General features: G+C 71.3%; 54 protein-coding genes and 1 pseudogene (2 of these 55 running past the window's edge). 34 read left to right on the top strand and 21 right to left on the bottom strand.

Features of this window, described 5'->3' with window-relative positions; all coding sequences use genetic code 11:
• Together ASG83_RS04470 and ASG83_RS04465 are read left to right on the top strand one after the other, a co-directional pair.
• Positions 1-89 carry the 3' portion of a DUF3618 domain-containing protein gene (locus tag ASG83_RS04470; protein WP_156376708.1) on the top strand. 229 nt of this gene lie to the left of the window's left edge, so 89 of the gene's 318 nt are visible here — the last part of the coding sequence; its start codon lies off the left edge, out of view; its stop codon occupies positions 87-89.
• A gap of 53 nt (positions 90-142) precedes the next feature.
• Positions 143-979 carry a uroporphyrinogen-III synthase gene (locus ASG83_RS04465; protein WP_082514813.1) on the top strand — a complete coding sequence of 279 codons (837 nt, stop codon included), beginning with the start codon at positions 143-145 and terminating at the stop codon, positions 977-979.
• Between the two features lie 21 nt (positions 980-1,000).
• Here the strand turns inward: ASG83_RS04465 and ASG83_RS04460 are convergent, their stop codons facing one another.
• The 3 genes from ASG83_RS04460 to ASG83_RS04450 form a co-directional block, all read right to left on the bottom strand.
• Positions 1,001-1,399: a DUF1304 domain-containing protein gene (locus ASG83_RS04460; protein WP_055857591.1), complete on the bottom strand. Its 399-nt coding sequence runs from the start codon at positions 1,397-1,399 to the stop codon at positions 1,001-1,003.
• A 105-nt stretch (positions 1,400-1,504) separates the two neighbouring features.
• A complete protein-coding gene (gene putP / locus ASG83_RS04455; protein ID WP_055857589.1) occupies positions 1,505-3,013 on the bottom strand; it encodes a sodium/proline symporter PutP in 1,509 nt (502 codons plus the stop codon).
• A 117-nt stretch (positions 3,014-3,130) separates the two neighbouring features.
• The gene (locus ASG83_RS04450; protein ID WP_055857587.1) at positions 3,131-4,156 is read right to left on the bottom strand and encodes a 6-phosphofructokinase; all 1,026 of its coding nucleotides are present in this window, start codon (positions 4,154-4,156) and stop codon (positions 3,131-3,133) included.
• A 148-nt stretch (positions 4,157-4,304) separates the two neighbouring features.
• Here ASG83_RS04450 and ASG83_RS04445 point away from each other — a divergent pair, with 148 nt between their 5' ends.
• The 6 genes from ASG83_RS04445 to ASG83_RS04420 all read left to right on the top strand — a co-directional run bounded on the left by ASG83_RS04445 (position 4,305) and on the right by ASG83_RS04420 (position 7,730).
• Positions 4,305-4,727, top strand: coding sequence for a DUF4190 domain-containing protein (locus ASG83_RS04445; protein ID WP_055857585.1), 423 nt, complete (start codon positions 4,305-4,307; stop codon positions 4,725-4,727).
• Between the two features lie 68 nt (positions 4,728-4,795).
• Positions 4,796-5,194, top strand: coding sequence for a PPOX class F420-dependent oxidoreductase (locus tag ASG83_RS04440; protein WP_055857583.1), 399 nt, complete (start codon positions 4,796-4,798; stop codon positions 5,192-5,194).
• Positions 5,191-6,246, top strand: a complete 1,056-nt coding sequence (locus tag ASG83_RS04435) for a DNA-3-methyladenine glycosylase (protein WP_055857581.1) — start codon at positions 5,191-5,193, stop codon at positions 6,244-6,246. The genes ASG83_RS04440 and ASG83_RS04435 overlap by 4 nt, the downstream gene beginning before the upstream one ends.
• Positions 6,247-6,323: 77 nt before the next feature.
• On the top strand, positions 6,324-6,866 hold the full coding sequence (locus ASG83_RS04430) for a thioesterase family protein (RefSeq protein WP_055859272.1): 543 nt from the start codon (positions 6,324-6,326) through the stop codon (positions 6,864-6,866).
• 55 nt (positions 6,867-6,921) lie between these two features.
• Entirely contained in the window at positions 6,922-7,338 is a 417-nt protein-coding gene (locus tag ASG83_RS04425; RefSeq protein ID WP_055857579.1) for a YidH family protein, read from the top strand.
• Positions 7,338-7,730, top strand: coding sequence for a hypothetical protein (locus ASG83_RS04420; protein WP_055857576.1), 393 nt, complete (start codon positions 7,338-7,340; stop codon positions 7,728-7,730). Before ASG83_RS04425 ends, ASG83_RS04420 begins: the two co-directional genes overlap by 1 nt.
• 48 nt (positions 7,731-7,778) lie before the next feature.
• Here ASG83_RS04420 and ASG83_RS04415 read toward each other — a convergent pair whose 3' ends face one another.
• Together ASG83_RS04415 and ASG83_RS04410 are read right to left on the bottom strand one after the other, a co-directional pair.
• On the bottom strand, positions 7,779-9,401 hold the full coding sequence (locus ASG83_RS04415) for an NAD(P)/FAD-dependent oxidoreductase (protein WP_055857574.1): 1,623 nt from the start codon (positions 9,399-9,401) through the stop codon (positions 7,779-7,781).
• Between the two features lie 84 nt (positions 9,402-9,485).
• Positions 9,486-10,382 (bottom strand): LysR family transcriptional regulator, encoded by an 897-nt coding sequence (locus tag ASG83_RS04410; RefSeq protein WP_055857572.1) that lies wholly within the window; start codon positions 10,380-10,382, stop codon positions 9,486-9,488.
• A 165-nt stretch (positions 10,383-10,547) separates the two neighbouring features.
• On the opposite strand from ASG83_RS04410, the gene ASG83_RS04405 reads away from it, so the two are divergent.
• On the top strand, positions 10,548-14,087 hold the full coding sequence (locus ASG83_RS04405; RefSeq protein ID WP_055859270.1) for a bifunctional proline dehydrogenase/L-glutamate gamma-semialdehyde dehydrogenase: 3,540 nt from the start codon (positions 10,548-10,550) through the stop codon (positions 14,085-14,087).
• Between the two features lie 326 nt (positions 14,088-14,413).
• Here the strand turns inward: ASG83_RS04405 and ASG83_RS04400 are convergent, their stop codons facing one another.
• On the bottom strand, positions 14,414-14,770 hold the full coding sequence (locus ASG83_RS04400; protein WP_055857570.1) for a GntR family transcriptional regulator: 357 nt from the start codon (positions 14,768-14,770) through the stop codon (positions 14,414-14,416).
• Positions 14,771-14,887: 117 nt separating this feature from the next.
• On the bottom strand, positions 14,888-16,304 hold a 1,417-nt coding region (locus ASG83_RS04395; protein WP_156711018.1), incomplete at its 3' end, for a helix-turn-helix domain-containing protein.
• A 171-nt stretch (positions 16,305-16,475) separates the two neighbouring features.
• On the opposite strand from ASG83_RS04395, the gene aceA reads away from it, so the two are divergent.
• Together aceA and aceB are read left to right on the top strand one after the other, a co-directional pair.
• Entirely contained in the window at positions 16,476-17,786 is a 1,311-nt protein-coding gene (gene aceA, locus ASG83_RS04390; RefSeq protein WP_055857568.1) for an isocitrate lyase, read from the top strand.
• A 57-nt stretch (positions 17,787-17,843) separates the two neighbouring features.
• Positions 17,844-19,529, top strand: coding sequence for a malate synthase A (aceB, locus tag ASG83_RS04385; protein WP_055857566.1), 1,686 nt, complete (start codon positions 17,844-17,846; stop codon positions 19,527-19,529).
• A 23-nt stretch (positions 19,530-19,552) separates the two neighbouring features.
• On the opposite strand, the gene ASG83_RS04380 is transcribed toward aceB, so the two are convergent.
• Positions 19,553-19,990, bottom strand: coding sequence for an Lrp/AsnC family transcriptional regulator (locus ASG83_RS04380; RefSeq protein WP_055857564.1), 438 nt, complete (start codon positions 19,988-19,990; stop codon positions 19,553-19,555).
• A 173-nt stretch (positions 19,991-20,163) separates the two neighbouring features.
• Between ASG83_RS04380 and ASG83_RS04375 the strand changes: the two genes are divergently transcribed.
• The 4 genes from ASG83_RS04375 to ASG83_RS04360 all read left to right on the top strand — a co-directional run bounded on the left by ASG83_RS04375 (position 20,164) and on the right by ASG83_RS04360 (position 25,196).
• Positions 20,164-21,183, top strand: coding sequence for an iron ABC transporter substrate-binding protein (locus ASG83_RS04375; RefSeq protein WP_055857562.1), 1,020 nt, complete (start codon positions 20,164-20,166; stop codon positions 21,181-21,183).
• A 70-nt stretch (positions 21,184-21,253) separates the two neighbouring features.
• The gene (locus ASG83_RS04370; protein ID WP_200959260.1) at positions 21,254-22,861 is read left to right on the top strand and encodes an iron ABC transporter permease; all 1,608 of its coding nucleotides are present in this window, start codon (positions 21,254-21,256) and stop codon (positions 22,859-22,861) included.
• Positions 22,858-23,937 (top strand): ABC transporter ATP-binding protein, encoded by a 1,080-nt coding sequence (locus ASG83_RS04365; protein ID WP_055857560.1) that lies wholly within the window; start codon positions 22,858-22,860, stop codon positions 23,935-23,937. Before ASG83_RS04370 ends, ASG83_RS04365 begins: the two co-directional genes overlap by 4 nt.
• A 23-nt stretch (positions 23,938-23,960) precedes the next feature.
• A complete protein-coding gene (locus tag ASG83_RS04360; protein ID WP_055857557.1) occupies positions 23,961-25,196 on the top strand; it encodes a kynureninase in 1,236 nt (411 codons plus the stop codon).
• 33 nt (positions 25,197-25,229) lie between these two features.
• Here ASG83_RS04360 and ASG83_RS04355 read toward each other — a convergent pair whose 3' ends face one another.
• Both ASG83_RS04355 and ASG83_RS04350 read right to left on the bottom strand, forming a co-directional pair.
• Complete coding sequence (locus tag ASG83_RS04355) at positions 25,230-26,117, bottom strand: ABC transporter permease (RefSeq protein ID WP_082599079.1); 888 nt, start codon at positions 26,115-26,117, stop codon at positions 25,230-25,232.
• Complete coding sequence (locus tag ASG83_RS04350; protein ID WP_055857555.1) at positions 26,114-27,097, bottom strand: ATP-binding cassette domain-containing protein; 984 nt, start codon at positions 27,095-27,097, stop codon at positions 26,114-26,116. The genes ASG83_RS04355 and ASG83_RS04350 overlap by 4 nt, the downstream gene beginning before the upstream one ends.
• A 96-nt stretch (positions 27,098-27,193) precedes the next feature.
• Here ASG83_RS04350 and ASG83_RS04345 point away from each other — a divergent pair, with 96 nt between their 5' ends.
• From ASG83_RS04345 to ASG83_RS04325, 5 genes are all read left to right on the top strand, one after another.
• A complete protein-coding gene (locus ASG83_RS04345) occupies positions 27,194-28,375 on the top strand; it encodes an acyl-CoA dehydrogenase family protein (protein ID WP_055857553.1) in 1,182 nt (393 codons plus the stop codon).
• Positions 28,372-28,905: an NUDIX domain-containing protein gene (locus tag ASG83_RS04340; protein WP_156376709.1), complete on the top strand. Its 534-nt coding sequence runs from the start codon at positions 28,372-28,374 to the stop codon at positions 28,903-28,905. The genes ASG83_RS04345 and ASG83_RS04340 overlap by 4 nt, the downstream gene beginning before the upstream one ends.
• 14 nt (positions 28,906-28,919) lie before the next feature.
• Entirely contained in the window at positions 28,920-29,804 is an 885-nt protein-coding gene (locus ASG83_RS04335; protein ID WP_055857551.1) for an alpha/beta fold hydrolase, read from the top strand.
• 15 nt (positions 29,805-29,819) lie between these two features.
• On the top strand, positions 29,820-30,146 hold the full coding sequence (locus tag ASG83_RS04330) for a DUF2703 domain-containing protein (protein WP_235451371.1): 327 nt from the start codon (positions 29,820-29,822) through the stop codon (positions 30,144-30,146).
• A gap of 157 nt (positions 30,147-30,303) precedes the next feature.
• The gene (locus tag ASG83_RS04325; protein ID WP_055857548.1) at positions 30,304-31,176 is read left to right on the top strand and encodes a hypothetical protein; all 873 of its coding nucleotides are present in this window, start codon (positions 30,304-30,306) and stop codon (positions 31,174-31,176) included.
• On the opposite strand, the gene ASG83_RS04320 is transcribed toward ASG83_RS04325, so the two are convergent.
• From ASG83_RS04320 to ASG83_RS04305, 5 genes are all read right to left on the bottom strand, one after another.
• Positions 31,173-31,838, bottom strand: a complete 666-nt coding sequence (locus ASG83_RS04320; RefSeq protein ID WP_055857546.1) for an alpha/beta hydrolase — start codon at positions 31,836-31,838, stop codon at positions 31,173-31,175. The two genes, ASG83_RS04325 and ASG83_RS04320, sit on opposite strands and share 4 nt — an antisense overlap.
• Positions 31,835-32,824 (bottom strand): serine hydrolase, encoded by a 990-nt coding sequence (locus tag ASG83_RS04315; RefSeq protein WP_055857543.1) that lies wholly within the window; start codon positions 32,822-32,824, stop codon positions 31,835-31,837. Before ASG83_RS04315 ends, ASG83_RS04320 begins: the two co-directional genes overlap by 4 nt.
• Before the next feature lie 27 nt (positions 32,825-32,851).
• On the bottom strand, positions 32,852-33,775 hold the full coding sequence (locus ASG83_RS04310; RefSeq protein WP_055857541.1) for an LLM class F420-dependent oxidoreductase: 924 nt from the start codon (positions 33,773-33,775) through the stop codon (positions 32,852-32,854).
• 35 nt (positions 33,776-33,810) lie between these two features.
• On the bottom strand, positions 33,811-34,083 hold the full coding sequence (locus ASG83_RS13390; protein WP_369813385.1) for a hypothetical protein: 273 nt from the start codon (positions 34,081-34,083) through the stop codon (positions 33,811-33,813).
• Between the two features lie 26 nt (positions 34,084-34,109).
• On the bottom strand, positions 34,110-34,863 hold a 754-nt coding region (locus tag ASG83_RS04305), incomplete at its 3' end, for a Fic family protein (RefSeq protein ID WP_235460023.1).
• A 148-nt stretch (positions 34,864-35,011) separates the two neighbouring features.
• On the opposite strand from ASG83_RS04305, the gene ASG83_RS04300 reads away from it, so the two are divergent.
• The 5 genes from ASG83_RS04300 to ASG83_RS04280 all read left to right on the top strand — a co-directional run bounded on the left by ASG83_RS04300 (position 35,012) and on the right by ASG83_RS04280 (position 39,962).
• Positions 35,012-35,704, top strand: coding sequence for an aspartate/glutamate racemase family protein (locus tag ASG83_RS04300; RefSeq protein ID WP_055857538.1), 693 nt, complete (start codon positions 35,012-35,014; stop codon positions 35,702-35,704).
• 132 nt (positions 35,705-35,836) lie between these two features.
• Positions 35,837-36,907: a hypothetical protein gene (locus tag ASG83_RS04295; protein WP_055857536.1), complete on the top strand. Its 1,071-nt coding sequence runs from the start codon at positions 35,837-35,839 to the stop codon at positions 36,905-36,907.
• Positions 36,904-38,298, top strand: coding sequence for a bifunctional PIG-L family deacetylase/class I SAM-dependent methyltransferase (locus tag ASG83_RS04290; RefSeq protein ID WP_055857535.1), 1,395 nt, complete (start codon positions 36,904-36,906; stop codon positions 38,296-38,298). Before ASG83_RS04295 ends, ASG83_RS04290 begins: the two co-directional genes overlap by 4 nt.
• Positions 38,295-38,960 (top strand): glycosyltransferase family 2 protein, encoded by a 666-nt coding sequence (locus tag ASG83_RS04285; RefSeq protein WP_055857532.1) that lies wholly within the window; start codon positions 38,295-38,297, stop codon positions 38,958-38,960. Before ASG83_RS04290 ends, ASG83_RS04285 begins: the two co-directional genes overlap by 4 nt.
• 156 nt (positions 38,961-39,116) lie before the next feature.
• Positions 39,117-39,962, top strand: a complete 846-nt coding sequence (locus ASG83_RS04280) for an aldo/keto reductase (protein WP_055896674.1) — start codon at positions 39,117-39,119, stop codon at positions 39,960-39,962.
• Here the strand turns inward: ASG83_RS04280 and ASG83_RS04275 are convergent.
• From ASG83_RS04275 to ASG83_RS13385, 3 genes are all read right to left on the bottom strand, one after another.
• On the bottom strand, positions 39,959-41,191 hold the full coding sequence (locus tag ASG83_RS04275; RefSeq protein WP_055857528.1) for an alpha-hydroxy acid oxidase: 1,233 nt from the start codon (positions 41,189-41,191) through the stop codon (positions 39,959-39,961). The two genes, ASG83_RS04280 and ASG83_RS04275, sit on opposite strands and share 4 nt — an antisense overlap.
• A gap of 2 nt (positions 41,192-41,193) precedes the next feature.
• Complete coding sequence (locus ASG83_RS04270) at positions 41,194-41,922, bottom strand: GntR family transcriptional regulator (RefSeq protein ID WP_055857527.1); 729 nt, start codon at positions 41,920-41,922, stop codon at positions 41,194-41,196.
• A 90-nt stretch (positions 41,923-42,012) separates the two neighbouring features.
• Positions 42,013-43,023 carry a LacI family DNA-binding transcriptional regulator gene (locus tag ASG83_RS13385; RefSeq protein WP_369813384.1) on the bottom strand — a complete coding sequence of 337 codons (1,011 nt, stop codon included), beginning with the start codon at positions 43,021-43,023 and terminating at the stop codon, positions 42,013-42,015.
• Between the two features lie 374 nt (positions 43,024-43,397).
• Here ASG83_RS13385 and ASG83_RS04260 point away from each other — a divergent pair, with 374 nt between their 5' ends.
• The 6 genes from ASG83_RS04260 to ASG83_RS04235 all read left to right on the top strand — a co-directional run bounded on the left by ASG83_RS04260 (position 43,398) and on the right by ASG83_RS04235 (position 51,581).
• A complete protein-coding gene (locus tag ASG83_RS04260; protein WP_055857523.1) occupies positions 43,398-44,807 on the top strand; it encodes an ABC transporter substrate-binding protein in 1,410 nt (469 codons plus the stop codon).
• Between the two features lie 71 nt (positions 44,808-44,878).
• Positions 44,879-45,829, top strand: coding sequence for an ABC transporter permease (locus ASG83_RS04255; RefSeq protein ID WP_055857521.1), 951 nt, complete (start codon positions 44,879-44,881; stop codon positions 45,827-45,829).
• Complete coding sequence (locus ASG83_RS04250) at positions 45,826-46,683, top strand: ABC transporter permease (protein ID WP_055857518.1); 858 nt, start codon at positions 45,826-45,828, stop codon at positions 46,681-46,683. The genes ASG83_RS04255 and ASG83_RS04250 overlap by 4 nt, the downstream gene beginning before the upstream one ends.
• 25 nt (positions 46,684-46,708) lie before the next feature.
• Positions 46,709-48,826: an ABC transporter ATP-binding protein gene (locus ASG83_RS04245; RefSeq protein WP_082599074.1), complete on the top strand. Its 2,118-nt coding sequence runs from the start codon at positions 46,709-46,711 to the stop codon at positions 48,824-48,826.
• Entirely contained in the window at positions 48,823-50,274 is a 1,452-nt protein-coding gene (locus tag ASG83_RS04240; RefSeq protein WP_055857516.1) for a sulfatase, read from the top strand. Before ASG83_RS04245 ends, ASG83_RS04240 begins: the two co-directional genes overlap by 4 nt.
• Positions 50,274-51,581, top strand: coding sequence for a family 43 glycosylhydrolase (locus tag ASG83_RS04235; protein WP_055857513.1), 1,308 nt, complete (start codon positions 50,274-50,276; stop codon positions 51,579-51,581). Before ASG83_RS04240 ends, ASG83_RS04235 begins: the two co-directional genes overlap by 1 nt.
• Here the strand turns inward: ASG83_RS04235 and ASG83_RS04230 are convergent.
• The 3 genes and pseudogenes from ASG83_RS04230 to ASG83_RS13115 form a co-directional block, all read right to left on the bottom strand.
• On the bottom strand, positions 51,549-52,562 hold the full coding sequence (locus ASG83_RS04230) for a formylglycine-generating enzyme family protein (RefSeq protein WP_082514944.1): 1,014 nt from the start codon (positions 52,560-52,562) through the stop codon (positions 51,549-51,551). The two genes, ASG83_RS04235 and ASG83_RS04230, sit on opposite strands and share 33 nt — an antisense overlap.
• Positions 52,563-52,612: 50 nt before the next feature.
• A pseudogene (locus tag ASG83_RS04225) lies at positions 52,613-53,343 on the bottom strand (substrate-binding domain-containing protein); the annotation flags it as partial.
• Between the two features lies 1 nt (position 53,344).
• The coding region (locus ASG83_RS13115; RefSeq protein ID WP_235460017.1) for a LacI family DNA-binding transcriptional regulator at positions 53,345-53,602 on the bottom strand (258 nt) is incomplete at its 3' end.
• A gap of 102 nt (positions 53,603-53,704) precedes the next feature.
• Between ASG83_RS13115 and rhaI the strand changes: the two genes are divergently transcribed.
• The 3 genes in view from rhaI to ASG83_RS04210 are tightly spaced (each overlapping or abutting the next) and all read left to right on the top strand, a layout consistent with a single transcriptional unit that may run on beyond the window.
• Entirely contained in the window at positions 53,705-54,871 is a 1,167-nt protein-coding gene (gene rhaI / locus ASG83_RS04220) for an L-rhamnose isomerase (RefSeq protein WP_055857510.1), read from the top strand.
• Positions 54,868-55,209: an L-rhamnose mutarotase gene (locus ASG83_RS04215; protein WP_055859249.1), complete on the top strand. Its 342-nt coding sequence runs from the start codon at positions 54,868-54,870 to the stop codon at positions 55,207-55,209. Before rhaI ends, ASG83_RS04215 begins: the two co-directional genes overlap by 4 nt.
• Positions 55,206-55,484, top strand: the 5' portion of a protein-coding gene (locus tag ASG83_RS04210) for a bifunctional rhamnulose-1-phosphate aldolase/short-chain dehydrogenase (RefSeq protein ID WP_055857508.1). It continues 1,755 nt past the right edge of the window; 279 of the gene's 2,034 nt are visible here — the first part of the coding sequence; its start codon is at positions 55,206-55,208; its stop codon lies beyond the right edge, outside the window. The genes ASG83_RS04215 and ASG83_RS04210 overlap by 4 nt, the downstream gene beginning before the upstream one ends.

The following is a 55,484-nucleotide window of genomic DNA, read 5'->3' as shown; positions in this document are numbered from 1 at the left end:
AGAACCCCGTGCCGTGGATCATCGGCGCGACCGCGGTCGCCGTCGGCGTCATCGGCCTCGTCGCGTGGGCGATCTTCTCGGACGACTGAGCGTCGCGATGGTCGATTAGGTCGCATCGCGGGTTGGGGTGACAATGAAAGAGATGTCCTCCTCAGCCCGAGATGCGACCATCATCGACCGCACCCCCACCGGTGCGCTGCCGGTGATCAAACCCCTGCTCGGTTGGCGCGTGCTCGTGCCCCGCGGGGGCAAATGGGGCGACGGCATCTCCGCCGGGCTTCGCGCCCTCGGTGCCGCGCCGGTCATCGCGCCGCTCATCAACTTCGCCGGCACCGAGGACCCCGACGAGCTGGCCGCCGAGCTGGACCGCCTCCGCGAGGGCGGCTACGCGTGGCTCGTCGTGACGAGCGCCACGACGGTCGACGTGCTCATGAGCCAGGGAGTCCGTCTGCCCGAGACCACGCGCGTCGCCGCGGTCGGGGAGACGACGGCCAACGCGCTGCAGCTCGCCGGGTACCCCGTGCACTTCGTGCCGAGCGACCACTCGGCGCGCGGTCTCGTCAAGGAGTGGCCGGGCGAGGCGACCGACGGCGAGGTGCTTGTGCCGCAGTCCGAGATCGCCGAGCCGACTCTCGTCAGCGGACTGCGCGAGCGCGGGGTCGTGGCGCGGTTCGTGAGCGCGTACCGCACCGTCGGGGTCTCGGCCCCGGCATCCGTCGTGGAGGACGTCGCCGAGGGGCGCATCCGCGCGCTCCTCGTGAGCTCGGGCAGCGTCGCGCGTCAGATCGCCGACCAGTTCGCCCCGCTGCCGGAGTCGACGGTCGTCGTCTGCATCGGGCCGCGCACCGCGTTCGATGCGCGCGCGGCGGGCCTGCGCGTCGACCGCATCGCCGAGGAGCGCTCCGCGCAGGCGCTCATCCGGGCGCTCGCCGAGTTCGCGATGGACCCGGACGACCGCCGACCGCCCGTCATCCCGTAGCGTCCGCGACGCGGAGCCCGCTCAGGCAGGCAGCAGCGTGAGGATGCCCGCGAGACCCACCGCGGCGGGCGCGCCCTGGATGACGGCCCCGGCCCACAATCGCGGCGCCGAGATCGCGAGCGCGAGAGCCGCGACGACCATGACGGCGAGCGCGCTCGCCGCGATGCCGACGCCGAGCGCGAGGTCGCCGTTCCAGGCGGTGCCGACGCCGACGACCGCCGCCGCCGCGAGCGCGAGGTTGTAGACGCCCTGATTCGCGGCGAAGAGCCGCAACGGGCGGGAGTCGTCCTCGACCCGCACGCCGAACATCCGCCGGACCCTCGGGCGAGAGAACGCGAGCGACTCGAGCACGAAGAATCCGATGTGCAGGGCGGCGGCGAGCACGGCCGCGATGAGGCCGATGGCGCTGAACGGGGTCATGCCCGCGAGGCTAGCCGACGAGGCGCTCGGCCCCTCGTCGCGCGAGACCTCGCGACGAGGGGCCGAGCGCGCGGCGCGCGCCCGGCCCCCGACGCTCGATGCGGCCTACCGCTGGCCGGCCCTGACGGTCGGCACCGACGCGGTCATCGCGACCGCGTCGTCGAACTCCTCGATGACTTCCGCGTTCGAGCGGAAGGTGGCGAGGCTGACGGCGACGGTGACCACGAGGCTCGCGATGAAGCCCGGGATGATCTCGTAGAGCTCGAAGCCCAGGGCGTCCCAGATGAACACCGTGGCGGCGCCGACGATCATGCCGCTCAGCGCACCCCAGTTGGTGAGCTTGCGCCAGAAGAGCGAGAGCAGCACGAGCGGGCCGAACGCGGCGCCGAAGCCGGCCCACGCGAAGCCGACCAGCTCGAGAATCGTCCCCTCCGGGTCGAGCGCGATCACGAGTCCGATGGCCGCGACGAGGAGCACGCACACGCGGCCCATCATGACCAGGAACCGAGACGAGGGCTCGGTCTTCGCGACGACCTTGTAGAGGTCTTCGACGAGCACCGACGAGCACACGATGAGCTGGCTCGACACCGTGCTCATGATCGCGGCGAGCACGGCGGCGAGCACGAGGCCCGCGACGAGGGGGTGCAGCAGGGTCTGGGCCAGGATCAGCACCACCGTCTCGGGATCGTCGATTACGGTTCCGCGGCTCGAGAAGAAGGCGAGGCCCGCGAGACCGCCGGCCACGGCGCCGACCAGGGAGAGGATCATCCAGCTCATGCCGATGCGGCGAGCGGGCGTGACGGCTGCCACGTCCTTCAGCGCCATGAAGCGCACGATGATGTGCGGCTGGCCGAAGTAGCCCAGACCCCAGGACAGCGACGAGACGAGAGCGATCACGGTGGCGCCGGTGAGCGCTGAGCCACCGAGAAGCGACAGGTGATCGGGGGCGACGCGAGTCAGCTCGTCGACGGTCGGCCCGAGCCCGCCCATCGTCACCACCGCCATGACGGGCAGCAGGATCAGCGCGATCAGCATGATCAGGCCCTGCGCGACGTCGGTCAGCGACGCGCCGAGGAACCCGCCGAACAGCGTGTAGGCGAGGGTGACGCCGGCGACGATCATCATGCCGGTGAGGTAGGTCGATCCGAACGACTGCTCGAAGAAGACGCCGCCGGCGACCATCATCGACGCCACGTAGAACGTGAAGAAGACGAGGATCACGAGACCTGACGCGATCCGGAGCACGCGGCTCGTATCGCGCAGGCGGTTCTCGAAGAAGCTCGGCACCGTGATCGAGTTGCGCGAGCGCTCGGTGTAGGCGCGCAGACGCGGGGCGACGAACTTCCAGTTCAGGTACGCGCCGATCGTGAGGCCCACGGCGATCCAGCCCTCGATGAGACCGACGGCGAAGATCGCGCCGGGGAGGCCGAGCATGATCCACCCCGACATGTCGGAAGCGCCCGCGCTGAGCGCCGCGGCCCAGGGCGGAAGCTTCCGACCGGCCAGCAGGTAATCCTCGTGGGATTCGGTCTTCCTGTACGCGTAGTAACCGATAGCAAGCATCACCGCGAAATAGATGACGATCGCGCCGATCTGATAAATCTCGTCGGACATGACGTTTCTCCTTGGTTGTTGGCGCACGCACACGATTGCGCACACGAACGATCAGCCTAACAAAGGCCGAGAATGCCGACGGAGGAATTCTCGCTTTCGATACCGCGAGGAGGGCGTCTAGCCGAAGAGCAGCGCGGCCTCGTCGTAGCGCGACTGCGGCACCGTCTTGAGGGTCCCGAGCGCCTCCTCGAACGGCACAGGAACGATCTCGGTGCCGCGGAGGGCGACCATGCGACCCCACTGGTGCTCGTTGACGACCGTGATCGCGGCCATGCCGAGGCGCGTGGCGAGCACGCGGTCGAACGCGCTCGGGGTGCCGCCGCGCTGGATGTGCCCGAGCGTCGTCGCACGCGTCTCGATGCCCGTGCGCTCCTCGATGAGCGGGGCGATGCGCTCGCCGATGCCGCCGAGGCGAGGGCGGCCGAACGCGTCGAGTCCGCGCTCGGAGTGCGGCTCGTCGTCCTCCGGCAGCGTGAAGCCCTCGGCGACGACGACGAGCGGCGCGCGCCCGCGGTCGTAGGCGCTCTGCACCCACTCGGCCACCTGGTCGAGGCTCGTCTTCTGCTCGGGGATGAGGATCGCGTGCGCGCCGGCGGCCATGCCCGAATGCAGGGCGATCCAGCCCACGTGGCGGCCCATGACCTCGGCGACCATGCAGCGGTTGTGGGCGTCGCCCGTGGTGCGCAGGCGGTCCATCGCCTCGGTCGCGATGCCGACGGCCGTGTCGAAGCCGAAGGTGTAGTCGGTGGCGTCGAGGTCGTTGTCGACCGTCTTGGGCACGCCCACGATCCTGACCCCCGCATCCGTCAGCCGCTTGGCGGCCGCGAGGGTCCCCTCGCCGCCGATCGCGATGAGCGCATCGAGGCCGTTCTCGGCCATGACCTCGTTGATGCGCTCGACCCCGCCACGGCCCTCGAAGGGGTTCGTGCGGCTCGTACCGAGGATCGTGCCGCCCTGCTTGCTGATGCCCTTGACCTCGTGGCGCGACAGCGGGAGAGTGTCGTTCTCGACGAGGCCCTTCCAGCCGTCCTTGAAGCCGACGAACTCGTGCGTGTGGACGGTCGTGCCGACGAGCACGGCTCCGCGGATGACGGCGTTGAGGCCGGGAGCGTCGCCGCCGGAGGTGAGCATTCCAATACGCATGAGCTCTATCTAAGTGCGTCAGCGGGCCCGGTGCGAAAACGAGCAGTGACCGACAGTCCCCGTCGCAGGGGGCGGATGCCCGCTAGGGTTCGCGCTGAGGGAGCCTCAGCGCTCCTGCCCGCCACCCCGCCTGCGACAGGAGACGCGCATGACCGACCCCACGACCCCCGGCACCCCCGACTCGACCGGCCCCGGTTCGAGCAATCCCGCGACGTATCCGCCGGCTCCGCCCGCGCCCGCCGCGGCTCCCTACCCGGCGCCCGGCGCCGCGAGCGGCGAGGACCCGGGGCGCACGCTCGGCATCGTCGCGCTCATCCTCGCCTTCTTCGTGTCGATCGCAGGCCTCGTCGTCGGCATCATCGCGCGCAACAAGTCGAAGGCGGCCGGATACTCCAACGGCTTCGCGACCGCCGCGATCTGGCTGAGCATCGTGTTCATGATTCTCGGCATCATCCTCGCGATCGTCCTCATCGCGGGCGGCTTCGCTCTCGTGGGCGGCCTCGCTGAGGCCTGCAACGGGCTCGGCTCCGGCACGTTCGAGGTCGACGGCGTCACCTACGACTGCCCGTAGGCTCCATCGACCCCGCGGGGGCGGCCGTGCGCACCGTGCGCTCAGCCGCCCCCGCTAGTTTTCGCCCCATGACCGACGCCGCGTCCTTCCTCTCCCTCGCCGACGAGCAGTACGTCCTGCTCACGACGACGCGCCGGTCGGGCGTCGACGTCGCCACCCCGGTCTGGGTGGGCCGCGATGGCGACGCGCTCATCGTCACGACGGCGGCGTCCGCCGGGAAGACCAAGCGCATCCGTCACACGCCCCGCGTCACGCTGCAGGCGTGCGACCGCGTCGGCGCGCCGACCCCCGGTGCTCCCGTCGTCGAGGGGCGCGCGATCGTCGACGAGAGCGCGGAGGCCCGCGAGCGGCTCGACCGCGCGTACCGCGAGAAGTACGGCGCCGCGTACGCCGCGATCCGCGCGCTGCAGAAGGTCAGGGGCCGCTCGGCCGGATCCTCGGTCGTGCTGCGCATCACGCAGGGATGACTCTCGCCCCCGACGCGACCGGCCTCTACGCGCCGGGTCGCCCGGTCGACCTGCGGCAGACGCTCTTCCCCCTGCGCCGCGGGCACGCCGACCCGACCCTCCAGTGGACGCCCGACGGCGCCGCGTGGCGCACCCAGCGCACTCCCGAGGGCATCGCCCTGGTGCGGATGCTCGCCCGCCGTTCGGCCGCCCCCGACTCCGGCGCCGGCGGGGCGGGGGCGGCGGCCGCCGGGAGCATCGCGGCCACCGAGGTCGAGCTCGCGGCGTGGGGCCCCGGCGCCGCGTGGTCCCTCCGGCAGGCGCCGGAGCTGCTCGGGGAGGGCGACGACTGGAGCGCGCTCGACGCCCTGCTGGAGCCGGGAGCGCTCGCCGGCCGCGCGGGCGCGGGTGCCGGCGCGAGCCCGATCGGTCCCGAGGTCGTGGCCGGGCTCGCGCGCGTGCGGCGTCGTCACCCGGGGCTGCGGCTGCTGCGCACGGGCATCGTGCTCGACTCGGCCGTCGCGGCCGTGCTCGAGCAGAAGGTCACGGGGGTCGAGGCCCGACGCGCGTGGCGCACGCTCATCCGGCAGCACGGCGAGGCGGTGCCGGGGCCCGCGCCGGAGGGCATGCGGGTCATCCCGGACCCCGAGCGGTGGCGGAGCATCCCGGACCACGACTGGCACTCCGCGGGGGTCGGCCCGCAGCGGATGCACACCATCCGCCGCGTGGCGGCCGTGGCTCCCGCGCTCGAGCGCACCCTCGCCCTCGGCCGCGGCGGGCCCGCGGTCGCCGCGGCGCTCACGTCGATCCCGGGCCTGGGGGAGTGGACCGCCGCCGAGATCACCCAGCGCGCCCACGGCGACGCCGATGCGATCAGCGTCGGCGACTTCCACCTCGCCGGTCTCGTCGGGTACGCGCTCACGGGCGAGCGTACCGACGACCCCGGCATGGTGCGGCTGCTCGCCCCGTTCTCCGGTCACCGGCAGCGGATCGTGCGGCTCATCGCGACGCTCGGCTCGACGGCACCCCGGCAGGGGGCGCGCATGACGATTCAGGACCACCGCCGGCACTGAGCGCGGGCCCGGGCTGTGGAGGTGCCACAGCCCGCGCGACACCCGGCCGCGCGAGGTCTAGCGTCGGCCGGGTGAACATGATCGTCCGCCTGCTCCTGCTGAGCATCCGCTCGCGATTCGGGCCCCGGCTCGCCCCCACCGATGTCGCGCGCACGGCCTTCCGCGTGCTGCCCACCGACCTCGACGTGCTCAACCACATGAACAACGGCGTGTACCTGTCGATCATGGATCTCGGCCGCATCGACCTCATGGCGCGGTCGGGCGTCTGGCCCGAGCTGCGCCGCCGCGGGTATTACCCCGTCGTTGTGAGCTCGACGATCACGTATCGCCGCTCGCTCGAGCCGTGGCAGCGGTTCACGGTCGAGAGCCGCATCGTCGGCCTCGACGACGTCGCCGGCTACGTCGAGCAGCGCTTCGTGCGCGACGGCGAGGTGTGCGCGCGCGGCGTCATCAAGGCGCGCTTCCTCAAGAGGTCCGGCGGCATCGTGCCCATCCCCGAGCTCGCCGAGCTCTTCGGCCTCGACCCCGACGACCACGCGCTGCCCGAGTGGCTCGCGCACTGGAGCGCCGCCGCGAGCCTGCCGCCGCGCCGCGAGCCGACGCCGAGCGTCTGGGACTGAGAGCCCGCCCGGCGAGGGGGTGGCTCGGGCGCCGCCCGATCGCTACGGTTCGAGGGTGAGCCAACCCGAGAAGAGCGCCCCGCGCAGCAGCGAGCCCGACGACCGGAAGCCGCGCTCCGTCTACGGCGTCGGCGCCGAGCCCGACGTGCAGGCGAGCCTCGCCAACGAGCGCACCGCCCTGTCGTGGATCCGCACGGGCCTCGCGCTCGTCGCGGGCGGCGTGGCGCTCGCGACGCTCGCGAGCTTCGGCGACCTGCCCGTCGTCATCGTCGCGATCGCGGGCCTCGCGAGCCTCGGCGGCGGCCTCCTCGCCGTGTGGTCGCTCGTCGGCTGGCGTCGCACCGAGCGAGCGCTGCGGCTCCAGGAGCCTCTTCCGCCGCCCTCCGCGCTGCCGTGGCTCGTCGGCGCCGTCGTCGCGGTCGCGATCTTCCTCGCCGGATTCGCGGCGTACCAGGCGCTCACGGGCGTCTGATGACGGCGGCGGATGCCCGGCGCGAGCCCGATCCCGCCGACGACGCGCAGCGCGCCGTCGCGCGCGAGCCCTCGACGGACACGGGCTTCGTGCGCCGCGCGAGCCCGGCCAATCGCACCTCGCTGTCGTGGCAGCGCACGTCGGCGGCCGCCGCGCTCGTCGCGATGTTCGCGGCCTTCACCGCCTTCCGGCTCGGAGAGCCGGGCGTCGCGATCGCGGCCGGCGTCGTCGCGCTCGTCGGGCTGCTGGTCGGCGCGACGACTCCGCGCGTCTCGCGCCATCGCCCGGGGGACCGCCACCCCTACGCCTACATCGTGCGGGGCGCCATCGTGCTCGGCATGACCGGGCTGCTCGGGGTCGCGCTCGCCGCCTACGCGCTCGTCGACGGGTAGGGCGTCGCAGCCGGCGTCGGCGCGCGGGCCGCGCCGGGCATCCGACCGCTACCGGCTCTCGAGGACCGCCATCGCCGCGTTGTGGCCGCCGATCGCGGAGACCGCGCCGCCGCGCTGGGCGCCCGAGCCGCAGAAGAGGATGCCCGGCAGGCCTGTGTCGACGCCCCAGCGCAAGGCGGGGGTCGAGAGGTCGGCGCCGTCCTCCGCCCACGGCCACGACAGGTCGCCGTGGAAGATGCTGCCCGCGGGCAGGCGCAGCGCGTGCTCGAGGTCGCGCGTCGTCTTCGTCTCGAGGCACGGGTTGCCGTCACCGTCGGTCATGAGCAGCGGCTCGATGGGCTCGGCGAGAACCGAGTTCAGCGAGTCGAGCACGCCGCGCTCGAACCGCGAGCGCATGTCGTCGTTCGTGCGCTCGGTCAGGAGCCGGTCGGGGGTGTGCAGGGCGAAGACGGTGAGGGTCTGGGCTCCCGCGGCCTGGAGCTCGGGCGACAGGATCGACGGGTCGGTGAGCGAGTGGCAGTAGATCTCGGCGGGGATGGGGTCGGGTATTGAGCCGCCCGCCGCCGCATCGTAGGCCGCCTGCAGCTGCGACCACGTCTCGTTGATGTGGAAGGTGCCGCCGAACGCCGCCGCCGGGTCGATCCTCGCGTCGCGCAGGCGCGGCAGGCGGGTCAGGAGCATGTTCACCTTGACCTGGGCGCCCTCGGCGTCGAGCGCGGCCGCCCCGAACTCGTCGTCGGCGCCGCCCGCGGCGAGCAGGCGCGCGAGCTCCTGCGGCGAGCAGCCGACGAGGACGTGGTCGGCGGCGATGCGGCGCTCGGTCGCGTCGGCGCCTGTGCTGTGGGCGCTGCCGCTGGGCGCGCCCTGCCGCACCGTCACGATGCGATCGGGGCTCAGCGCGGTCACGTCGGCGTTCGTGGTGAGGATGCTCCCGGCCAGTCGCGCGGCCCGGGCGAGCTCGCCGCTCACGGCGCCCATGCCGCCGACGGGAACGTTCCAGTCGCCCGTGCCCCCGCCGATCACGTGGTAGAGGAAGCAGCGGTTGGCGTTGAGGGTGGCATCCACGTTCGGGGCGAAGGTGCCGATGAGCGCGTCGGTGGAGACGACCCCGCGTACGAGATCGTCGGCGAAGGTGCGCTCGATCGTCTCGCCCACGGGGCGCTCGATGAGGGCATCCCATGCCGCTCTGTCGGCGACGGCCGCGCGCGCCTCGCTGCGCGTCAGCAGCGGGTCGGTCACCGTCGGGAAGAGTGCGCGGGCGAGGCGCTGCGTGCCCTCGTAGAAGCGGCCCCACGCCTCGGCGTCGGCGGTCGCCTCGAGGGCGGCGAAGGATGCGGCGGTCGCGGTGGCGTCGTGGTTGTCGACGAGGAGGCCGCGGTCGGTTCCGGGCAGCGGCGTGTAGGACGAGTAGCGACGCGGCGCGAGGCGGATGCGCAGCCCGAGGTCGTCGATGATGCGCTGGGGGAGCATGCTCACGAGGTACGAGTAGCGGCTGAGCCGGGCATCCACGCCGGGGAAGGCCTGGGCCGAGACAGCGGCGCCGCCGAGCACGTCGAGGCGCTCGAGCACCTCGACCTCAAGGCCGGCGCGGCTCAGGTAGGCGGCGGCGGCGAGGGCGTTGTGGCCTCCGCCGATGATGACGACGTCGCGGCGCTCGGTGGGCGGGGTCACGGGCTCGGGCTCCTTCGCGGCGGTGCGTACCCGCGGCGTCGCGGGTCGGGTCTCGTCAGCCTACGACGGCGAGGGCGGGCGCGCTCAGGGCGCGACCGCGCGCGCGAGCACCTCGCGCACCGCGACGATCGCCGGGCGCGACGCCGACGAGCGGCGCGCGGCCGTGAACACCTCGCGCTCGGGCGACCCCGGCAGGTCGACGAGCCGCACCGGCGCGCGCCCGCCCATCCACAGCAGGTCGGGCAGCAGCGCGACGGCGTGCCCGGCCTCGATGAGCCGCACGTGCGCCTGCAGGTCGGCGGTCTCGAAGCGCACGTCGGGCTCGAATCCGGCGAGCCGGCACTGCTGCTCGGCCCAGTGGCGCGACGCGGTGCCGCGCGGCTCCATGACCCAGGCGGCGTCGGCCGCGTCGGCGAGCGAGGTGAGCGCAGCATCCGCTCGCACGCCCAGCCGCAGGGCGTCGCGATGCAGCGGCACGCGGTCGAGCTCGCGCCGCAGCGGGGCGGCGTGCGCGGGGTACTGCTCGGCGATGACGAGGTCGAACTCGCGCGCCCACACCTCGTCGAGCGCCGATTCGGGCTCGCGCTGGGTCACCTCGACCCGCAGCGACGGATGCTCCGCCTCGAGCAGCGACAGCGCCCGGGGCACGATGCCGAGCGCCGCCGACTGGAACACCGCGAGCCGCACGGTGCCCCGCAGCGGCTCGTCCGCGGCGAGGGCGACGGATGCTCCGAGCGCCGATTCGAGGCGCTCCATCTCGTCGAGAACGCGGCCAGCACCCTCGGCGAGCAGCTCGCCCTGCGGCGTCAGCTGCACGCCGCGGCCGACGCGCTCGAGCAGGGGAACCCCCGCCTCGAGCTCGAGCTGCGCGAGCTGCTGCGAGATCGTCGACGGGCTGTACGAGAGGGCGCGCGCGACGGCGTGCAGACTGCCGCGGCGCTGCACCTCGCGCAGCAGGCTCAGGCGGCGCAGATCAAGCAAAGGGCCTCCTGTCAATCGTTCGAGTATGCCGAACAGTACCGTGCACAAATGCTCGCTTTTCTCGACGCGCCGCCCGGCGCACACTGAGACTCAGCGGGCCCCGCGGCGCCGTGCGGTGTGCGCACGGCCAGGCCCCTCAGCACGGAGGCTGACAGGCTGATGACCATGAGCACCCCGATCGATCACCCGCGCGCCGCCGAGCACGTGGCGCTCGAGCCGCTCGCCGACGAGGCCGTCGCGCTCGTGCGCCGCTGGCTCGACGAGGCCGGCGACGCCAAGCCCGACGCCGCGGCCGCGCGCCTCGCCGGCCTGCTGAAAGACCCCGACGGCCTGCACTTCGCGATCGGCTTCGTCGACCGCGTGGCGCGGCCCGAAGACCTGCGTGTCGCAGCCCGCGACCTCGAAGAGCTCAGCGAGCGCATCCCGAAGTTTCTGCCTGCCCCGCTGCGCGGCCTCATCGCCGTCGGCGGCGGGTTCGCGCGCTTCCTGCCGAACCCGATCATCCCGATCTCGCGCCGCGTGCTGCGCGGCATGGTCGGCCACCTCATCGTCGACGCGAGCGACGCGAAGCTCGGCGCGACGCTCACGACGCTGCGCGAGAACGGCGACCGACTCAACATCAACCTGCTCGGCGAGGCGGTGCTGGGCGACGCCGAGGCAGACAAGCGCCTGGCGGGCATCCACGCCCTCGTCGCTCGCGACGACGTCGACTACGTGTCGGTCAAGGTCTCGTCGATCGTCAGCCAGCTGTCGATGTGGGCGTTCGACGAGACGGTCGCGCGCGTCGTCGAGCGGCTCGTGCCGCTCTACGAGGAGGCGGCCCGCAGCGGCACGTTCCTCAACCTCGACATGGAGGAGTTCCGCGACCTCGACCTCACGATCGCCGTCTTCGAGCGCCTGCTCGACCGGCCCTCGCTGCAGCAGTACGAGGCCGGCATCGTGCTGCAGGCCTACCTGCCCGAGGCGGTGCCGGCGCTCGAGCGGCTCACCGCGTGGGCGCAGCGCCGCCGGGCCCTGGGCGGTGCGGGCATCAAGGTGCGCGTCGTGAAGGGCGCGAACCTCGCGATGGAGCGGGTCGACGCCGCCGTGCACGGCTGGCCCGTCGCGGTGCTGCCGAGCAAGCAGGCGAGCGACGCCAACTACAAGCGCGTGCTCGAGCTCGCCCTGCGCCCCGACCGCGTCGACGCCGTGCGCATCGGCGTCGCGGGCCACAACCTCTTCGACATCGCCTGGGCGCACCTGCTCGCCGGCTCGCGCGGCGTCTCGAATCGCGTCGAGTTCGAGATGCTGCTTGGCATGGCGCCCGACCAGACCGAGGCGGTGCGCCGCACGGTCGGCTCGCTGCTGCTCTACACGCCCGTGGTGCACACCGAGGACTTCGAGTCGGCCATCAGCTACCTGATCCGCCGCCTGGAGGAGAACGCGAGCACCGAGAACTTCCTCTCCGGAGCCTTCGAGCTCGCGAACTCGCACCAGATCTTCGCGCGCGAGCAGAGCCGCTTCCTCGCCTCGCTCGCCGACCTCATCGACCACCCGGGCGCGCCCGAACCGCACCGCGTGCAGAACCGGCTGACGGGGGCGGATGCTCCGCGCGAGCTGCCCCTCGGCGCGACCGCCGCCTCGCTCGGCGTGCGCGAGAACTTCGACAACGAGCCCGACACCGACCCGGCGCTGCCCGCCAACCGGGAGTGGGGCCGCGCGATCCTCGCGCGCGCCGCCGACTCGCAGCTGGGTGCCGACGCCGTGGCCGCCGCCGCGATCGCGACGCCCTCGGCCCTCGAGCGCGAGATCGCGGATGCCCGCACCGCAGCATCCGCCTGGGCCTCTCGCTCGGCCGACGACCGCGCCGACGTGCTGCACGCCGCGGGCCGCATGATGGCCGCGCGTCGCGCCGAGCTGCTTGAGGTCATGGTCGCCGAGGCCGGCAAGACGCTCGCCGAGGGCGACCCCGAGATCAGCGAGGCGATCGACTTCGCCCACTACTACGCCGAGAGCGCGCGCGAGCTGGCGCGCGTCGACGGGGCGCGGTTCGAGCCGGTGCGGCTGACGGTCGTCGTGCCGCCGTGGAACTTCCCCGTCGCGATCCCGGCCGGGGGAGTGCTCGCGGCGCTCGCCGCGGGCAGCGCCGTCATCATCAAGCCCGCGCCGCAGGTGCGCCGCTGCGCCGCGGTCATGGTGCAGGCGCTGTGGGATGCGGGCGTGCCGCACTCGGTTCTCAGGCTCGTCGACGTGCCCGAGAACGCGCTCGGCCAGCAGCTCATGAGCCACCCGGCCGTCGACCGCGTCGTGCTCACGGGAGCCTTCGAGACGGCGGCGCTGTTCCGCTCGTGGAGGGCCGACCTGCCGCTGCTCGCCGAGACGAGCGGCAAGAACGCGATCATCGTGACGCCCTCGGCCGATTTCGATCTCGCCGCCGCCGACCTCGCGCGCTCGGCGTTCGGCCACGCGGGGCAGAAGTGCTCGGCGGCGTCGCTCGGCATTCTCGTCGGGTCGGTCGCCGATTCGCCGGCGTTCCGCCGTCAGCTGGTGGATGCTGTGCGCACGCTGCGCGTCGGCTCTCCCCTCGACCCCACCACGGTCGTCGGCCCGCTCATCGAGCCCGCGTCGGGCAAGCTGCTGCGCGCCCTGACGGAGCTCGCGCCGGGCGAGGAGTGGCTCATCGAGCCGCAGCGTCTCGACGAGTCGGGTCGGCTCTGGTCGCCGGGGGTGCGGCTGGGCGTCGCGCCGGGCAGCGAGTTCCACACGACCGAGTACTTCGGCCCCGTTCTGGGGCTCATGCGCGCGCGCGACCTCGACGAGGCGCTCGAGCTGCAGAACACGACGCCGTTCGGGCTCACGGCGGGGCTGCACTCGCTCGACGTGTCCGAGGTCGACCACTGGGCCGAGCACGTCGAGGCCGGCAACCTCTACGTCAACCGCGGCATCACGGGCGCGATCGTGCGCCGCCAGCCGTTCGGAGGCTGGAAGCGCTCGAGCGTCGGCGGCTCGACGAAGGCCGGCGGGCCGTCGTACGTCGCGGGCTTCGGCACGTGGATGCCCGTCGCGCGCTCGCCGAAGCAGAACCTGAGCTTCCGAGGGCTGAGCGCGCCCGTGCGCCGCGTGCTCGAGGCGGCGCAGCCGGGGCTCGACTTCGCGGGGTTCGACTTTGCGCGCGCAGGGGCGCTCTCAGACGAGCGCGCGTGGGCCGACGAGTTCGGAGTCTCGCGCGACGTGAGCGACCTCGGGGTCGAGCGCAACGTGCTGCGCTATCGGGTGCCGACCGAGCCGGTCGTCGTACGGCTCGCGGCCGGCGGGTCGTCAGGTTCGCTCGTCCGCGTGCTGCTCGCCGCGGTGCGGGCGGGGGCGCCCGTCGCGGTGTCGACGCCGATCGCGCTGCCGTCGGCGCTGCTGTCGCTCGCGGAGGAGTTCGACTCGCCGCTCGCCGCGGCCTCGTTCGTGATCGAGAGCGATGCGGCGTTCACGGAGCGCGTCGTCGCCGAGCGGCCGGCGCGCATCCGCCTCATCGGTGGTGACGGCGGTGCGGCCGATCAGGCGCGCGAGCTGTTCGCCGCCCTCGACGGAGACCCCGACGTCGCGATCTGGTCGGGCCCCATCACGGCCGCGGGTCGGGTCGAGCTGCTGCCGTTCGTGCGCGAGCAGTCGGTGAGCGTCACGGCGCACCGCTTCGGCAACCCGTACCCCGCGCTCGCCGAGCTGCCGCTGTAGGGCGGTCGCGCGCACGGCCGCGCCGCGGTCGACGACGCCTCGCGTCGTTTGCCGCGCCCGCTTCGTTGCGAGCAGGTCCTTCCGCCCGGTGCGTGTGCACTGACTCCGGCGATCGGGGGCCGCGCCCCCGCCGTTCTGTGGCGGTGCGGGCCTCGCAAGCCGGAACTCCGGAGTTGGTGCACGCGCCCTTCCAGAAGTGCGGATGGGGTGAATCGCGGTCGGCCGCTCCGCACTGTCAGAAGTCTGCAGCGCAGAGGGCCGGCACCCCCGCCGCGAGCGCCTGGGCGCGAGGTCGAGGGCGCTGAGCGAAGCGAAGGCGCGGCGGCTCAGGCTCGCAGCGCGGCGCGCACGAGAGCCAGTGCGGCGTCGTCAGGCAGGCCGAGGCGGCGGGTGCGGGCGACGAACTCGCGCGCCGCATCCTGGGCCTGGCGCTCGGTCGGGTCGCCCTGGGGCGCGACGAACGAGCCGGCGCGACCGCGGGTCTCGATGATCCCGTCGGCCTCGAGCTCGCGGTAGGCGCGCGCGACGGTGTTGACGGCGAGGCCGAGCTCCTCGGCGAGGGCGCGCACCGTCGGCAGCTTCGCGCCGCCCGCCAGCGCCCCCGACGCGACCGCGTCGCGCACCTGCACGCGCAGCTGCTCGAACGGCGGGGTCGCCGAGCGCGGATCGATCGTGACGATCATGAGCCGAGGCTACCCGCGCGGCATTCCGCGGTTGAGCCGAAATGTGGCGAGTGAGCTAGAACATTTCGGCCCAACCGCCACATTCCGGCTCAAGCGCGAGGACGGGAGGACATGGCNCCCCCGGGAAGCTCTCGCGCGGGAGCGCGGCGAGCAGCGACGAGTTGATGCGCGCCTGCGGGCGGGCTGCACCGGCCCAGCGGGCGGCGAGCTCCGGCGGAGCATCCTGGCAGCAGGCGGGGTCGGGGCAGGTCGACTCGCCGCGCCGCGTCGTCTCGCGCCCGCGGAACCACTTCACGTGCGCGAAGGGGGTTCCGACCGAGATCGAGAACTCGCCGGCCGACCCCGACTCGATGCGCGACGTGCACCAGTACGTGCCCGTCGGCTTGTCGGTGTACTGGTGGAACGGGCTGAAGCGGTCCGGCTCCTCGAACACCTGCCGCGCCGACCACTTGCGGCACACCGACTGGCCTTCGACGGCGCCGAGCGCGTCGGTCGGGAAGCGCACCGAGTCGTTCTCGTACGCCTTCGACAGCACGCCCGACGCCAACACCTTCAGGAAGTGGACCGGGATTCCCAGATGCTCGGTCGCGAGGTTCGTGAACCGGTGCGCGGCGGTCTCGTACGACACCGCGAACCGGTCGCGCAGATCCTCCACGGCGAGCTCGCGCTTCGCCTTCGCCGCTTGCAGGAACGCCACCGCGTCGCCCTCGGGCACGAGCAGCGCCGCCGCGAGGTAGTTCGACTCGACGCGCTGCCGCAGGAACTCGGCGTACGACGTCGGCTCGGGCCGCTGCAGCACGTGCGCCGCGAGCGCCTGCAGCAGGTTCGTGCGCGGGTCGCGCCCCGGCGCGTTCTGCACCGGCAGATAGATGCGCCCGTTCTCGAGGTCGGTGACCGACCGCGTCGACGGCGGCAGGTCCGTGACGTAGTGCAGCGTGAAGCCGAGGTGCGCGGCGAGCTCGGCGGCGAGGCGCTGCGAGAGCGGACCGCCCGCGTGCCCAATGGCCTTCAGCAGGTCGGCCGCGGTCTGCTCGAGCTCGCCGAAGTAGTTGCCGCGCGCCCGCATCTCGCCGCGCAGCGCCGCGTTCGCGCGTCGCGCCTCCTCCGGCGTCGCCGCGCGCTCGCGGTGCACCCGCTCGAGCTCGGCATGCAGGGCGAGAATCGTGCGAATCGCATCGTCCGAGAGCGACTTGCGCACCGGCAATGACGGGATGCCCAGGGCCGCGAACAGCGGACCCTCCTGTACCCGGGTCAGCGCGATCTCGAGCGCCGCCCGCCCCGTGGGAGCCTCGGAGCTCAGCAGCCTCTCGAGGCTCACGTCGAGCGCCCGCGCGATCGCCTGCAGCTCGCCGAGCTTCGCCTCGCGCTTGCCGTTCTCGAGCACCGAGACGTGCGAGGTCGCGACGCCGATCCGCTCGCCGAGCTCGGCGAGGGTCAGCCCGGCGTCGGAGCGGAGCTGGCGGATGCGGCGGCCGAGCGTGAGGGAGTCGAGCACCTCTTCAGCGTGGCCGGGGGTCTGAGCGCGGTCGAGCATGCGACGAGCATCCCACGCCCCGCATTTCGGGCCAACCGAAAAAGCCGGAAATTTCAGTAGATCTTTCGGGGCTCGAGGGCCCGTTCTTCGGCGAGCGTGGACTCACGGCGGCAGACAGCCCGCCCCGACCAGCCCCGCACGACACGCGGGCACACCGAAGGAGCAGCCCCGATGAGCACCCAGCACCGCACCGGCGACCAGACGCAGACCGCCGCCGAGCTCGAGACCGCGTGGAAGACCGAGGCCCGCTGGTCGGGCGTGCAGCGCGACTACTCCGCTGAGGACGTCATCGCGCTGCGCGGCACCGTGCAGGTCGAGCACACGCTCGCCCGCCGCGGCGCCGAGAACCTGTGGAACCTGATCCACACCGAGAACTACGTCAACGCCCTCGGCGCCCTCACCGGCAACCAGGCAGTGCAGCAGATCCGCGCTGGCCTCAAGGCGATCTACCTCAGCGGCTGGCAGGTCGCCGCCGACGCCAACCTCAGCGGCCAGACCTACCCCGACCAGAGCCTCTACCCCGCCAACTCGGTGCCCGCGGTCGTCAAGCGCATCAACAACGCCCTGCGTCGCGCCGACCAGATCGCCGCCGCCGAGGGCACCTCGTCAGGTGCGGACGGCGGCATCGACTGGCTCGCCCCGATCGTCGCCGACGCAGAGGCCGGCTTCGGCGGGCCGCTGAACGCCTACGAGCTCATGACCTCGATGATCGAGGCCGGCGCCGCGGGCGTGCACTGGGAGGACCAGCTCGCGAGCGAGAAGAAGTGCGGACACATGGGCGGCAAGGTGCTCATCCCGACCCAGCAGCACATCCGCACCCTCAACGCCGCGCGCCTCGCGGCCGACGTCGCGGGCGTGCCGAGCATCATCGTCGCGCGCACCGACTCGCTCGCCGCCGACCTCGTCACGAGCGACATCGACGAGCGCGACCGCCCGTTCCTCACGGGCGAGCGCACCGAGGAGGGCTTCTTCCGCACCCGTCCCGGCATCGAGACCGTGCTCGCCCGCGGCCACGCCTACGCCCCCTACGCCGACCTGCTGTGGGTCGAGTCGAGCGAGCCCGACCTCGAGCTCGCGCGCACCTTCGCCGAGAGCATCCACAAGGAGTTCCCCGGCAAGAAGCTCGCGTACAACTGCTCGCCGTCGTTCAACTGGAAGCGCCACCTCGACGACGACACCATCGCCAGGTTCCAGAACGAGCTCGGCGCGATGGGCTACGCGTTCCAGTTCATCACCCTCGCCGGGTTCCACTCGCTCAACCACTCGATGTTCGAGCTCGCGCGCGGCTACAAGGAGCGCCAGATGAGCGCCTACGTCGAGCTGCAGGAGGCCGAGTTCGCCTCCGAGGCAGGCGGCTACACGGCGACCAAGCACCAGCGCGAAGTCGGCACCGGCTACTTCGACCGCATCGCGACGGCGCTCAACCCCGAGAGCGCGACGCTCGCGCTCGTCGGCTCGACAGAGGCGCAGCAGTTCCACTAGGCCTGCGCCGGGCATCCCCTTCTTTCACCGACACGACTCATCTGAGACGAGACGATCATGACCACGTCCACCATCGCCGACCACCAGCTGACCATCGCGGGCCCCATGCGCCCCCGCTACGACGAGATCCTCACCCCCGAGGCGCTCGCGTTCGTCGCCGAGCTGCACCGCCGCTTCGCGGGCACGCGGCACGAGCGGCTCGCCGACCGCATGCGCGCCCGGTACGACCTGGGCAACGGGCGCGACCTGCGCTTCCTGCCTGAGACGGCGGATGTCCGTGAGGACGACTCCTGGCGCGTCGCGGGAGCAGGCCCCGGCCTGGAGGACCGGCGCATCGAGATCACGGGCCCGACCGACCCGAAGATGACGATCAACGCCCTCAACTCGGGCGCGAACGTCTGGCTCGCCGACCTCGAGGACGCCACGAGCCCGACGTGGGGCAACATCGTGGAAGGGCAGCTGTCGCTGTTCGACGCGATCCGCGAGCGGCTCGAGTTCACCGCCCCCGGCGTCGACGGCGCCCCCGGCAAGGAGTACCGCGTCACCGCCGAGCGCACGCCCACGATCGTGATGCGCCCGCGCGGCTGGCACCTCGTCGAGAAGCACATCGAGTACACCGACCGCTCGGGGCTGCGCCTCGCCGCGAGCGCGAGCCTCGTCGACTTCGGGCTCTACGCCTTCCACAACGCGGCCGAGCTCGTCGCCCGCGGCCGAGGCCCGTACTTCTACCTGCCGAAGCTCGAGAACCACCGCGAGGCCCGGCTCTGGAACGACGTCTTCACCTTCACCGAGCAGCGCCTCGGGCTCGACCACGGCACCATCCGCGCGACGGTGCTCATCGAGACCTTCCCCGCGGCGTTCCAGATGGAGGAGATCCTGTTCGAGCTCCGCGACCACTGCGCGGGCCTCAACGCCGGCCGCTGGGACTACGTGTTCTCGATCATCAAGAACTACCGGGGTCGGGGCCAGTGGTTCGTGCTGCCCGACCGCGACCGCATCCTCATGACCCTGCCGTTCATGCGGGCGTACACCGAGCTGCTCGTCAAGACGTGCCACAAGCGCGGCGCTCACGCGATCGGCGGGATGAGCGCGTTCATCCCGAACCGCCGCGACCCGGAGGTCACGGAGCGCGCGCTCGAGCGCGTCGCCGCCGACAAGCGCCGCGAGGCCGGCGACGGCTTCGACGGCTCGTGGGTCGCGCACCCCGACCTCATCCCCGTCGCGCGGGCCGAGTTCGACGCCGTCCTCGGCGACCGCCCGAACCAGCTCGACCGGCAGCGCGACGACGTGCACGTCACGGCGCGCGACCTGCTCGACGTGCGCTCGGCCGGGGGCGAGGTCACCCTCGCTGGCGTGCGCGCGAACATCGCGATCACCATCCGGTACCTCGACTCGTGGCTGCGCGGCATCGGCGCCGCCGCGATCGACAACCTCATGGAGGACGCCGCGACCGCGGAGATCAGCCGCTCGCAGCTGTGGCAGTGGATCCACCAGGATCACGTCACCGTCGAGGGCGAGACGATCACGCGCGGCCTCGTCGAGGGGATGCTCGCCGAGGTGCTCGCCTCGCTGCCGCACGCGCCGGGCAGCCGCCTGGCCGAGGCGGAGGAGCTCTTCCGCACCGTGACCCTCCACGAGGACTTCCCGACCTTCCTCACGGTGCCGGGCTACACGCGGTACCTGGTCGAGCCGGCCGAGGCCGCGCCGGCGAGCCATGAGCAGCAGGAGGCGCGCGCCGCGTAGGACCCCGTCGACCGCGCGTACGACTACTCGTGCGCGCGGTCGACGAGCCGCGAGAACACGATCGCCGACCGCGTGTGGTCGACGTTGGGCGCCGACCGCACGCGCTCGAGCGCTTCCTCCATGCTCGGGATGTCGCGCGACCGCAGCCGCACGATCGCGTCGGCGTCGCCCGTGACGGTGCCGGCCTCCACGACCTCGGGCACGGCGAGCAGGATGCGCCGCAGCTCCTCCGGCGCGACCGTGCCGCGGCAGAACAGCTCGACGTACGCCTCGACGGCGAGGCCCTCGACGGCCGGGTCGACCTGCACGGTGAAACCGCGGATCACGCGCTCGGCGACGAGCTTGTCGACGCGGCGCTTCACGGCCGAGGCGGAGAGTCCGACGACGTCGCCGATGTCGCCGTAGCCGGCGCGGGCGTTCTGACGCAGCTGATCGATGATGCGCGAATCGATGGCGTCCATGGGCTAACGGTAGGCGACTCGGCGGCGCGGCGGGGCATCCGCACGCACGAATGCTGCGCCGCCGTGAGTTCGCCGGCGCGGGTGGCGTTTCCCGATTGGTAAGGCTAGCCTTACCTGTGGCAGCGTCGCCGTGTCCTGCACCTCCTCCCCTCCCTCTCCTCCGGAGTCCTTCCATGCGCTCGTCCCGCCCACTCGCCCTGCTCGCCCTGCCCGTCGCCGGCCTGCTGCTCGCCGGCTGCGCCGCGACCCCCGCCGAGGAGGAGGCGGCGTTCACGCTGTACTCCGGCCGCGATGAGGACCTCGTGCAGCCGCTCATCGACGCGTTCACCGAGGAGACCGGCATCCAGGTGGACGTGCGCTACGGCAACACCCCGGAGATGGCCGCGCTGCTGCTGGAGGAGGGCGACGCGACTCCCGCCGACGTCTTCCTCTCGCAGGACGCCGGCGCGCTCGGCGCCTTGAGCGACGCCGAGCTGTTCGCGACGCTCCCGGACGACATCACGGGCGCCGTGACCCCCGAGTTCAGCTCGACCGACGGCAGCTGGGTGGGCGTCACGGGTCGCGCGCGCGTCGTCGTGTACGACGGCGAGCGCCTGAGCGCCGACGAGCTGCCCGACTCGATCGACGGCTACGTCACCGATGAGTGGCGGGGCCGACTGGGCGTCGCGCCGACGAACGCGAGCTTCCAGTCGTTCATCACCGCGCTGCGCGTCATCGAGGGGGAGGACGCCGCCGAGCAGTGGGCCGAGGCGCTCTCGAACAACGACCCGCAGATCTTCGAGTCGAACGTGCCGATCCTCACCGCGGTCAACGACGGAGCGCTCGAGGCGGGCCTCATCAACCACTACTACTGGTTCCGTCAGGCGGCCGAGGTCGGCGCCGACAACATGCGCGCGCAGCTGAAGTTCCTCACCCCGGGCGATGCGGGCTCGATCGTCAACGTCACGGGCGCTGGCCTCCTGAGCGGCGCGGCCGAGAACGAGGACGCCCGTGCCTTCATCGAGTACCTCGTGTCGCAGGCGGGCCAGGAGTACTTCGTGAACGAGACCTTCGAGTACCCGCTCGTGCCCGGCATCGAGGCCGCCGAGGGTCTGCCCGCTCTCGAGTCGCTCGTCACGCCCGACTTCGACCTCAGCGACCTCGACTCGCTCCAGCAGTCGCAGGAGCTGCTGTCGCGCGTCGGCCTCATCTAGCCCCTCGAACCGGCCGCCGCGGGGCTTTCGACCCTGCCGGCTCCCACCCACCGAATGGTCGAATAGCCCCATGACGCTCGCGCCGCAGACCGCGGCGGCCCCCGATCCGGCGGCCACCGCGGCGCCGCCGCACCCGAGGGCGGATGCCCGAGACGCGTCGAGCGCGACTCGGCCGCCGCTCTGGCTCGTGGTGCTCGCGTCGCTCGCCGCCCTCGCCGCGAGCATCCCCCTCGTCTATCTGGTGGTGCGCGGGGGCGAGTCGGGCTTCGACCGCATCGTCGAGACCCTGACCCGCGGGCGCGTGCTGGAGTACGCCGCGAACTCGCTCGGCCTCGCGGCGGCGACGACGGCGACCGCGCTCGTCCTCGGCACGGCGGTAGCGTTCACGCTGTCGCGGCTGCGGGTGCCGTTCCCGAGGCTGTGGCTGCTGGCCTCGGCGCTGCCGCTCGCGGTGCCGTCGTTCCTCGCCGGCTACGGGTGGCTCGTGCTGGCGCCGAGCATGCAGGGGTTCGTGCCGAGCTGGCTGCTGCTGTCGGCGGTGACGATGCCGTACGTGACGCTGCCGGTCGCGGCCGCCCTGCGCGGGGCATCCGGCGACCTCGAGGGCGTCGCGCGTACGCTCGGCCGCGGGCCGCTCTCGGCGTTCTTCGTCGCGACGTGGCCGCAGGTGCGGCCGGCGGCGATCGCGGGCGGGCTGCTCGTCGCGCTCTACGCGCTGAGCGACTTCGGTCTCGTGGCGATGATGCGCTTCCCGACCCTGACGTGGGGCATCAATGCCGCGTACTCGGCGAGCTTCGACCGGGCGCAGGCGGCCATCCTCGCCCTGCTGCTCGTCGTGCTCGCGCTGCTCGTCGTGCTCGGTGAGCGCACGGCTCGCGGCCGGGTGCCGCGCGCGGCGGCCCGCGCCGTCGCCCCCCGGACGATCGGGCGGGGGATGCTCCTGTCGCTGCTCCCCGTCGTCGCCGCCGCTCCCGTCGTGGGCGTCGCGATCCCGCTCCTGGGTCTCGCGACGCGACTGGTGCAGGCCGAGACGCTGCGCGAGCTCGACGTGCCGCGCCTGCTCGCGGCGGTCGGCTCGACGGTGGGGGTCGCGCTCGCGGCTGCCGCGCTCGCGGTCGTCCTCGCGCTGCCCATCGCGGCGCTCGCCGCCCGCTTCCGCGGCCGGCTCGTCTCGGCCATTGAGTCGGTGGGCTATCTCGGCCACGCGCTGCCCGGCATCGTGGTCGGCCTGTCGCTCGTGTTCTTCTCGCTCGCGGTGCTGCCCGCGCTCTACCAGAGCGTCGCGGTGCTCGTCTTCGCGTACGCGGTGCTGTTCATGCCGAAGGCGATCGGCACGATGCGGTCGGGGCTGGCCGACGTGCCGGTGGCGCTCGTGTCGGTGGCGCGCACGCTCGGCGATTCGCCGCTGCGGGCGTGGTGGCGCGTGACGGTGCCGCTCGCGCTGCCGAGCGTGGGCATCGGCGCCCTGCTCGTGGCGATCGCGACCATGAAAGAATTGCCGGCGACGCTGCTGCTGCGGCCGACGGGAATCCAGACGCTCGCCACCGAGTTGTGGAACAGGACGGTCGTGTTCGAGTTCGGCGCCGCCGCCCCCTACGCCGCGGTGCTCGTCCTGATCGCGGCGGTCCCCGCCATGGTGCTCTCGGGCATCCGCAGCACCGCCAAGGAGGAGTTGTGAGCGACCTCGTCGTGTCCGGCGCGAGCGTGACCCACGGGTCGACGCTCGCCGTCGACGACGTGTCGATGACGATCCGCTCGGGCGAGCTCGTCGCCGTGCTGGGCCCGTCGGGCTGCGGCAAGACCTCCCTGCTGCTCGCGATCGCCGGCCTGCTTCCCCTCCGCGACGGGTCGATCGCGATCGGCTCGCGCGAGCTGTCGCGCCCGGGCCGCGTGGTGCCGCCCGAGAAGCGCGGCATCGGCTGGGTGCCGCAGGAGGCCTCGCTCTTCCCGCACCTGACGGTCGGCGAGAACATCGGCTTCGCCGTGCCGGGTGGCCGCGGCGGCGGCGGTGCTCGCGGGCGCGCCCGCGCCGAGCGCATCGCCGAGCTCGCTCAGCTCGTCGGCCTCGGCGCCCTCACGAACCGCGCCCCCAACCAGCTCTCGGGCGGGCAGGCGCAGCGCGTCGCCCTCGCCCGCGCCCTCGCCCCGCGGCCCGACGTCCTCCTGCTCGACGAGCCGTTCGCCGCGCTCGACACCCAGCTGCGCACGGTCCTGCGCCGAGAGGTCGCCGAGCTGCTGCGCGCCCAGGGCACGACCTCGATCCTCGTGACGCACGACCAGGAGGAGGCGCTGACCCTCGCCGACCGCGTCGCGGTGCTGCGCGACGGGCACCTGGAGCAGTTCGGCACGCCGGAGGAGATCTACCAGCAGCCGGCGAGCGACTGGGTCGCCCGATTCGTCGGCGACGTCGTCGAGCTCGACGGAGCCTGGCGCGGCGGCCGCGTGACCTGCGCACTCGGCAACGTCGAGGCGGCGGCGGTCGGCTTCACGCCCGCCGACGGCGACACCGTGCGGCTCATGCTGCGCCCCGAGTGGATCGTCCCGCGCCCCGACCTGCTCGCGCACGCCGCTGCGGGGGCGGATGCCCGGGTCGCCTCGATCTCGTACGCCGGCCACGACGCGATGCTGAGCTGCGATCTCACCGCGGGTCTCACGGTGCGCATGCGCATGGCGGCCGTCGACCTGCCGCAGGTGGGGGAGGACCTCCGCCTCGCCGTGCAGCGGCCGGGGCTCGCGTTCCCCGTGCCGGCGTAGTCGCGCGAGCCTAGGCTGACCGGGTGACTGACGCCGCGCCCCTCCCGAACCCGGCCGCGCCCCTGCCCGACCCCGCCGCGCTCGACGCCGCCGACCCGCTCGCCGCGGTCGTCGACCGCTTCGTGCCGGGCGACGACCTCGTCGCCTACCTCGACGGCAACTCGCTCGGGAGGCCGCTGCGGGCGACGCTCGACGCGCTGCCCGACTTCGTGCGCACGCAGTGGGCCGGGCGACTGATCCGCGGCTGGGACGAGGGCTGGCTGTCGCTGGGCGAGCGCCTCGGCGACCGCATCGGCGCCGCGTGCCTGGGCGCCGCATCCGGTCAGACGATCGTCGCCGATTCGACCACGGTGCTCATCTTCAAGCTGCTGCGCGCCGCGATCGCGGCCCGCCCCGGGAGGACGGAGCTCGTGATCGCGCGCGACGAGTTCCCGACCGACCGGTTCATCGTTGAGCGGCTCGCCGACGACCACGGGCTCACGGTGCGGTGGCTCGAGGTCCCGCACGGCGGCGGCGTGACCCCCGAGCTGATCGCCGAGGTCGTGAGCGAGCGCACGATCGCCGCACTCCTCGGCGGCGTCGCCTACCGCAGCGCGTGGTGGGCAGACATGGCCGCCGTCACGGGCGTCGTGCAGGCGCACGGCGCGCTCGTCATCTGGGACTGCTCGCACGCGGTCGGCTCCGTGCCGCTCGAGCTCGACGCGTGGGGCGTCGACATGGCGGTCGGATGCTCGTACAAGTACTTGAACGGAGGCCCGGGCGCCCCCGCCTGGGCCTACGTCGCCGCGCGGCACCAGGCGCAGCTGCGCAACCCCATCCCCGGGTGGCTGGGCGCGGCGGAGCCGTTCAGCATGACGGCCGGGTTCGAGCCCGCGCCGGGCATCCGTCGCCTGGTCAGCGGAACCCCGCCCATCATCGGCATGCAGCCGATCGCCCACATGCTCGACGAGATCGAGGCGGCGGGCATGCCCGCGGTGCGGGCGAAGTCGGTCGCGCTGACCGGGTTCGCGATCGCGCTCGTCGACGCCCTGATCCCGGATGCCGTGGTCGCCTCGCCGCGCGATCCCGCGCGTCGCGGGGGCCACATCACGGTCGACCATCCGAACGCTCGGCGCGCCGTCGAGCGACTCTGGGCCGAGGGGGTCATCCCCGACTTCCGCCACCCGAGCGGGGTGCGCCTCGGGCTGTCTCCGCTCAGCACGAGCTTCGCGGACGTCGAGCGGGGCATCCGGGCGCTCGCGGCGGCGCTCGCCGACTGAGCCGCCCCGCACCGAGAGACGCCGGAAGCGCCCCTACTTCTTCCCGAGCGCCGCGAACTTCGCGATCGACAGCGGCACGAACACGAGGAGCAGCACCGCGATGCCGATGAGCACGGTGAGGATGGGATTCTGGGCCGTCCACGCGTCGCCGACGGGCGTTCCCGCGGGCACGTTGCCGAACAGCTCGCGCGCCGACTGCACGAGCGCCGAGACGGGGTTCCACTCCGAGAAGATCCGCAGCGGGGTGGGGAGGTTCTCGGTGGGCACGAACGCGTTCGAGATGAACGTGAGAGGGAAGAGCACGAGGAACGACACGTTGTTGATGATCTCGGGGCTGCGCACGCTCATGCCGAGGAAGGCCATGAGCCATGAGAACGCGTAGGCGAACAGCAGCAGCAGCGCGACCCCGGCGAGGAACCCCCCGAGCGACGACTCGACGCGCCAGCCGACGATGAAGCCGGTGCCCATCATGACGAGCATCGACAGCCCGTTGATGACGAGGTCGCCGTTGGTGCGCCCGACGAGCACGGCCGCACCGCTCATCGGCAGGGTGCGGAAGCGGTCGATGATGCCGTCCTTGAGGTCCTGCGCCATCGCCGAGCCCGAGTAGGTCGAGCCGAACACGACGGTCTGGGCGAAGATGCCCGCCATGAGGAACGACGTGTACCCGCCGGGCACGTCGATCGCGGCGCCGAAGACGTAGGTGAACAGCAGTACGAACATGATCGGCTGCAGCAGCGTGAACACGAGGATGTCGGGCACCCGGATGATCTTCATGAGGTTGCGGCGCGTGGCGACCCACCCGTCGCTGAGGAACCTCCCGATCGCCGTCCCCGGCTCCGGTTGCAGGGTCGCGGATGCTCCGCGCGCGCCGAGCCCGCCCGTCGAGCCGGCCGTCCCGCTCGATCTCACGGTGCTCATGCCGCCCCCTTCCCGCCCTCGCCCGGATCCTCCGCCGCGTGCCCGGTGAGCTGAAGGAAGACGTCGTCGAGCGTGGGTCGTCGCATGCCCGCGTCGTGGAGGGCGATGCCCGCGGCGGTCACCTCGCCGACGATGCGGCTGAGGGCGGTCGGGCCGTCCTCGACGGGCACGACCCAGGTCTTGCCCTCGTTCGACGGCACCGCCTCGCCCGCGCCGTAGCGCTGGAGGATGCCGCGCACGACCTCCGTCTCGTCGGCCTCGACGAGCGTGAGCGCGACGCGCGGCCCGCCGACCGACGCCTTGAGCTCGTCGGCGGTGCCCTCGGCGATCACGCGGCCCTCGTCGATGACCGAGATCGAGTCGGCGAGACGATCGGCCTCCTCCAGGTACTGCGTGGTGAGGAGCACGGTCGTCCCGCCGCTCACGAGGCTCTCGATGACATCCCACAGCGCCAGTCGGCTGCGCGGGTCGAGGCCCGTGGTCGGCTCGTCGAGGAAGAGCACCGGCGGGTTGATGACGAGCGCGCCCGCGAGGTCGATGCGCCGGCGCATGCCGCCGGAGAAGCCCTTGACCACGCGGTTCTGCGCCTCGACGAGGTCGAAGAGCTCGATGAGCTCGCGCGCCCGCTGCTTCGCCCGCTTCGCGCCCAGGTGGTAGAGCCGGCCCACCATCTCGAGGTTCTCGAAGCCCGTGAGGTTCTCGTCGACGGCGGCGTACTGGCCGCTCGCGCCGATCATGCGCCGCACCCGCTCGGGGTCGGCGAGCACGTCGACGCCGTCGATGACCGCCGAGCCGGAGTCGGGGCTGATGAGCGTCGTGAGCACCTTGACGGTGGTCGTCTTGCCGGCGCCGTTGGGGCCGAGCAGGGCGGTGACGGTGCCCTGCGGCACCTGCAGCGACAGCCCGTCGAGCGCGCGCACGACCGGGGCGCCCTTCGGGGTGTAGGTCTTGACGAGGTCGCTCGCCTCGATGAACGGCATGCGCGGATGCTACTCCTGGCCGGCGACATCGTGAGGTCTCGTCGTTCTCCCCACCGCTCCCGGCCGACCGTCGGGAGTCGGGCGTAGCCTGGCCCGGTGAGCGAGCAGACCGTGCTGTCCCCCGAGCTCCTGCACGGCATCCGCGATCGCGCCCCCGACCACGACGCTCGCAACTCGTTCTTCTTCGACGACCTGACCGCGCTGCGCGAGGCCGGGTACCTCCGACCGCGCAGCCTCACGGCCGCGGCCCGCGACCAGCGGATGCTCGCCGCGCACGCTCCCGCGACGGCGCTCGGCATGACCATGCACCTGGTCTGGATGGGCGTCGCCCGCGACCTCGCCGCCGCCGGCGACGACAGCCTCGCGTGGGTCGCGCGCGACTGCGAGGCGGGCGAGCTCTTCGCCTTCGCGATCAGCGAGGCCGGCAACGACCGCGTCATGACCGACTCGGTGACGCGCGTCGACCGCGTGCCCGGTGCAGCAGACGGCTCCGGCGCCGGCTGGTCGTTCACCGGCAAGAAGATCATCACGAGCCTGAGCCCGGCGTGGACGAGGCTCGGCGTGCTCGGCCGTCACGACCCCGCCGACGCCGATCCCGCGATCGTCCACGGCTTCCTCCTGCGCGAGTCCCCGGTCTCGACCCCCGACCGCCTCGAGCTGCACCCCGCACCCGGCATCGCGCTCACCCCCGACTGGGATTCGCTCGGCATGCGAGCGACCCAGAGCTGGACGACCCGGCTCGACGCGGCGTTCATCCCGGACGAGCGCGTGTCGCGCATCCTGCCCGTCGGCCCCACGCTCGACCCGTTCCTCCTCGCGATCTCGGCGAACTTCCTCACCCTCATGGCCGCCGTCTACGCCGGGCTCGCCGACCGCGCCCTCGAGCTCGCCGTCGAGTCCGCCCACCGGCGCACGAGCCTCAAGAACGGGGGAGCGCCCCAGTCGGCCGACCCCGACATCCGATGGCGGGTGGCGGATGCCGCGCTCGCGCTCGACGCGCTGGCCCCGCAGATCGAGGCCGTCTGCCGCGATCGCGACGCGGGTCTCGACCGGGGTGCGCGGTGGTTCCGCGACCTGGCGGGGCTCAAGCAGCGCGCCGTCGTCACCGCGCGCGAGGTCGTCGACCAGTGCATGCACATCGCCGGGGGTGGGGCCTATCGCGCGGGCGACGAGCTCAGCCGCCTGCAGCGCGACGTGCTCGCCGGCATCTACCACCCGAGCGACCCGGAGAGCGTGCACGCGACGGTCGCGGCCGACCTGCTGGGGCCGCTGCCGTGAGCGCCGCACCCTCTGATCGCGACGCGCCCGACGTCGAGCCCACCGACCTCCCCGCCGCGGCCCTCGCCGGCGTCGACCTGCGCGTCGGCTGCTACGGCATCGTCCACGACGAGCGCGGTGTGCTGCTCGCCCACTGGCGCGAGGGCGCCTACGGCGGTTGGACCCTCCCGGGCGGCGGCATGGAGCCGGGCGAGCACCCCGAGCAGACGGTCGTGCGCGAGGTGAAGGAGGAGACGGGCTTCGACGTGCGCGTCGACGGGATCCTCGGCGTCGGGTCGATCATCATCCCGGGCGCGAAGCGGATCCCCGGCCCCGGCCGCGACCTGCAGGGGCTGCGCATCGTCTACCGCTGCACGATCGTCGGTGGCGCGCTCGCCGTCGAGCAGGAGGGCACGACCGACGACGTGCGCTGGTTCGCCCTCGACGAGGTCGCCGGCCTCGAGCGCGTCGAGCTCGTCGACGACGGGCTTCGTTACGCGGGCCTCGCTCTGCCGACCGACGACGACGGCCGCGCGCCGGCCTGGTCGTAGACGGGAGTCTGAGCATGCGCGAGTTCGACGTGACGATCGGGGGCGGCGTCCTGCACGCATACGACTCCGGCACCGGCGGCGCGCACGCCCTGCCCGTCGTCTGGCACCACGGAACCCCGAACATCGGCACGCCGCCGCGGCCCCTCCTCGACCACGCCGACCGGCTGGGCCTGCGACTGGTCGGGTACGACCGGCCCGGCTACGGCGGCTCGACTCCGCGCCCCGATCGCACCGTAGCGAGCGCGGGGGCCGACACCGCGGACGTCGTCGACGCGCTCGATGCCCCCGACGCGGCCGGCGCGCGGCCGGGCCGCCCCTTCGCCGTCCTCGGCCACTCCGGCGGCGGCCCGCACGCCCTCGCCTGCGCCGCGCTCCTTCCCGATCGCGTCGTCGCGGCGGTCAGCATCTCCGGCCTCGCCCCCTACGACCCCACGCGCGACGCCGACTGGTTCGCCGGGTTCAGCGATCTCGGCGCCGCCTCGCTGCGCGCCGCCGTCGCGGGTCGCGCGGCGAAGGAGGAGTACGAGTCGGTCGAGCACGAGGGCGACATGGGCTTCATCGCCGCCGACGGCGCGGCCTTCGACGGCGAGTGGGGCTGGATCATGGAGGTCGTCCGCCCCGCCCTCGCCGCCGGCCCCGCCCCGCTCATCGACGACGACCTCGCGTACGTCCGCGACTGGGGCTTCGCGCCGAGCAGCATCCGCTCGCCCGTGCGGCTCGTGCACGGCGGCCTCGATCGGATGGTGCCGGCCGCGCACTCCGCGCAGCTCGCGCGGAGCATCCCGCACGCCGTCATCGATCTCACGCCCGACGACGGCCACATCTCGATCCTGCGTCGCGCGGCCGCCGCGCTCGAGTGGATCGCGGCGCAGAGAGACGAACGTCCGAATGAGTCGTGAGAGGGAGGAGCAGCCGTGACCGCTCAGATCACCATCGAGGTCGTGCACATCGACGAGTGCCCGAACTGGGCGGAGACCGCGGAGGACCTCCGCGCCGTGCTCTCCGAGCTGGGCCGCGCCGACCTCGCCGTCGTCGTGCGACGCGTGACGACCGGGAACGAGGCGCTCGCCGCGGGCTTCGCGGGCTCGCCGACGATCCTCCTCGATGGCGACGACCCGTTCCCGCACGGCGAACCGACGGGCGAGCTCGCGTGCCGCGTCTACCTGACCGAGGCGGGGCTCCGCGGCCGGCCGAGCCGCGAGCAGCTGCGCGCCCTGATGGCCGAGCGACTCGCCGGCTGACCTCAGTCCGACCCGCGATCCGACACCCCGACAGGGGTCGTGCGACCTGTGCGCCGCGGGTCTACCCTGGCCGTGCAACGACCGCGCGCCGGCGGAGCACGAAGCTCGTGCGAGGCGCGCGAGGCTCCCGTGCGGTCGTGGAGGAGGTCTCTGGACCGTGCGCACAGCATCCCTGACCGACACCGGATCGGTGTCGATCCCGCCCCGCACGACGCGCGGCACCGATGAGAAGCGGCGGATGCTCCTCCGCTCCCTCCTCGTCGTCCTCGCGGTCGGCCAGCCCGTGTCGTCGCTCGTGTTCGACTGGCTCTCACCGACGACGCTGCAGTCGGGGGCGGAGTTCTCTCCGCTCGTCCCGCCCGGAGCCTGGTTCGCGATCTGGGGCGTGATCATCCTGCTGGGCCTCGCCTACGCGCTCGCGCAGGCCCGGCCGTCGACGCTCACCGCGCTGCCGAGCATTCGCGACCGCGTCGCCGGGCCGCTGGGCGTCGTCTTCGCGTGCTTCGGCCTGTGGCTCGCGACCGCCGCGCTCGGGCAGGACAACCCGCTCGGCCTCGTCGTCTTCGTCGTCATCATCAGCGCGCACGTCGTCGCCTGGACGCGCGTCGTGCGCGCCCGCGACGAGCTCGCCGCCTGGAACCCGCTCGAGCGCGGCCTGCTCTACGGCCTCCTCGGCACCTACTCGGGCTGGACGTCGATGGCGTTCTTCGTGCAGATCGGCACGGTCGTGCAGGGGTCGGGCGCGCCCGTCGACACCGCGTGGGGTCAGACCTGGCAGCTGCTCGTGCTGCTCGCCGCGAGCGGCCTCGCGGTCGCCTTCGTGCTCGGCTCGCGCGCGTCGATCGTCTACGCCGCGACCGTCACCTACGCGCTCATCGGCGTCGGCATCAGCGCCGGCGCGGCGGGACTCACCGTGCTCGTCGTCGCGTGCGTCGTCGGGGTCACGCTGGTCTGGGCATCCGTCGTCGTCATCAGAGCAGTGGATGCCCGGCACCCCGTCCCCGTGCCGCCGGGGTCAGCGCGCCGCTAGTCGATCCAGCCGAGCTCGCGCAGCCACTCCGCGCAGTCGCGCGTCCAGTTCCGGGCGATCCCGGCCTCCTCCTCGCCGTCGATGCCGTCGACGAGCCCGAGCCCGTGCCGGCCGCGCGGGTAGACGTGCAGCGCGTGCGGCACGTCGTGCGCGGCGAGCGCCCGCCCGAGCAGGTAGCTGTGCTCGACGGGCACGGGCTCGTCGGCCGCGGTGTGCCAGATGAACATCGGCGGCGCTCCCCGCGTCACGAGCCGGTCGATCGACAGAGCGCGGCGCGCCCACGGCCAGGCGCGCAGGCCGATCAGCTGCTCGCGCGAGCCGCGGTGCGTGGGCAGTTCCATCGACACCACGGGGTAGCCGAGCACGGCCGCGTCGACGAGCCCGCTCACGGCGGCGTGGCCGGCGAGGTGGCCGCCGGCGGAGAAGCCGACGATGCCGACGCGCTCGACGCCGTGCGCCCGCAGCTCGCCGATGTGCCGCCGCACCGCGTGGAACGGCCCCGGGTGCCGCGTCCGCACCGGGTACTCGAGCACGCTCGCCTCGAGCCCGAGTCCGCGCAGCCACTCGGCGACGGGCTCGCCCTCGTGCGGGGCGAGGCGCGCATAGCCGCCGCCCGGCAGCACGACGACGTGCGTGCGCGGACGATCGGCTGAGGCGGTCATCGTGCGCTCATCACCGCGTTGAGCAGCTGGTCCCAGTCGACGCCGACCTCGGGCCGCCACGAGTCGAGGCGGTTGGTGAGCGCCACGACGCACAGGCCGGCGTCGCGCGACATCCAGAACTGCGTGCCCGTCCAGCCCGTGTGGCCGAACAGCGAGTGGTCGAGCAGGCCGGGCCGGTGCGGCAGGTTCCAGGCGAGCCCGAAGTCCTCGAAGCGCTTGATCGGGTCCTCGTCGAGCACCGGCAGGCCCGAGGTGCGCGGCCGCAGCATCGCTCCGAGGGTGACGGGCGCCACCACGCGCCCGTCACCGGCGAGCAGAGACTGCCCGATCGCCAGGAGGTCGTGCACCGTTCCGACCGCGCCGGCCGCCGGGTGGCGGGCGGCGAACACGAGCGACGGGTCGTGGCCGGCGAGGTCGGCGTCGTGGATCTCGTGCGCGTCCGCCGGGTCGAACGAGAGCGTGCCGGTGCCGGCCGCATCCGCCATCTCGGTGAAGAGGTCGACGAACTCGGCGCCCGTCGCGTGCTCGAGGATCGCGACGGCGCCCTCGAAGGCGAGGTTGTTGTAGCGGCGCACGGTGCCCGGCACCGATTCGAGCAGCGCGGTCGCGAGCGCCTCCCGCAGCGACGCCGGCCCGCCCGAGCCGCCGCCGAGCTCGTGGTCGACGATGCCGGAGGTGTGGCTCAGCAGCCGGCCGAGGGTCGCGGCGCCCGCGGGGGCCTGCGGCAGGGCATCCCGCAGCAGGGTCTCGCTCGTCAGCAGACCGCGCTCGATCGCGCGCGCGATCGTGAGGCCCGTGAGCGGCTTCGTGACCGAGTAGAGGGCGTAGCGGTCGTCGACGGTCGCGGTGCGGCCGCCGTCGGAGCCGAACGCCTCGAGTGCGAGCACCCCGTCGGCCGAGCACACGCCGAGCACGCCCGTGGGCAGCTGGCCGGAGTCGACGCGGGCGCGCATCCAGTCGATGGCGTGGCCGAAGGTGCGGGTCATGGGCTGCTCCTGTGGTGACGGCGCCGGTCAGCGCACGCGCGCGATGACGTCGCGGGCGATGAGGTCGAGGTGGTCGAGGTCGGTCATGTCGACGGTCTGCAGGTAGATGCGGGATGCGCCCAGGCCCCGCAGCCGCTCGATCTTCGCGGCGACCTCGTCGGGCGTGCCGACCAGACGGGCGTCGTGCGGCGACTCCGGGTCGATGCCGACGGCCTCGCAGCGCCGGCGGAGCGTCGCCGCGTCCTCCGCGACGATCGTCGGCAGCGCGACCGACAGCTCGAGCGTGTCGGGATCGCGCTCCTCCTCGAGGCACACCGAGCGCACGTTGGCGAACGTCGAGGCGACCGTCGCCTCGTCGACGAAGCCGATGTTGAACTCGGTCGCGTAGCGGGCGGCGAGCTGCGGGGTGCGGCGGGGGCCGCCGCCTCCCACGATGACGGGGATCTGTCGCTGCGCGGGCTTCGGCAGTGCGGGCGCGTCGAGCAGCGAGTAGTGGTCGCCCTCGAACGAGAACGTGGCGCCGTCGGGGGTGGCCCAGAGGCCCGTCACGATCGCGAGCTGCTCCTCGAGCATCCCGAATCGCTTCTCGGGGAAGGGGATGCCGTAGGCCGCGTGCTCCTTCGCGAACCAGCCGGTGCCGAGGCCGAGCTCGACGCGGCCGCCCGACATGCCATCGACCTGCGCGACCTGAATGGCGAGGATGCCCGGCACCCTGTACGTCGCCGACGACACGAGCGTGCCGAGCCGCACCCGGGAGGTCTCGCGCGCGAGGCCGGCTAGCGTCGTCCACGCGTCGGTCGGGCCGGGCAGCCCGTCGCCGTCGCCCATGACGTGGTAGTGGTCCGAGCGGAACCAGCCGTCGAAGCCGAGCGCCTCGGCGCGCTGCGCGTGGGCGAGCTGCGTCTCGTAGTCGGCGCCCTGCTGGGGCTCGGTGAACGCGCAGAACTGCATGGATGCTCCTCCTGGAGTGCGGCGGTACGTCGAGCCTAGAAGAGTGTGGGCGCGGGCTCCGGCGCTCGCTCAGCGCGAGTCAAGAGGGAGAAGAACGTGCGGTTGATGAAGACGAGGCTTCTGCCGGCCTTGACGGAGATGAGAACCTCGGCCTCGGTCAGGATCTTGAGCCACTTTGTCGCCGTCGGTCGCGTGACGTCGCATCTCTCCATGACCGTCGTGATCCGGCAGTAGGGCTGCTCGAACAGCACGTCCAGAAGGTCCGCGTTCGCTCCACTGGGGAGCACGGCCCGCAGTTCCCCCTGCATCTCGCGATAGAGCGCCTGGATATCGNCCTCCCATGCCGCCTCGGCGGTCACGGCGAGAAGCAGCCGGTAGTACTCCGCCTTGTTCTGGACGATGTAGCGAGAGAGGTACAGGATCGGCTCGCTCAGCAGCCCACGGTCGATGAGAAGAAGGATGTTGACAATCCGTCCAGTACGCCCGTTGCCGTCCGAGAACGGGTTGATTGCTTCGAATTGATAGTGAGCAAGCGCCATGACGACGAGCGGATCGAGGGCGGTCGAGGTGTGGACGAAGCGCGCCCACGCATCCAACCGCTCCATGAGGAGGCGCTGGCCATCGGGAGGTGTATAGATCGCCTCGCGGGTGGCCGGATTTCCGATGAACGTCCCCGGAAGGTCTCTCACCCTCATCTCGCGGGCCTGAAGGGTGGAGCAGATGGTGATCAACGTCGTCGCCGACAGTGGTCTATCACGAACTCTGCGAACTCCGTCGAGCAGCGCCACGCGGTATCGGAGCGCTTCCTTCGCCTCGGGTCGCGTCGAATCCTCGTCGAGCTGATCGGCCGCGAAGAGTTCGTCGGCGGTTGTGACGATGTTCTCGATCTCAGAGCTCGCCTGCGCTTCGAGAAGTGGAATGGAGTTGAGCAGAACCCTCGGGTTCGGGATGCGTCGAGCCGCCTGGTCGAGCGAGGCAAGAGCGGCTCTCGCCTCTGCGACCTGCTTGAGGATGCGCTTTGACTCGACATCGATCGGCGGAGGCAGATCCGGCAGATCGTTGTAGGGGCTGTTCGGCGTCCAGACCATAGTGAAAGATTAGATGCACGTCGTCAGTTCATGTAAAAAATCGCCCCAGATTTTGCAATAACTAGTGCAGGAAACAAGATCTTGCTCATAGCGACGCGGTTGCAGCCGCAGCCGTTCCGGCCCGTTGTGCCACTGCTAGCGTTCGCCCATGAAGACGATCGGCCTCCTCGGCGGCATGAGCTGGGAGAGCTCGGCGCTCTCGTACCGGCTCATCAACGAGGAGGTGCGCGACCGTCTCGGCGGCTTCCACTCGGCGCGGACCCTCATGGTTTCGATCGACTTCGCCGACATCGAGGCTATGCAGGCGGCGGGCGACTGGGCGGCGGCCGGGCGGATGCTCGCGGAGGCGGCCCGCTCGCTCGAGCGCGGCGGCGCCGACTTCATCATGCTGTGCACGAACACGATGCACCTCGTCGCCGACGAGATCGAGCGGGCGGTAAGCATCCCCTTCCTGCACATCGCCGACGCGACTGCCGATGCGATCCTCGCGGCTCACGTTCGCACGGCCGCGCTGCTCGGCACTCGCTTCACGATGGAGCAGCCGTTTCTCATCGAGCGCCTCGAGGCGCGGGGCATCGTGGTGCTCGTGCCCGAGACGGTTGACCGGACACTCGTGCACTCGGTCATCTACGACGAGCTCGTCCTCGGGGTTGTGAGCGATGCGTCGCGCGCTGCCTACGTCGCGGTCATCGATCGGCTCGTCGACCGCGGCGCCGAGGGCGTCATCCTCGGCTGTACCGAGATCGAGCTGCTCATCGGCGACGGCGACGTGAGCGTGCCGACGTTCGCGACAACGCGCATCCAGGCGACGGCGGCGGTCGACGCGGCGCTCGCCGGATGAGCGGTCATTGGAGGAGCGCCTCCGCCGCGCGAGCCGCGAAGCCCCGCCACGGTGGAGTCGCTCCGCTGATACGGCTGGGAGGAGGCTGACCGAGGCGGCCCGCGGCCTCGTTCCCTTGGCTACCGTCGGGGAATGCGCGTCCGTCTGACCTCCGATACCGCCTCCGGCGGCCCGGGGCCGCGCGCGATGCTCGTCGAGCGGCTCGCCCCGCGGACGGTGCCCGACGCCCTCGTCACGGCGCGCGACCTGGGGGTGCTCGAGCTCGGCGCGCTCGAGCGCTTGGCTGCGCGCGAGCCCGCCGCCGACGCGCTGCTCGACCGGTGGGAGGCGCTCGCGACGCTCGGGGCCGTCGACCTCGGCGCGGCGCGGGTCGTTGAGCCGCACCTCGATGCGCTGAGCATCCTCGCCGAGGCCAAGGCGACCGCGACCGCCGATGCGGGGTCCCTCGACCGCGACCCCGCCGCCGTCTGGGGCGTCTTCGCGGCGGAGGGCGGCGACGAGCCCCTGCGCGCGCGGCCGACCGCGCACGGCTGGAGGCTCGACGGGGTGAAGCCGTGGTGCTCGCTCGCGGGCATCCTCGATCGCGCCCTTGTGACCGCCCACCTCGACGACGCGGGCACCCGGCGCCTCTTCGCCGTCGACCTGCGCGCCCCCGGCGTCGCGGTCGCCGAGGGAGCCTGGGCGGCACGCGGGCTGAGCGAGATCCCGAGCGGGCCGGTGCGCTTCGCCGACGTCGCGGCCGAGCCCGTCGGCGCCGACGGCTGGTACCTGCAGCGGCCCGGCTTCGCGATCGGCGGCACGGGCGTCGCCGCGTGCTGGTTCGGCGGCGCGGTCGGTCTCGCCCGCTCCCTGCATTCGGCACTTGCCGCCCGCGCGGACGCTCACGGTCTTGCGCATCTCGGCGCGATCGACGAGCAGCTCGAGGCCGCCCGCCTCGTCCTCGCCGACGCGGCCCGCCGCGCCCCTGGAGCCGATCGCGCGACGGCGCGGATCCTCGCCAAGCGCGTGCGCGCGACCATCGCCCGCACGTGCGACGACGTGCTCGCCCGCACCGCCCGCGCGCTCGGCCCCGCCCCGCTCGCCCTCGACGCCGAGCACGCCAAGCGCGTCGCCGACCTCCAGCTCTACGTGCGCCAGCACCACGCCGAGCGCGACCTCGCCTCCCTCGGCGAGGCGCTGACCGCGAGCGAGGCGCCGTGGTGACGTTCGATGCGGCGGCCCCCGGCACGAGCGCGGCCGTGTGGGCGGCGGATGCCCGGACCCACGATCGTCCGCCCCTCGACCTCGACGGCGCGACCGCCCTCGTCGTCATCGCCGCGCACCCCGACGACGAGACGCTCGGCGCCGGCGGGCTCATCGCTACGTGCGCGGAGCGCGGCCTGCCCGTGACGGTCGTCGTCGTGACCGACGGCGCCGGGTCGCACCCCGACGACCCGCGCATCGGGCGCCGCCGGGCGGGGGAGCTGCTCGTCGCCCTCGACCTGCTCGGGGTGACGACGGCGCCCGTGCTGCTGGGGTTCCCGGACGGGGGGACGCGCGAGCACCGCGAGGGGATCGCGGCGGCGCTCGCCGCGGTGCTCGAAGCGGTCGTCAGAGAGGAGCCCGACGGCACGACGGCCGGCGCGCCCGGCCGCATCCTCGTCGCCGCGCCCTGGACGGGCGACGGCCACCGCGACCACCGCGTCGTCGGCGAGATCGTGCGCGAGCTCGTCGCGCGCGACGCCGCCTGGCTGACGCTGCTCGCCTACCCGATCTGGATGCGCCACTGGGCCGACCCCGACCACGCCGCGGTGCCGTGGGAGTCGATGCGCGCGCTGGCGATCGACGCGCGCCGCAAGTCGGCCGCGATCGACGCGCACTCCTCGCAGCACGCGGGGGAGGAGCCGATGCTGCACGCGCGGTTCCTCGAGAACTTCCGAGGGGGCATCGAGCTGTTCGTGGTGGAGGAGGCCGCGCCCGCCGCCGCACCGCCCGCGGCCCCGCTCGGCGCCGACTACTTCGAGGCCCTCTACGCGCGCCGCGACGACCCGTGGCGGCTCGCCTCTCGCTGGTACGAGCAGCGCAAGCGCGACGCGACGATGGCCGCCCTGCCCGCCGAGCGGTACTCGTCGGCGCTCGAGCTCGGCTGCTCGATCGGGCTGCTCACCGAGCGCCTCGCCGAGCGATGCGACGCGCTGCTCGCGGTCGACATCGCCGAGGAGGCGGTCGCTCTCGCACGACGGCGCCTGGCCGAGAGCCCGTCGTCCGCGGCGGAGTCCGCCGCCGTCCGCATCGAGCAGCATGACGCCCTCCGCGCCCTGCCGAAGGGGACCTTCGACCTCATCGTGCTCTCCGAGGTCGGCTACTACGCCGATCTCGACGCCCTCGATCGACTCGTGCCCGCGATCGAGGCCGCCCTGCACCCGACCGGAGCGCTCGTCGCCTGCCACTGGCGGCATCCCGTCGCCGACTACCCGCTGCGGGGCGACGACGTGCACGCGCGCCTCGCACGGTCGTCGCTCGAGCGAACGGTCAGTCACGTCGAACGCGACTTCGTGCTCGAGGTGTACGCGCGCGACGGCCGCTCGGTCGCCGAGCGCGAGGGGCTCGCATGAGCATCGGCGTCGTCATCCCGGCCCGCGACGAGGAGGATCTCATCGGCGACTGCCTCGCCTCGATCGCGCGGGCTTCCGCGCTCGTGACGGTTCCCGTCGTGGTCGTCGTCGTGGCAGACGGATGCTCGGACTCGACCACCGACGTCGCGCGCGGGTTCGCCGGGGTCGAGGTCGTCGAGCTCGCGCCCGTCGGCGTCGGCCTCGCGCGAGCGCGGGGTGTCTCGGCCGTGCTCGACCGTGGCGCCCAGTGGATCTCCTGCACCGACGCCGACTCGACCGTGCCCGAGAACTGGCTCGCCGAGCAGTGGCGGCTGCACCGCGAGGGTCGCGCGCTCATGATCGGCACCGTGCGACCGCGCTTCGCGGAGCTCTCGCCCGCGCACGTCGCCCACTGGACGGCGACGCACCGCCGGGGCTTCCCGAACGGGCACGTGCACGGTGCGAACCTCGGGGTCTCGGCGGCCGCGTACCGCGCGGCGGGCGGCTTCGCCGGGCTCGACGAGCACGAGGACGTCGACCTCGTCGCCCGGCTGCGCGCTCTCGGCGTCGACGAGGTCGCGAGCGACGCGTGCGAGGTCGAGACCTCCGCGCGGTTCGACGGCCGCACCGCCGGCGGCTACGCGGGGCACCTGCGGCGCGTCGAGGCCGAGCTCGCCGGCTGACCGGGGGTATCCGGGCCGTGCGGCACGCGGCGCCGCGCGTGCTCCGCGCGCACGAGCGCCGGGCGCGGGGGCGACGGGAGACCCGTCAGAGCCCTACGGTGGAGGCATGACCCCGACGACGCGACGATGCGGCCGCGCGAGCACCGTGAGCGCGCGATGACGCGATTCTCGCTCCCGCCCGGCGGCGTCGTGCTCGGCGTCGCCTCCCTGGTGCTCAAGGAGGGCGCGACGATCGACGGGGCGCTCGAGGTCGTCCGCGCGGCCGTGGACGCGGGCGTGCGGGCGATCGACACCGCACGCGCCTATGCCACGGTCGACGACGATGCCGCGGGAGAGCGCATCGCGCAGGCGGCGCGCGCGCAGGCCCCGGGCATCCCCATCATCACGAAGGCCGGCCACTTCCGCGTCGCGCGGGCGGCGTGGGATGTCGACGGGTCGCCCGAGCGCGTCCGGGCCGACGCGCTGCGCAGCCGCGAGGTGCTCGGCGCCCCGCCGTCCCTGCTGCTGCTGCACCGCGCCGACCGCGTCGACGACATCGACGCGTCGGTGCGCGAGCTGGCCGCCCTGCGCGAGGAGGGGGTGGTCGAGGCGATCGGCCTCTCGAACGCCTCGGTCGAGCTGCTCGACCGCGCCCGGGCGATCGCCGAGATCGACGCGGTGGAGAACCGCTTCGGCTTCGGCGTCGACCCGGCGACCGAGTACCGCTACTGCGTCGAGGCGGGCATCCCCTTCCTCGCCTACGCGCCGTTCGGCGGGCCCAAGGCCGAGCCGCTCGCGACCCGCGTGCCCCGCGTCGCCGCCGCCGCGACGGCGCACGGCACCTCGGTGCATCGTGCGGCGCTCGCCGCGATGCTCGACGCCATGCCCGGAGCGTGGCCCGTCATCGGCTCGACCCGCGTGGAGTCGGTGCTCGACTCGATCGCCGCGTCGGCGCTCGCGGTCGACGACGACCTGCGCCGCGCGTTCGCGGAGGACCTGCGCTCGCGCGGGGTCGGGCTCTAGCCGCGCGGGACGAGCCGCTGAAGCTGGGTCACGTGGCCCGGCTCGAGCTCGTCGAGGGAACTGACCCCGAGCAGCCGCATCGTGCGGGCCACCTGGTCGCCGAGGATCTGGATGGCGCGGTCGACGCCCTCGCGCCCGCCGGCCATGAGGCCGTACAGGTAGGCGCGGCCGATGAGGGTGAACCGCGCCCCGAGCGCGATCGACGCGACGATGTCGGCACCGGACATGATGCCCGTGTCGAGGTGCACCTCGGTGTCGCGGCCGACCTCGCGCACGACCTCGGGCAGCAGGTGGAACGGGATCGGCGCGCGGTCGAGCTGGCGGCCGCCGTGGTTCGAGAGGGTGATGCCGTCGACGCCGAGGTCGGCGAGGCGCTTGGCGTCGGCGACCGTCTGCACGCCCTTGACGACGAGCTTGCCGGGCCACTGCTCCTTGATCCACGCCAGGTCCTCGTAGGTGACGGTGGGGTCGAACATGAAGTCGAGCAGCTCGGCGACCGTGCCGTCCCAGCTCGACAGGCTCGCGAACGCGAGCGGCTCGGTGGTCAGGAAGTCCCACCACCACCACGGGCGGGGGATCGCGTTGGCGATCGTGCCGACCGTGAGCGCGGGCGGGATCGAAAACCCGTTGCGCTTGTCGCGCAGGCGCGCTCCGGCGACGGGCACGTCGACCGTCACGAGCAGCGTGTCGAAGCCCGCGGCGGCGGCGCGCTCGACGAGCTCCATCGACTTCTCGCGGTCCTTCCACATGTAGAGCTGGAACCAGTTGCGACCGTTCGGCGCGGCATCCCGCACGCCCTCGATGCTCGTCGTGCCCATCGTCGACAGAGCGAACGGGATGCCCGCGGCGGCCGCCGCCGTCGCCCCCGCGATCTCGCCCTCGGTGTGCATCATCCGGGTGAAGCCGGTCGGCGCGATGCCGAAGGGCAGCTCGACGCTCTGGCCGAGGACCTCCCATCCGGTGTCGACGCGGCTGACGTCGCGCAGGATCGCGGGGTTGAACTGGATGTCCTCGAACGCCTGGCGTGCGCGTCCGAGCGAGATCTCGCCTTCGGCCGCGCCTTCGGTGTAGTCGAACGGCGCCTTGGGGGTGCGGCGCTGCGCGATGGCGCGCAAGTCGTGGATCGTGAGTGCGCTCTGCAGGCGCCGCTTCTTGCCGTCGAGCTCGGGGGTCTTGAACTTCATGAGCGGGGCGAGCTCGCTCGGGCGGGGGAAGCGGCGTTTCACCATCGTCAGTCTCTCTCGTGGGTCGGTTCGTCGTTCGGAGCGCTGCGCGTCGCGTCGTAGCGGGCGAGCAGGCGGTCGCGGGCACCCTCAATGTGGGCGCGGGTGAGCCTGCCCGCGGCCTCGGGGTCGCCGGCGGCGACGGCATCGAGGATGCGCTGGTGCTGCTCGACGACGTCGGCGAGCGCGAGGAGGCGGTGCGCTTGCACCTGGCCCGTGCACAACTCGATCTCGCCCATCAGCAGAGCATGCATGCGTGCGAGTCGGGGAGACGGCTGCGCCTCGACGAGCGCGCGATGGAAGGCGATGTCGGCTCGGGCCAGCGGGGCCGTGGCGTCGCGATCGGAGGCCGACCCGGCGGGCGCGTGCGCCGCCCTGGCGGCATCGGCGAGCATCCGCTGCGCTGCGAGCGCCTCCGACGGCACGATGCCGCGAGTGGCGAGGGCGCGCAACGCCGCCTCCTCGACGATCGCGCGGTTCGCGTACAGGTCGACGATGTCGTCGCGCGACAGTTGCGGCACTCGCGCGGTCTTGTGCGCCGTGCGCCGCAGCAGCCCTTCGGCGACGAGTCGCTCCAGCGCGACCTTCGCCGTCGGGCGGGCGACCCCGAAGCGGTCAGCGACGGCCTGTTCGGTGACGGCGGCTCCCGGGGCCTCACGCTGAGTGAGAATCCGCTCCCGAAGGGCCTCGTATACGGCCTCGGGGACCGACGTGACGGCCAGGGCGTCGATGCTCACGGGGGAGAAGCTATCAGATTGTCATACAAGTACACGCACCTTCGCGAGAGCGTGCTCGTCTCTGCGGGGACCAGGCACCAGGGATGCGGACTATCCGACGGCCACGGGTGCCGACCCGCAACCGCACGACTCTCGTCGTGCCAACGAGGGCGCCTCCAGCGCTCCGTCGAATACCCCACCGGAGAGAGCGGCGAGGAGCCGATGTCCTGCGGTTCGGCCGAGGTCACGGGGGTGAATCGAGACGGAGGAGAGACTCGGGGTGGTGATCGACGCGAGCTCCACGTCGTCGATGCTGACGACCCGGAGCTCGCTCGGCGAGATCGAGAACTCGTTCAAGGCTCTGAGGACACCGATGGCGATGATGTCGTTGTGCACGATGAGGGCATCCGGCAGCGGCTCGGCCGAGCCGAGCAGCCGGTGAGCGAGTTCTCGCGCCGCGATGGCGCTCGATGGCGATGGGGCGGACCAGGCCTCCATCACGCGCACATCCTCCGCCGCGCACAGCCGGCTGAATGACTCCATGCGCTGTATGCGCGGACCAGCATCACCGATTCCGCCGAAGTACCCCAGGGACTGAGCCCCGTGCTCCACGACGAGATGCTCGAACGCGATTCCGACGATTTCGGCATCGAGGACGTGGACGATGGGCAGATCCGACTCGGGTACGGCTCGGTTGAGGAGGACGACGGGTATGCGCGCTGCCCGCAGGCGCTCGAGCTCGACGGCCGTGGTTCCCAACGCTGGCAGCAGCAGAACGCCCGCGACCTGCTCCTCGACCAGCTGGCGGAGCACATGCCGCTGCATCGTGAGGTCATCGAAGGTGTTCGACAGGAGGACGATCATGCTTCGGTCTTCGAGCCCCATCTGCATTCCGATCGCCGCTTCAGCGACGACGGGGTTCGTGATGTCGGGGACGACCAGCCCGATGACGTTCCGCTGCTGGGTTCGGAGACGAACGGCATTGCGGTTAGGGATGTACCCGAGTCGTGCGGCCTCGGCCTGGACGCGGAGCCGCGTCTCCTCGGCGATCTTGCTCGCGTCGCGGAGCGCGAGGGAGACCGTGGCGCGCGACAGGCCCAGCGCGTCCGCGACCGTCTGCATCGTCACGGGGCCTTCTTGATCCACTCCACGATTCTCCCCGTGCAACGTAATTGAAACGTTACATCTGAGAGGCGGCGTGTCGACGATCCGTCTTGCGCGACCGATAAGCGCGAGGTAAGTTGGCGTTTCAATCGATTGAAACGTATCAATCGATTTACACTGGCCCTGTTATCCGGTCAGGGTCCCTGCCAAGACAAGGAAGTCACATGCATCAGACCCATTCGCGCCGCAGCATGACGCGCCCACGTCACCTGCCTGCCGCCCTTGCAGCGACGGCAGCACTCTCGCTCCTCGCAGGATGCACTGCGGCGGCGCCCGCCAGCGGGCCGGACGAACCGTCCAGCGAGCCGACGCAAGGTGGGTCAATCAACATCGTGCAGAGCTCGGACATCCAGCTCAACGGCTGGTTCGGGCAGACTCAGCCAAATCTGGGCATCCAGCGCCTGCTCTTCAATTCGCTCATCCAGATGGACGTGGCGACTGGCGAGCCGCAGCCCTCCCTGGCGGAGTCGTGGGAGCTCACCGACGCCGACACCGTCATCAGCTTCGTGCTGAGGGATGACGTCTCCTTCCATGACGGAACGCCGATGACGAGCGCCGACGTGATCGCGAGCATCGAAACCCTGCGCACCGAGGGCATCCCGTCGCAGGTGAAGTCCGTCGCCAACCTCGTGACGGAGATGGACCCCGTCTCCGACACCGAGCTCACCATCACGCTCGAGTACGCGGTGACGAACCTCTTCGACCTCTTCGAGATGATGCCGATCATCGATGACGCGACCGTGGACCAGCTGCTGCTCGGTGAGAACTTCAACGGCACCGGGCCCTTCCTGGTCGACGACTACACCCCCGGTCAGCGAGTGGACATGGTTCGCTTCGACGACTACTGGGGCGACGTGGCCTATCTCGACAGCGTGACCGTCACGGCCGTCCGCGACTCGCAGGCGATGCTCACGGCGCTGCGGTCTGGTCAGGCGCAGGTTGCCGTCGACCTCGCGCCGCTCGACGCGACGGCCATCCGCGATGATCCTGCTTTCGAGGTCTTCAACGCTCCGGCCGCCGACGCGGGGTACTACGTCGCGTCGAATGTGAACGTCCCGCTCCTGAGCTCCAAGGAGGTCCGCCAGGCGATCGCGACCGCGATCGACCGAGAGCGAATCCTCGACCAGGTGCTTGGCGGCAACGGCATCGTGAGCTCGATCCCGTGGACGCCATCCTCCGCGGCCTTCGACGAGTCCCTGCAGAACTTCTACAGCTACGACGTGGACGCGGCGACCGCGGCACTCGAGGAGGCCGGCGCTGCAGGTGAGCCCGTCAAGGTCTTCTACGACGCCAACAGCGGCATCATGACGGGCATCGCCCAGGTGGTCATCTTCGATCTCGAACAGGCCGGACTGCAGCCGCAGGCGGAACCGCTCCAGACTGCGGACTTCCTGACGCGCCTGCGCAATGGCGAACTGGACGGGCTCTTCATCAATGTCCACGGCTTCGGTCAGCTCTCGCCAGCGACACTCGTCACGGGCGCCTTCCCCTTCAACGCCAACGGCAACGCCTCGCAGTTCGACAACCAGACCTATAAGGATCTGGCGAACGCGGTGCGGGTCGAGACCGATGAAGCGGCCGCCGCGGAGAACATCGCGGCGCTGAATGAGTTCTTCCTCGACGAGCAGTTCGTCTCCGACCTGATCAGCAGCTACCACACGTACGCGATCTCATCGTCGATCAACGGGTTCGAAGCGACGATTCTCGACTACCCGATCCTGGATCGCGTGTATCTCGACTAGGACCGGTTGGCAGGAGAACGGTGGGGTCGGCTCGATCGAGCCGACCCCACCGGATCGAAAGGAATGAATCAGTGTTGATCTTCACCGCGAAGAGGGTGCTGTCGGGCCTGATCGTGCTGCTCGTCGCGTCCGTGGTGATCTTCTTCATCCTGAGGCTCGCGCCGGGCGACCCGGCAGCCGCGCTTGCGGGCGCCGATGCCGACCAGGCGACGATCGATGCGATCCGCACGCGACTGGGTCTCGACCTGCCCCTCTGGCAGCAGTACGCCTCGTGGCTCGGCGGGATTCTGACGGGCAATCTCGGAGACAGCTTCATTCTGAGCGCACCGATCGCCGAACTCATCGGCGACAGCCTGCCGAACACCGTCTTCCTCGCCGGCGGCGCTCTGCTCCTCGCTCTGGTCGGTGGCGCTGTCGTGGGGATCGTCCTCGGCGTCAGTCGTCGGCGCGCGGTCAACAGCGTCTTCACGGCAGCGAATTCAGTGGCGTTCGCTGTTCCTCCGTACGTCACGGGCGTCTTCCTCACCCTTGTCTTCTCGATCTATCTGGGCGTGCTTCCCTCGGGCGGTGTCGGTCCCGGGCTCGGCGACCCAGTCGGCGCCATTCCGTATCTCCTGCTCCCCGCCGTCACGCTGGCGCTTCCAACCGGAGCCACCATCGCCCGGTTCCTGGCCGCATCGATGCGACGCCAGAGGGAGGAGGACTTCGTGCAGGCTGGGATCGCGAAGGGGCTCACCACGACGACGCTCTTCGCCCGTCACGTCATTCCCAACTCCCTGCCGCCGGTCCTCACCGTCCTCGGCATCCAGATCGGGCAGCTTCTGGCCGGCGCGATCATCGTGGAGGTCGTCTTCGCCTGGCCCGGGGTCGGCCAACTGATTTTGCAGTCCGTCATCACCCGTGACTACCTCCTGACCCAAGTGCTGCTGCTTCTCGCCGTGGCCGTATTCGTCGTCATGCAAACGCTGACCGACCTGGCCGACGCGGCTCTCGATCCGCGCGTTCGAATGGGAATCCGATGACCGCCATTCCCGAGCTCTCCCCAGCACGATCCCGACGACTCCCGTCCGCGCTGCGAGGGACCTTGGCTGACCCTGGGGTGTTCATCGCGACGGTGATCGTCATCATCTTCGTGTCGGTCGGACTTCTCGCGCCCTTCCTGCCCTTGCAGTCGCCCTATCTCCAGGGCGGTCAGGCATTCGCGCCTCCCAGCGCCGAGCACTGGCTCGGCACCGATGAGTTCGGACGCGATCTGTTCAGTCGTGTGCTGTTCGGCATACGCCAGGACGCGCTCGTGGGTGTGATCGCGGTGCCGATAGGCGCACTCATGGGCATCCTGCTCGGTCTCGCCAGCGGTCTGAACCGAATCCTCGATGCCGTGCTGCAGCGGATCCTGGATGTCTCGCTCGCCTTCTCGAGCCTTGTGATGGGAATCGTGGTGGCCGCGATCGTCGGCGCCGGTATCGAGGCGGTCCTAATCACGGTGGCCTTGGTCAACGTCCCTCTGTTCGGGCGCCTGACGCGGAGCGCGGTTCGCTCGCAGCAGGTTCGCGACTACGTCACTGCAGCTCGGGTCACCGGGGCGGGGCCGATCCGAGTGCTCGTCCGGCACGTGCTACCGAACGCCGTCGACGCGCTCATCGTGCAGGCTGCCCTGAGCCTGTCGATCGCTGTGTTCATCGAGGGCGCGATGAGCTTCGTCGGCATCGGCGTCAGGCCGCCCGAGCCGTCGCTCGGATCACTCCTCCGCAGCAGCAGCAGCTTCCTGGCGATCGCACCGCTCTATGCGATCGCGCCCATGGTCATCCTGACTGCTCTGGTTCTCTGCTTCAACGTCATCGGCGATGGTCTCAACCGCCGCCTCCTTCGCCGGTAGCACCGGCCCGAACCTAGGCGCCTTCATGATCCCGCTGCTCTCCGTTCGAGACCTCGTCACCACGTTCCACACTTCCGATGGCCCTGTTCAGGCGGTGAGAGGAGTCTCATTCGATCTGTCTGCGGGCGAGACACTCGCCATCGTGGGCGAGTCCGGGTCGGGCAAGTCGGTCACAGCGACCTCACTCATGAATATGGTGCGTGCGCCCGGCCGCATCGAGAGCGGGTCGATCACGTTCAAGGGGGTCGATGTTCTCGCGAAGTCGCGAGACGAGCTCCGCCAGATGCGGGGGGCCGCGATGAGCATGATCTTCCAGGACCCTGTGGCAGCCCTCGACCCCCTGATGCGTATTCGGGATCAGCTGGGCGAGGCGATCAGAGCCCATAGCGCGATCTCCGCGTCGGCGGCCAACGCGCGGGCGATCGAGCTCATGCATCAGGTCGGAATCCCCGATCCGGAGGCACGGCTGCGTGACTATCCGCTCGCCTTCAGCGGGGGGATGTCGCAGCGGGTCATGATCGCCATGGCACTGGCCAATGATCCCGAGGTCATCATCGCCGACGAGCCCACCACCGCACTCGACGTGACGGTCCAGGCCCAGATCTTGGACGTTCTCGACACACTCAACCGCGACCGCGGCACCGCTGTCATCCTGATCACCCACAACCTCGGTGTCGTCGCCCAGCTCTGCCAGCGCGTCGCGGTGATGTACGGCGGAAAGATCGTCGAGACCGGGCCGACCGCCGAGGTGTTCGCGAACCCTCAGCACCCGTACACGCGCGACCTGCTGGCCGCGACGCCCAAGCTCTCGCAGCCGCGCGACGTGCCCCTCGTCGCGATCTCGGGTCGCCCGCCGACGATGCGCGAGCCCATCATCGGATGCTCGTACGCTCCGCGCGATCCCCTCGCTGTTGCTCGATGCTTCGTTGATGCACCCGCTCTGGAACCCGGCGAAGGAGCGCGGCGCCACGCCTGCTGGGTGAGCGACGGCACGACGCCGCTGCCATTGCGCCCCGAGCTGGCACTCGAGATCGAACAGGCGCCGAGAGCCGCAGCGGCCCGTGGCGCTGTGCTTCTGCAGGTTGCGGATCTCACGAAGCAGTTCGACGGCCCGCGCACGCGCGCGTTCGGGCGTAGGCAGCAGGTTCGAGCCGTCGACGGAGTGACGTTCGACGTGCATCAGGGCGAGACGCTCGGCCTCGTGGGCGAGTCAGGGTGCGGGAAGTCCACGATCGCCAAGCTCGTGCTCGGGGTCGAGTCGCCCACCGGCGGATCCATCCGATACGCCGGCCAGGATTCGACCGTGCTCAGCGCCGCCGCACGGCGCCGGTACAACCGCAACGTGCAGATCGTCTTCCAGAATCCGATGTCGGCTCTGAACCCGCGACGAACCGTGGGGAGCATGCTGTCCGAGCCGCTGGCGCTTCAAGGGATGCGCGGCCAGGAGTTGCGCGACCGCAGAGACGCTCTGCTCGAACTCGTCGGCATGGATGCGTCGATCGCCAATCGGTTCCCGCACGAGTTCTCGGGCGGGCAGCGCCAGCGTCTCGTCATCGCGCGCGCCTTGGCGGTCGACCCGCAGCTCATCGTCTGCGATGAGGCAGTCGCAGCTCTTGACGTGTCGCTACAGGCGCAGATCATCAACCTGCTGAAGGAGCTGCAGACCAGGCTCGGGCTGTCCTACTTGTTCATCGGACACGATCTCGCCACCGTCCGTCACATCGCCGACCGGATCATGGTCATGTATCTCGGTCAGATCGTCGAGCAGGGCACTGCCGAGCAGGTGACCGGCAATCCTCAGCACCCCTACACGGTGAGCCTGCTCTCCGCTGTGCCGGATCCGGACCCGTCTGCGCTGTCGCGACAACGCGTGATCCTGCAAGGAGAAGTGCCCACACCGTTGAACCCGCCGAGCGGATGCCGATTCCACACGAGGTGCCCGATCGGCCCCACCATGCGCACCGACCGAGAGATCTGCCGCACGGAGAAGCCGACTGCCGATCCGGAGGCCGAGCATGGGGTCGCCTGCCACTTCGCCGGCGAGTTCACCCTCGTCGGCTCCGGCTCGTCTGCACCGATCTCGGCCGATGTGCCGCACGGACTCGGGCCCGTTCGCCAGACCACGAGGAAGACGCTCCAGTGACTCCATCCAATGTTCTGCTCATCATGTGCGATCAGTTGCGCGCAGACGCTATCGGCGCCTACGGCGGCACCATCGTTCCCACTCCGAACATGGATCGGCTCGCTCGGGAAGGGGCCCGATACACGTCGGCCTACACGGCGTCTCCCGTGTGCGTGCCGTCACGCGCATCCCTGATCACCGGCAACGAGCCGCAGACCAATGCGTGCTACGAGAACGAGATGCCGATGCCCGACACCTCGACGGTCATGGATCTGCTCACCGACGCCGGGTACGTCACTCACGGGGTGGGGAAGATGCACTTCACGCCCGACGGCCAGGAACTTCGAGGCTTTGTCTCACGCGATACGGGCGAGGAATTCGGAACCGTCGACGATGACGACTATCTCGCGTATCTAGAGGAGGTCGGGTTCGGTTACGTCGAGCATCCTCACGGACTCCGAGACGAGATGTACTACATCCCGCAGTTGTCTCCGGTTCCGGAGGAGCATCACTTTTCGCACTGGGTCGCGGACCGCTCCATTGCCTTCATCGAGGAACGCGACGACGACGCGCCGTTCTTCCTCTGGTCGAGCTTCATCGCGCCGCACCCGCCATTCGCTCCGCCGGCGCCATGGCACCGCCGTCTCGCCCCCTCTTTGCTCCCCGAGCCGTTCGAGCCGCAGGGCGGGGAAGCCCTCATGACGGTGTACAACCGCCTCCAGGAGCGCTACAAGTATCGCGATGGCGGACGCGATCGCCGGCTCCTGCAACTGATCCGTGCGTACTACTACGCGTCGGTGGCGCACGTCGATGCGCAGATCGGCCGTATCCTCACGGAGCTCGACGACCGCGGCCTCGCCGAGAGCACCCTCGTGATCCTGACCGCGGACCACGGCGAGTTCCTGGGCGACTATGGAACCTTCGGCAAGCGGAGCTTCCTCGATGCGGCCGCGCGAGTGCCGTTGCTCGTTCGCGGCCCTGGCTTCGTCGCCGGCTCGGTCGTCCAATCTCCTGTGAGCCTAATTGACGTGTACCCGACGATCGCCGCGGCCGCGGGAAAGTCGGCCGAACGCGAAGGACTGTCGCTCGCCGACCCCCTCAACGACCGCCACGTCTACGGCCAGTACCAGGCTGGGGTGATGGGCATGTACGCAGTCATCACGCCACTGTGGAAGTACATCTGGTCCGCGCCGGATCAGCGGGAAATCCTGATCGACAGGCGAAGCGGTAAGGAATCCATGAACTTGGCGTACAACGTCCGCACGCGAGCGACGCTCGAGCAGCTGCGGGCCGAGGCGTGCGAGCATTTCGCCGATCTCGCCGACGTCGATTTCGACGCCCTGTCGAGCAACGTGACCTTGCGGCTGGGCGCGCCGGCCGATGCCCGAGGGCTCGCCGCCCTGGCCTCGCTCGAGCTCGATCCCGACGCGGCGACGCTCGTGGTCCGGGAATCCTGGGACGGTGAGTGATGTCGGGTAACCCCGTCATCCCGAACCAGGGAGTGAACGACCCGCACATCCGCATCTTCGGCGACACCGCGTACCTGTACGCATCGCACGATCTGTCCCCGTCAAACGACTCGTTCGTGATGGCGGATTGGCAGGTGTGGAGCTCGCTCGACTTGGTGCACTGGCAGCATGCTTCGACACTCTCGCCCGACGATACGTACTTGCGCGGAGCGGTGGAGTTCACGTCAGCCTGGGCTACCGACGCCGCCGAGAAAGATGGTCGGTACTTCTGGTATTTCTCCGAGGGGGATGCCCGGGTCGGCGTCGTCGCCGGTCCGACGCCGGTGGGCCCCTGGTCTGACCCCCTGGGCGCTCCCCTTCTCGCGGAGGGGCTCACATCGACTCAGCACTACGACCCCGGCATCTTCAGCGAGGGCGGTCGGCGGTACATCGTGTTCGGTGCCTGGGACTACTTCATCGCCGAGCTCGGCGAGGACATGGTCTCCCTGGCCGAGCCGCCGCGTCAGCTGCGCATCCAGGATGCGCAGGGACCGTACACGTACGCGGAGGGCAGTCCTTTCGAGGGCAGGGGCACGGACGACAAGCCGTTCCTGCACCGCGAAGGCGACCTGTACTACCTGTCGTGGGGTGCCTTCTATGCGACGTCACTCGCGCTGTTCGGGCCGTACACGTATCGCGGTTGCGTGATCGACGACTCGAGCTTCCCGACCGGCCTCGACCAGCCGACGTGGCCTCTCGGGCCCGCGCAGGGTCGCCATGGCTCGTTCTTCTCCTGGCACGGGCAGACCTACTTCGCCTACTGCGACATCTCGCAAACCGGCAACCGCTACTTCCGAGACACCTTCATCAGCTACGTCCACTACCGGTCTGACGGCACGATCGCGCCGATCCGCGTCGATCTGACCGGGGTCGGCCGGTACGAGGCCCGCCGGGGTCGCATCCGCGCCGCGGAGTACTTCCGAGTGCTCGGCGCCGAAAAGCTCCAGCTCGATCGGCACACTGACGACTTCGTGGTGATGGGGTGTCACGGGACGGACGCGCGTGTGGAGTTCCCCAACATCGAGGGCCTCCTCGGGTCGACTTCCGTGGCGATCGGCGCGGCTGGCACTCCCCGGGCTTCGGCCGACGTCATCCTCTCGCGCCGTAGCGATGACGGAACGATCGCTCGGGGCGCCGTGATGCTCGATGAGGAGGGACTGGCCGAGCTCACTCTGGCGGTCGAGCCACTCGACGACCTCGAGAGCATCGTGGTCCGGTGGACTCCGGCTGGCGGGTCAGTCGGGATCGATTGGCTGCATTTCCACTGAAGCTCGGGAGCCCATGGCGCCGGACACCGCGACGGTTCTGAATCCCGTATTGGCCGTGGACGAGTCCGGAGTGTTGTGAGTGCGCGCCGAGTTGCGGTAGCGATTGCAGTACGAGTCATGGCACAGGTAGCTTCCGCCTCGCAGCACGCGGGTGTCGCCGGAAGTCGGGCCCTGCGGATCACGATCGGGGCTGTATCGGTAGTACGAAGCATCGAACCGGTCGGCGCACCACTCCCAGACGTTGCCGACCGTCTGCCATAGACCGTAGCCGTTCGGGGCGTAGGCCTTCACGGGCGCCGTCGTGATGAATCCATCGTCGGAGGTGTTCGTCACCGGGAAGTCACCTTGCCAGATGTTGGCTCGCCACCGCCCGCCCTCGTCGGGAGGCTGGTCGCCCCACGGGTATCTGGACGCGTCGAGGCCTCCGCGAGACGCGTACTCCCACTCCGCTTCCGTCGGAAGGCGTCGACCCGCCCAGACGCAGTAGGCCGTCGCATCGTTCCACGAGACATGAACTGCGGGGTGATCCTCAAGGCCCTCGATCGACGAGCCGGAACCGCCGGGGCGGCGCCACTGCGCACCTCGGACTCCGCGCCACCACGGAGACCCCGCGGCGACGCCCATGATGTCGACCTCGGGTGCTGAGAGAGCGAGGTGGAAGACCGCGGAGTATCCGAACACTTCGGCCTCGGTGCGGTAGCCCGTGGATTCGACGAAGGCGGCGAACGCGAGGTTCGTCACCGCTGTCGCGTCGATCGAGAAGGCGCTGAGCGCGACGGTGTGCACGGGCGATTCACCATCCTGAAGGTTGGCGTCACCGGAGGAGTCCCCCATCGCGAACGTGCCGGCAGGGACGATCGCTTGCTCGAGATCGTGCACGCCTCCCGAGTTCTGCTCGGGCCGGGCTCGAGGGTGCCGAGTCTCGGCCCCTCCTCCTCCCACCTCAGTGCGAGCCACTCCGCACGAGCATGTCTGCTCCATGGCGATGGGGTCGTCGCCGGGCGTGGCAGATCTCGGTGGCCGCCGGGAGGTCATGACCTTGCGCCTTCGTGAGGGTCGGGCGAGTGCGACATCGTCGGTGACACTGTGCTCGATCGCACGATGAGCTCGGGAGTGAAGACGACGTTTCTCGGGGCCAACGTGGGGTCACCGAGCTCCTCGAGCATAATCTGCAGCGCAGTCTCGCCGAGCAGTCGACTCGGTTGCCGCACCGACGTCAAGGGCACCACCGTGGCCGACGCGAAGTCGATGTCGTCGTACCCCACAAGGGCGATGTCGTCGGGCACGCGAACCCTGCCCGTCATGACGAAGGCCTGCAGCACGCCGACCGCGAGCACGTCGTTGGCCGTGAACATGGCATCCGGGCGCTGACGCGGAGGCCGCTGGACCAGCTGCTCACCGGCGTCCCGACCGTCGACCACCGAGAGACCGCTGGCGGTCACCACTTCGAGCGACGCCCCCGGCACCTCGGCGACGGCACGACGCGCGCCGTCGAGTCGGTCTGTGACCTGCCGGATCTCGAACTGGGCACCGAGATAGGCGATTCGACGGCGTCCGAGTTCGAGTAGGTGCTTCACCGCCAGATAGCCGCCGGCGACGTCGTCGACGGAGACGGACGACACGCCCGTGCCTTCGCCGCTGCGGTCGACCAGCACGGCTCGCGTGCCGTGTCGCCGAAGTCGGCTGAGCCGATCGGTGACATCCCCGATCGGCGAGATCAGCACCCCGCGAACGCGCTGCTCCTCGAAGAGATCGAGATACGNGGCGTCTTCGGCGCCGCGCGCGATCTCGGCGAAGAAGGGGTTGCCGATATCGAGGACCACGAGCCCGATCGTGGTGCTGTGACCCACGCGGAGCTGACGTGCCGCGTCGTTGCGCACGAAGCCGAGCTCGTCGATCGCCCGACGAACGCGCACGCCCGTCTCAGCACTGACCAGCGCGGGACGGTTTAGCACGTTCGACACGGTGCCGACGGAGACCCCGGCGTGCCGCGCGACGTCCTTGATGCCGATCGGAGCCATGCGGCCAGGCTAGTCGAATCGATTCACTTGACGTCCGCTCGGCTCAGACATACTCTTGTGAAACGATTCAAAAACGGTCGAACAAGAGAGCGACTCCCCTTCATGACGACATTCGATTCGATCGCGCCGCACCTCGAGCGTCAGGCGATCGAACTTCCCTCGTGGGCGTTCGGAAACTCGGGCACGCGATTCAGGGTCTTCACCACGCCCGGCACTCCTCGCGACCCCTTCGAGAAGATCGCCGATGCCGCCGAGGTTCACCGTCACACGGGTCTCGCCCCGAGTGTCGCGCTGCACGTCCCCTGGGATCGCGTCGCCGACTACGAGGCGCTCGGCGCGCACGCGCAGGAGCACGGGGTTGCCCTCGGCACGATCAACTCCAACACCTTCCAGGACGAGGAGTACAAGTTCGGCTCGCTCGCCGCCTCCGACCCCGCGGCCCGCCAGCGCGCGATCGACCACCACTTCGCCTGCATCGAGGTCATGCACGCTACGGGTTCGCGCGACCTCAAGATCTGGCTGGCCGACGGAACCAACTACCCCGGCCAGGACGACATGCGTCGCCGGCAGGACCACCTCGCCGAGAGCCTCGCCGCGATCTACGCGCGGCTCGGCGACGACCAGCGGCTCGTCCTCGAGTACAAGTTCTTCGAACCGGCGTTCTACCACACCGACGTTCCTGACTGGGGGACGGCATACGCCCAGGTGGCGGCCCTCGGCGACCGCGCGATGGTGTGCCTCGACACCGGCCACCACGCACCCGGCACGAACATCGAGTTCATCGTCATGCAGCTGCAGCGCCTGGGCAGGCTCGGCTCGTTCGACTTCAACTCGCGCTTCTACGCCGACGACGACCTCATCGTCGGCGCGGCCGATCCGTTCCAGCTCTTCCGGATCATGGTCGAGGTCGTTCGGGGCGGCGCGTACGACGAGGGCAGCGATGTCGGCTTCATGCTCGACCAGTGCCACAACGTCGAGGAGAAGATCCCGGGGCAGATCCGCAGCGTGCTCAACGTCCAGGAGATGACGGCGCGCGCGCTGCTCGTCGATCGTGAGGCTCTCGACGCCGCCCAGCGCGCGAACGACGTCCTCGCTGCGAACGGCATCCTCATGGACGCCTTCTACACGGATGTCCGTGCCGACCTCGCCGCCTGGCGCGAGTCGCGCGGCCTTCCCGCCGACCCCATGGCGGCGTACGCCGGGAGCGGCTACCGCGAGCGCATCGTCGCCGAGCGCGTCGGCGGCCAGCAGGCGGGGTGGGGCGCGTGAGGGTCGCCTTCCGCCTGCAGGTCCGTCCCGAGCTGCTGGACGAGTACCGCCGCGTGCACTCTCCGGTTCGGCGCGAGATGCTCGAGACGATCGCCGCGAGCGGTCGCCGCAACTACTCGCTCTTCCTCGACGAGACCGACGGCTCGCTGTTCGGCTACTACGAGGTCGATGACGACGCGGCTGCTCAGGCGTCCCTCGCGGCGAGCCCGGTCGCCGCCGCGTGGGAGTCGGAGATGAGCCGGTTCTTCGTGAGCCTCTCCGCCCGTGCCGATCAGGCCGCGCGCCGACTGCCCGAAGTCTTCAATCTGTCCGACCAGCTGGAGGGCGCAGCCGAATGACCACGAAGCACGAGCTCCTCGCCCGCAGCAACCGCCTCGGCGCCGAGCCGCACATCACCAACTACGCCGGTGGGAACACCTCCGCGAAGGGCACCGAGACCGACCCCGTGACGGGGGAGCCCGTCGAGCTGCTGTGGGTCAAGGGCTCGGGCGGCGACCTCGGCACGCTTACCGAGCAGGGCCTCGCGGTTCTGCGCCTCGACCGCATGCGCGCGCTCGTGAACGTCTACCCGGGCGTCGATCGCGAAGACGAGATGGTCGCCGCTTTCGACTAC

Origin of the sequence: Yonghaparkia sp. Soil809 (genome assembly GCF_001429705.1) — a bacterium.
Taxonomy (GTDB): Bacteria; Actinomycetota; Actinomycetes; order Actinomycetales; family Microbacteriaceae; genus Microcella.
This window is presented reverse-complemented; position numbering and strand designations above follow the sequence as displayed.

What these genes read in the sequence shown, in the direction of transcription:
- ASG83_RS04230 (WP_082514944.1), bottom strand. Translation starts at nt 52,562, where the DNA reads ATGGAGCAGACATGCTCGTGCGGAGTGGCTCGCACTGAGGTGGGAGGA.
- ASG83_RS04465 (WP_082514813.1), top strand. Translation starts at nt 143, where the DNA reads ATGTCCTCCTCAGCCCGAGATGCGACCATCATCGACCGCACCCCCACC.
- putP (WP_055857589.1), bottom strand. Translation starts at nt 3,013, where the DNA reads ATGTCCGACGAGATTTATCAGATCGGCGCGATCGTCATCTATTTCGCG.
- aceA (WP_055857568.1), top strand. Translation starts at nt 16,476, where the DNA reads ATGAGCACCCAGCACCGCACCGGCGACCAGACGCAGACCGCCGCCGAG.
- ASG83_RS04440 (WP_055857583.1), top strand. Translation starts at nt 4,796, where the DNA reads ATGACCGACGCCGCGTCCTTCCTCTCCCTCGCCGACGAGCAGTACGTC.
- rhaI (WP_055857510.1), top strand. Translation starts at nt 53,705, where the DNA reads ATGACGACATTCGATTCGATCGCGCCGCACCTCGAGCGTCAGGCGATC.
- ASG83_RS04350 (WP_055857555.1), bottom strand. Translation starts at nt 27,097, where the DNA reads ATGCCGTTCATCGAGGCGAGCGACCTCGTCAAGACCTACACCCCGAAG.
- ASG83_RS04235 (WP_055857513.1), top strand. Translation starts at nt 50,274, where the DNA reads ATGTCGGGTAACCCCGTCATCCCGAACCAGGGAGTGAACGACCCGCAC.
- ASG83_RS04310 (WP_055857541.1), bottom strand. Translation starts at nt 33,775, where the DNA reads ATGCAGTTCTGCGCGTTCACCGAGCCCCAGCAGGGCGCCGACTACGAG.
- ASG83_RS04375 (WP_055857562.1), top strand. Translation starts at nt 20,164, where the DNA reads ATGCGCTCGTCCCGCCCACTCGCCCTGCTCGCCCTGCCCGTCGCCGGC.
- ASG83_RS04300 (WP_055857538.1), top strand. Translation starts at nt 35,012, where the DNA reads ATGAAGACGATCGGCCTCCTCGGCGGCATGAGCTGGGAGAGCTCGGCG.
- ASG83_RS04335 (WP_055857551.1), top strand. Translation starts at nt 28,920, where the DNA reads ATGCGCGAGTTCGACGTGACGATCGGGGGCGGCGTCCTGCACGCATAC.
- ASG83_RS04450 (WP_055857587.1), bottom strand. Translation starts at nt 4,156, where the DNA reads ATGCGTATTGGAATGCTCACCTCCGGCGGCGACGCTCCCGGCCTCAAC.
- ASG83_RS04435 (WP_055857581.1), top strand. Translation starts at nt 5,191, where the DNA reads ATGACTCTCGCCCCCGACGCGACCGGCCTCTACGCGCCGGGTCGCCCG.
- ASG83_RS04430 (WP_055859272.1), top strand. Translation starts at nt 6,324, where the DNA reads ATGATCGTCCGCCTGCTCCTGCTGAGCATCCGCTCGCGATTCGGGCCC.
- ASG83_RS13385 (WP_369813384.1), bottom strand. Translation starts at nt 43,023, where the DNA reads ATGCAGACGGTCGCGGACGCGCTGGGCCTGTCGCGCGCCACGGTCTCC.
- ASG83_RS04405 (WP_055859270.1), top strand. Translation starts at nt 10,548, where the DNA reads ATGAGCACCCCGATCGATCACCCGCGCGCCGCCGAGCACGTGGCGCTC.
- ASG83_RS04400 (WP_055857570.1), bottom strand. Translation starts at nt 14,770, where the DNA reads ATGATCGTCACGATCGATCCGCGCTCGGCGACCCCGCCGTTCGAGCAG.
- ASG83_RS04285 (WP_055857532.1), top strand. Translation starts at nt 38,295, where the DNA reads ATGAGCATCGGCGTCGTCATCCCGGCCCGCGACGAGGAGGATCTCATC.
- ASG83_RS13390 (WP_369813385.1), bottom strand. Translation starts at nt 34,083, where the DNA reads ATGCAGGGGGAACTGCGGGCCGTGCTCCCCAGTGGAGCGAACGCGGAC.
- ASG83_RS04295 (WP_055857536.1), top strand. Translation starts at nt 35,837, where the DNA reads ATGCGCGTCCGTCTGACCTCCGATACCGCCTCCGGCGGCCCGGGGCCG.
- ASG83_RS04380 (WP_055857564.1), bottom strand. Translation starts at nt 19,990, where the DNA reads ATGGACGCCATCGATTCGCGCATCATCGATCAGCTGCGTCAGAACGCC.
- ASG83_RS04370 (WP_200959260.1), top strand. Translation starts at nt 21,254, where the DNA reads ATGACGCTCGCGCCGCAGACCGCGGCGGCCCCCGATCCGGCGGCCACC.
- aceB (WP_055857566.1), top strand. Translation starts at nt 17,844, where the DNA reads ATGACCACGTCCACCATCGCCGACCACCAGCTGACCATCGCGGGCCCC.
- ASG83_RS04320 (WP_055857546.1), bottom strand. Translation starts at nt 31,838, where the DNA reads ATGACCGCCTCAGCCGATCGTCCGCGCACGCACGTCGTCGTGCTGCCG.
- ASG83_RS04355 (WP_082599079.1), bottom strand. Translation starts at nt 26,117, where the DNA reads ATGAGCACCGTGAGATCGAGCGGGACGGCCGGCTCGACGGGCGGGCTC.
- ASG83_RS04280 (WP_055896674.1), top strand. Translation starts at nt 39,117, where the DNA reads ATGACGCGATTCTCGCTCCCGCCCGGCGGCGTCGTGCTCGGCGTCGCC.
- ASG83_RS04420 (WP_055857576.1), top strand. Translation starts at nt 7,338, where the DNA reads ATGACGGCGGCGGATGCCCGGCGCGAGCCCGATCCCGCCGACGACGCG.
- ASG83_RS04250 (WP_055857518.1), top strand. Translation starts at nt 45,826, where the DNA reads ATGACCGCCATTCCCGAGCTCTCCCCAGCACGATCCCGACGACTCCCG.
- ASG83_RS04245 (WP_082599074.1), top strand. Translation starts at nt 46,709, where the DNA reads ATGATCCCGCTGCTCTCCGTTCGAGACCTCGTCACCACGTTCCACACT.
- ASG83_RS04460 (WP_055857591.1), bottom strand. Translation starts at nt 1,399, where the DNA reads ATGACCCCGTTCAGCGCCATCGGCCTCATCGCGGCCGTGCTCGCCGCC.
- ASG83_RS04275 (WP_055857528.1), bottom strand. Translation starts at nt 41,191, where the DNA reads ATGGTGAAACGCCGCTTCCCCCGCCCGAGCGAGCTCGCCCCGCTCATG.
- ASG83_RS04315 (WP_055857543.1), bottom strand. Translation starts at nt 32,824, where the DNA reads ATGACCCGCACCTTCGGCCACGCCATCGACTGGATGCGCGCCCGCGTC.
- ASG83_RS04445 (WP_055857585.1), top strand. Translation starts at nt 4,305, where the DNA reads ATGACCGACCCCACGACCCCCGGCACCCCCGACTCGACCGGCCCCGGT.